The sequence below is a fragment of the Streptomyces sp. NPDC001933 genome, from assembly GCF_042890955.1.
GTDB lineage: Bacteria > Actinomycetota > Actinomycetes > Streptomycetales > Streptomycetaceae > Streptomyces.
Genome location: NZ_JBIASS010000001.1, coordinates 707,321 through 764,227, shown reverse-complemented (window position 1 = coordinate 764,227; position 56,907 = coordinate 707,321). Strand labels below are relative to the sequence as shown.

Annotated in this window: 51 protein-coding genes; 28 read left to right on the top strand and 23 right to left on the bottom strand. The window is 70.8% G+C overall.

The features are described from left to right. Positions 1-90: 90 nt before the first annotated feature. The 4 genes from ACFYY7_RS03365 to ACFYY7_RS03350 all read right to left on the bottom strand — a co-directional run bounded on the left by ACFYY7_RS03365 (position 91) and on the right by ACFYY7_RS03350 (position 4,254). A complete protein-coding gene (locus tag ACFYY7_RS03365) occupies positions 91-1,716 on the bottom strand; it encodes a cytochrome bc complex cytochrome b subunit (protein ID WP_388656397.1) in 1,626 nt (541 codons plus the stop codon). After that, positions 1,713-2,765 carry a Rieske 2Fe-2S domain-containing protein gene (locus ACFYY7_RS03360; RefSeq protein ID WP_388656394.1) on the bottom strand — a complete coding sequence of 351 codons (1,053 nt, stop codon included), beginning with the start codon at positions 2,763-2,765 and terminating at the stop codon, positions 1,713-1,715. The genes ACFYY7_RS03365 and ACFYY7_RS03360 overlap by 4 nt, the downstream gene beginning before the upstream one ends. Beyond that, positions 2,762-3,571, bottom strand: coding sequence for a c-type cytochrome (locus ACFYY7_RS03355; RefSeq protein WP_388580500.1), 810 nt, complete (start codon positions 3,569-3,571; stop codon positions 2,762-2,764). The genes ACFYY7_RS03360 and ACFYY7_RS03355 overlap by 4 nt, the downstream gene beginning before the upstream one ends. A 62-nt stretch (positions 3,572-3,633) precedes the next feature. Next, entirely contained in the window at positions 3,634-4,254 is a 621-nt protein-coding gene (locus ACFYY7_RS03350; protein ID WP_124718117.1) for a heme-copper oxidase subunit III, read from the bottom strand. 187 nt (positions 4,255-4,441) lie between these two features. Between ACFYY7_RS03350 and ACFYY7_RS03345 the strand changes: the two genes are divergently transcribed. Further along, positions 4,442-4,843 (top strand): hypothetical protein, encoded by a 402-nt coding sequence (locus tag ACFYY7_RS03345; protein WP_388656391.1) that lies wholly within the window; start codon positions 4,442-4,444, stop codon positions 4,841-4,843. A gap of 57 nt (positions 4,844-4,900) precedes the next feature. Here ACFYY7_RS03345 and ACFYY7_RS03340 read toward each other — a convergent pair whose 3' ends face one another. The 4 genes from ACFYY7_RS03340 to coxB form a co-directional block, all read right to left on the bottom strand. After that, positions 4,901-6,157 (bottom strand): Ig-like domain-containing protein, encoded by a 1,257-nt coding sequence (locus ACFYY7_RS03340; protein ID WP_388656388.1) that lies wholly within the window; start codon positions 6,155-6,157, stop codon positions 4,901-4,903. Between the two features lie 119 nt (positions 6,158-6,276). Continuing rightward, entirely contained in the window at positions 6,277-6,675 is a 399-nt protein-coding gene (locus ACFYY7_RS03335; RefSeq protein ID WP_388656385.1) for a cytochrome c oxidase subunit 4, read from the bottom strand. Then, complete coding sequence (ctaD, locus tag ACFYY7_RS03330) at positions 6,672-8,408, bottom strand: cytochrome c oxidase subunit I (protein WP_388580486.1); 1,737 nt, start codon at positions 8,406-8,408, stop codon at positions 6,672-6,674. Before ctaD ends, ACFYY7_RS03335 begins: the two co-directional genes overlap by 4 nt. Next, positions 8,405-9,367, bottom strand: coding sequence for a cytochrome c oxidase subunit II (gene coxB / locus ACFYY7_RS03325; protein WP_388656383.1), 963 nt, complete (start codon positions 9,365-9,367; stop codon positions 8,405-8,407). Before coxB ends, ctaD begins: the two co-directional genes overlap by 4 nt. A 270-nt stretch (positions 9,368-9,637) precedes the next feature. On the opposite strand from coxB, the gene ACFYY7_RS03320 reads away from it, so the two are divergent. Next, positions 9,638-11,020 carry a cysteine desulfurase/sulfurtransferase TusA family protein gene (locus ACFYY7_RS03320; RefSeq protein WP_388656380.1) on the top strand — a complete coding sequence of 461 codons (1,383 nt, stop codon included), beginning with the start codon at positions 9,638-9,640 and terminating at the stop codon, positions 11,018-11,020. Here the strand turns inward: ACFYY7_RS03320 and ACFYY7_RS03315 are convergent, their stop codons facing one another. Then, the gene (locus ACFYY7_RS03315) at positions 11,021-11,995 is read right to left on the bottom strand and encodes a carbohydrate kinase family protein (RefSeq protein ID WP_388656377.1); all 975 of its coding nucleotides are present in this window, start codon (positions 11,993-11,995) and stop codon (positions 11,021-11,023) included. It lies immediately after the preceding gene. A 159-nt stretch (positions 11,996-12,154) separates the two neighbouring features. Between ACFYY7_RS03315 and ACFYY7_RS03310 the strand changes: the two genes are divergently transcribed. Both ACFYY7_RS03310 and ACFYY7_RS03305 read left to right on the top strand, forming a co-directional pair. Then, the gene (locus ACFYY7_RS03310) at positions 12,155-12,352 is read left to right on the top strand and encodes a hypothetical protein (RefSeq protein WP_351257415.1); all 198 of its coding nucleotides are present in this window, start codon (positions 12,155-12,157) and stop codon (positions 12,350-12,352) included. A gap of 148 nt (positions 12,353-12,500) precedes the next feature. Continuing rightward, entirely contained in the window at positions 12,501-13,982 is a 1,482-nt protein-coding gene (locus tag ACFYY7_RS03305) for a hypothetical protein (protein WP_388656374.1), read from the top strand. Between the two features lie 114 nt (positions 13,983-14,096). On the opposite strand, the gene ACFYY7_RS03300 is transcribed toward ACFYY7_RS03305, so the two are convergent. Beyond that, positions 14,097-14,453: an iron-sulfur cluster assembly accessory protein gene (locus tag ACFYY7_RS03300; RefSeq protein WP_030933606.1), complete on the bottom strand. Its 357-nt coding sequence runs from the start codon at positions 14,451-14,453 to the stop codon at positions 14,097-14,099. Between the two features lie 246 nt (positions 14,454-14,699). On the opposite strand from ACFYY7_RS03300, the gene nadA reads away from it, so the two are divergent. Beyond that, positions 14,700-15,896 (top strand): quinolinate synthase NadA, encoded by a 1,197-nt coding sequence (gene nadA, locus ACFYY7_RS03295; protein ID WP_388656371.1) that lies wholly within the window; start codon positions 14,700-14,702, stop codon positions 15,894-15,896. A gap of 76 nt (positions 15,897-15,972) precedes the next feature. On the opposite strand, the gene ACFYY7_RS03290 is transcribed toward nadA, so the two are convergent. From ACFYY7_RS03290 to ACFYY7_RS03270, 5 genes are all read right to left on the bottom strand, one after another. Then, positions 15,973-19,128, bottom strand: coding sequence for an efflux RND transporter permease subunit (locus tag ACFYY7_RS03290; protein ID WP_388656368.1), 3,156 nt, complete (start codon positions 19,126-19,128; stop codon positions 15,973-15,975). A gap of 170 nt (positions 19,129-19,298) precedes the next feature. Continuing rightward, positions 19,299-19,994: a response regulator gene (locus ACFYY7_RS03285; RefSeq protein ID WP_388656365.1), complete on the bottom strand. Its 696-nt coding sequence runs from the start codon at positions 19,992-19,994 to the stop codon at positions 19,299-19,301. A 74-nt stretch (positions 19,995-20,068) separates the two neighbouring features. Further along, on the bottom strand, positions 20,069-21,292 hold the full coding sequence (locus tag ACFYY7_RS03280; protein ID WP_388656362.1) for a sensor histidine kinase: 1,224 nt from the start codon (positions 21,290-21,292) through the stop codon (positions 20,069-20,071). A gap of 187 nt (positions 21,293-21,479) precedes the next feature. Then, positions 21,480-21,758 carry a hypothetical protein gene (locus ACFYY7_RS03275; RefSeq protein WP_124718101.1) on the bottom strand — a complete coding sequence of 93 codons (279 nt, stop codon included), beginning with the start codon at positions 21,756-21,758 and terminating at the stop codon, positions 21,480-21,482. A 9-nt stretch (positions 21,759-21,767) separates the two neighbouring features. Next, on the bottom strand, positions 21,768-22,550 hold the full coding sequence (locus tag ACFYY7_RS03270; protein WP_266736832.1) for a PspA/IM30 family protein: 783 nt from the start codon (positions 22,548-22,550) through the stop codon (positions 21,768-21,770). A 296-nt stretch (positions 22,551-22,846) separates the two neighbouring features. On the opposite strand from ACFYY7_RS03270, the gene ACFYY7_RS03265 reads away from it, so the two are divergent. The 3 genes from ACFYY7_RS03265 (at position 22,847) to ACFYY7_RS03255 (ending at position 25,468) form a co-directional block, all read left to right on the top strand. Next, positions 22,847-23,446: a DUF3043 domain-containing protein gene (locus tag ACFYY7_RS03265; protein ID WP_388657103.1), complete on the top strand. Its 600-nt coding sequence runs from the start codon at positions 22,847-22,849 to the stop codon at positions 23,444-23,446. An 89-nt stretch (positions 23,447-23,535) separates the two neighbouring features. Continuing rightward, positions 23,536-24,294, top strand: coding sequence for a methyltransferase domain-containing protein (locus tag ACFYY7_RS03260; RefSeq protein WP_351257393.1), 759 nt, complete (start codon positions 23,536-23,538; stop codon positions 24,292-24,294). Between the two features lie 97 nt (positions 24,295-24,391). Beyond that, the gene (locus tag ACFYY7_RS03255) at positions 24,392-25,468 is read left to right on the top strand and encodes a S1C family serine protease (protein ID WP_388656359.1); all 1,077 of its coding nucleotides are present in this window, start codon (positions 24,392-24,394) and stop codon (positions 25,466-25,468) included. Between the two features lie 122 nt (positions 25,469-25,590). Here the strand turns inward: ACFYY7_RS03255 and ACFYY7_RS03250 are convergent, their stop codons facing one another. Then, positions 25,591-25,800, bottom strand: a complete 210-nt coding sequence (locus ACFYY7_RS03250; protein ID WP_388656356.1) for a hypothetical protein — start codon at positions 25,798-25,800, stop codon at positions 25,591-25,593. A 194-nt stretch (positions 25,801-25,994) separates the two neighbouring features. On the opposite strand from ACFYY7_RS03250, the gene ACFYY7_RS03245 reads away from it, so the two are divergent. The 4 genes from ACFYY7_RS03245 to ACFYY7_RS03230 all read left to right on the top strand — a co-directional run bounded on the left by ACFYY7_RS03245 (position 25,995) and on the right by ACFYY7_RS03230 (position 31,101). Next, positions 25,995-27,197, top strand: coding sequence for a bifunctional adenosylcobinamide kinase/adenosylcobinamide-phosphate guanylyltransferase (locus ACFYY7_RS03245; RefSeq protein ID WP_388656353.1), 1,203 nt, complete (start codon positions 25,995-25,997; stop codon positions 27,195-27,197). A gap of 133 nt (positions 27,198-27,330) precedes the next feature. Next, positions 27,331-28,443, top strand: coding sequence for a nicotinate-nucleotide--dimethylbenzimidazole phosphoribosyltransferase (cobT, locus tag ACFYY7_RS03240; RefSeq protein ID WP_388656350.1), 1,113 nt, complete (start codon positions 27,331-27,333; stop codon positions 28,441-28,443). A 103-nt stretch (positions 28,444-28,546) separates the two neighbouring features. Beyond that, the gene (locus ACFYY7_RS03235) at positions 28,547-30,349 is read left to right on the top strand and encodes a phosphatidylglycerol lysyltransferase domain-containing protein (protein ID WP_388656347.1); all 1,803 of its coding nucleotides are present in this window, start codon (positions 28,547-28,549) and stop codon (positions 30,347-30,349) included. Beyond that, positions 30,346-31,101 (top strand): hypothetical protein, encoded by a 756-nt coding sequence (locus ACFYY7_RS03230; protein WP_388656344.1) that lies wholly within the window; start codon positions 30,346-30,348, stop codon positions 31,099-31,101. Before ACFYY7_RS03235 ends, ACFYY7_RS03230 begins: the two co-directional genes overlap by 4 nt. On the opposite strand, the gene ACFYY7_RS03225 is transcribed toward ACFYY7_RS03230, so the two are convergent. After that, complete coding sequence (locus tag ACFYY7_RS03225) at positions 31,008-31,769, bottom strand: hypothetical protein (protein ID WP_388656341.1); 762 nt, start codon at positions 31,767-31,769, stop codon at positions 31,008-31,010. The genes ACFYY7_RS03230 and ACFYY7_RS03225 overlap by 94 nt on opposite strands. 88 nt (positions 31,770-31,857) lie before the next feature. Here ACFYY7_RS03225 and cobS point away from each other — a divergent pair, with 88 nt between their 5' ends. Continuing rightward, the gene (gene cobS, locus ACFYY7_RS03220) at positions 31,858-32,637 is read left to right on the top strand and encodes an adenosylcobinamide-GDP ribazoletransferase (RefSeq protein ID WP_388656338.1); all 780 of its coding nucleotides are present in this window, start codon (positions 31,858-31,860) and stop codon (positions 32,635-32,637) included. Here cobS and ACFYY7_RS03215 read toward each other — a convergent pair. Beyond that, a complete protein-coding gene (locus ACFYY7_RS03215; protein ID WP_388656335.1) occupies positions 32,634-33,473 on the bottom strand; it encodes an endo alpha-1,4 polygalactosaminidase in 840 nt (279 codons plus the stop codon). The two genes, cobS and ACFYY7_RS03215, sit on opposite strands and share 4 nt — an antisense overlap. Before the next feature lie 260 nt (positions 33,474-33,733). Here ACFYY7_RS03215 and ACFYY7_RS03210 point away from each other — a divergent pair, with 260 nt between their 5' ends. The 7 genes from ACFYY7_RS03210 to ACFYY7_RS03180 all read left to right on the top strand — a co-directional run bounded on the left by ACFYY7_RS03210 (position 33,734) and on the right by ACFYY7_RS03180 (position 44,261). Then, positions 33,734-35,278: a leucyl aminopeptidase gene (locus ACFYY7_RS03210; RefSeq protein ID WP_388656332.1), complete on the top strand. Its 1,545-nt coding sequence runs from the start codon at positions 33,734-33,736 to the stop codon at positions 35,276-35,278. A 327-nt stretch (positions 35,279-35,605) separates the two neighbouring features. Beyond that, on the top strand, positions 35,606-36,994 hold the full coding sequence (gene lpdA, locus ACFYY7_RS03205; protein WP_266736850.1) for a dihydrolipoyl dehydrogenase: 1,389 nt from the start codon (positions 35,606-35,608) through the stop codon (positions 36,992-36,994). Positions 36,995-37,056: 62 nt separating this feature from the next. After that, positions 37,057-38,844, top strand: coding sequence for a 2-oxoglutarate dehydrogenase, E2 component, dihydrolipoamide succinyltransferase (sucB, locus tag ACFYY7_RS03200; protein ID WP_388656329.1), 1,788 nt, complete (start codon positions 37,057-37,059; stop codon positions 38,842-38,844). Positions 38,845-38,992: 148 nt separating this feature from the next. Next, positions 38,993-39,616 (top strand): GntR family transcriptional regulator, encoded by a 624-nt coding sequence (locus tag ACFYY7_RS03195; RefSeq protein ID WP_124718089.1) that lies wholly within the window; start codon positions 38,993-38,995, stop codon positions 39,614-39,616. A 305-nt stretch (positions 39,617-39,921) separates the two neighbouring features. Next, on the top strand, positions 39,922-42,591 hold the full coding sequence (aceE, locus tag ACFYY7_RS03190) for a pyruvate dehydrogenase (acetyl-transferring), homodimeric type (RefSeq protein ID WP_388656326.1): 2,670 nt from the start codon (positions 39,922-39,924) through the stop codon (positions 42,589-42,591). 115 nt (positions 42,592-42,706) lie between these two features. After that, positions 42,707-43,678, top strand: coding sequence for a helix-turn-helix transcriptional regulator (locus tag ACFYY7_RS03185; protein ID WP_388656323.1), 972 nt, complete (start codon positions 42,707-42,709; stop codon positions 43,676-43,678). A gap of 61 nt (positions 43,679-43,739) precedes the next feature. Further along, positions 43,740-44,261, top strand: coding sequence for a DUF4240 domain-containing protein (locus tag ACFYY7_RS03180; RefSeq protein WP_388657101.1), 522 nt, complete (start codon positions 43,740-43,742; stop codon positions 44,259-44,261). A 22-nt stretch (positions 44,262-44,283) separates the two neighbouring features. On the opposite strand, the gene ACFYY7_RS03175 is transcribed toward ACFYY7_RS03180, so the two are convergent. Next, positions 44,284-45,054 carry an SDR family oxidoreductase gene (locus ACFYY7_RS03175; protein WP_351266758.1) on the bottom strand — a complete coding sequence of 257 codons (771 nt, stop codon included), beginning with the start codon at positions 45,052-45,054 and terminating at the stop codon, positions 44,284-44,286. A gap of 156 nt (positions 45,055-45,210) precedes the next feature. Between ACFYY7_RS03175 and ACFYY7_RS03170 the strand changes: the two genes are divergently transcribed. Beyond that, the gene (locus ACFYY7_RS03170; RefSeq protein ID WP_388656319.1) at positions 45,211-45,846 is read left to right on the top strand and encodes a TetR family transcriptional regulator; all 636 of its coding nucleotides are present in this window, start codon (positions 45,211-45,213) and stop codon (positions 45,844-45,846) included. A 9-nt stretch (positions 45,847-45,855) separates the two neighbouring features. On the opposite strand, the gene ACFYY7_RS03165 is transcribed toward ACFYY7_RS03170, so the two are convergent. Continuing rightward, on the bottom strand, positions 45,856-46,380 hold the full coding sequence (locus tag ACFYY7_RS03165) for a GNAT family N-acetyltransferase (RefSeq protein ID WP_388656317.1): 525 nt from the start codon (positions 46,378-46,380) through the stop codon (positions 45,856-45,858). A 152-nt stretch (positions 46,381-46,532) separates the two neighbouring features. Here ACFYY7_RS03165 and ACFYY7_RS03160 point away from each other — a divergent pair, with 152 nt between their 5' ends. Both ACFYY7_RS03160 and ACFYY7_RS03155 read left to right on the top strand, forming a co-directional pair. Next, entirely contained in the window at positions 46,533-47,432 is a 900-nt protein-coding gene (locus ACFYY7_RS03160; protein WP_388656315.1) for a TIGR01777 family oxidoreductase, read from the top strand. Positions 47,433-47,610: 178 nt separating this feature from the next. Further along, positions 47,611-48,912, top strand: coding sequence for an NAD(P)/FAD-dependent oxidoreductase (locus ACFYY7_RS03155; protein ID WP_388656313.1), 1,302 nt, complete (start codon positions 47,611-47,613; stop codon positions 48,910-48,912). A gap of 82 nt (positions 48,913-48,994) precedes the next feature. Here the strand turns inward: ACFYY7_RS03155 and ACFYY7_RS03150 are convergent, their stop codons facing one another. Continuing rightward, positions 48,995-50,686 carry a regulator gene (locus ACFYY7_RS03150; protein WP_388656310.1) on the bottom strand — a complete coding sequence of 564 codons (1,692 nt, stop codon included), beginning with the start codon at positions 50,684-50,686 and terminating at the stop codon, positions 48,995-48,997. Between the two features lie 265 nt (positions 50,687-50,951). Between ACFYY7_RS03150 and lipB the strand changes: the two genes are divergently transcribed. From lipB to ACFYY7_RS03130, 4 genes are all read left to right on the top strand, one after another. Next, a complete protein-coding gene (gene lipB / locus ACFYY7_RS03145; RefSeq protein WP_388656307.1) occupies positions 50,952-51,764 on the top strand; it encodes a lipoyl(octanoyl) transferase LipB in 813 nt (270 codons plus the stop codon). Positions 51,765-51,896: 132 nt separating this feature from the next. Beyond that, on the top strand, positions 51,897-52,862 hold the full coding sequence (lipA, locus tag ACFYY7_RS03140; protein ID WP_356079931.1) for a lipoyl synthase: 966 nt from the start codon (positions 51,897-51,899) through the stop codon (positions 52,860-52,862). 341 nt (positions 52,863-53,203) lie between these two features. Next, positions 53,204-53,404 carry a hypothetical protein gene (locus tag ACFYY7_RS03135; protein WP_383709290.1) on the top strand — a complete coding sequence of 67 codons (201 nt, stop codon included), beginning with the start codon at positions 53,204-53,206 and terminating at the stop codon, positions 53,402-53,404. A 19-nt stretch (positions 53,405-53,423) separates the two neighbouring features. Continuing rightward, a complete protein-coding gene (locus tag ACFYY7_RS03130; RefSeq protein WP_388656304.1) occupies positions 53,424-54,131 on the top strand; it encodes a DUF4191 domain-containing protein in 708 nt (235 codons plus the stop codon). 286 nt (positions 54,132-54,417) lie between these two features. On the opposite strand, the gene ACFYY7_RS03125 is transcribed toward ACFYY7_RS03130, so the two are convergent. Further along, positions 54,418-54,885 carry an RDD family protein gene (locus tag ACFYY7_RS03125; protein ID WP_388656301.1) on the bottom strand — a complete coding sequence of 156 codons (468 nt, stop codon included), beginning with the start codon at positions 54,883-54,885 and terminating at the stop codon, positions 54,418-54,420. A 255-nt stretch (positions 54,886-55,140) separates the two neighbouring features. Between ACFYY7_RS03125 and glnA the strand changes: the two genes are divergently transcribed. Beyond that, positions 55,141-56,550, top strand: a complete 1,410-nt coding sequence (glnA, locus tag ACFYY7_RS03120; RefSeq protein WP_358952346.1) for a type I glutamate--ammonia ligase — start codon at positions 55,141-55,143, stop codon at positions 56,548-56,550. A gap of 110 nt (positions 56,551-56,660) precedes the next feature. Here the strand turns inward: glnA and ACFYY7_RS03115 are convergent. Next, a partial coding sequence (locus tag ACFYY7_RS03115; RefSeq protein ID WP_388656298.1) for a hypothetical protein occupies positions 56,661-56,907 on the bottom strand: 247 nt, incomplete at its 5' end.

Here is a 56,907-nt window from a genome sequence, read left to right as displayed (position 1 = left end):
ATCGCCTCCACCCTATCGAGCGCCAGGGGCAGCAAAGAGCCCCGTCCATCGAATGGACGGGGCTCTCGCTGTGGCGATCAGTTCAGGCGATCAGTGGTGACCGTGGCCGCTGGTGATCTCCTTGTACTCCTCGGCGGTGGGCTTGGCGATCTGGTTGTTCTCGCCGTAGTAGCCCTTGCTGAGCCGGGCCCGCAGCTTCTGCAGCGCCGACACCTTGCGCTCGACACCGTTCTCGTCGACCGTCGGGCCGATCTCGACCGGCTCGTACTGCTCGTGCGCGGTGAGCGTGTGCAGCTGCTCGGGGCCGAGCGGTTCGTGGATCTCGACGAACTCGCCGTGCGGCAGGCGCTTGATGATGCCGGACTCGCGTCCGTGCAGCACCTTCTCCTTGTCGCGGCGCTGGAGGCCGAGGCAGATCCGCCGGGTGGCGATGAACGCGATGACCGGGCCGACGAAGATGAAGATCCGGACGAACCAGGAGATGGCGTTCAGCGACAGGTGGAAGTGCGTGGCCCACAGGTCGTTGCCACCGCCGATGAAGACGATGACGTACTCGGTGATCCAGGCGACACCGAATGCCGTCCGGGTCGGGGCGTTGCGCGGGCGGTCCAGGATGTGGTGCTCGCGCTTGTCCCCGGTGATCCAGGACTCGACGAACGGGTAGACCGCGATGATCGCGAGCACCAGTCCGAAGGCCATCAGCGGGATGAACACACCCAGGACGAGCGTGTGACCCCAGAGGTTGATCTCCCAGCCGGGCATCACTCGGATCAGACCCTCGGCGAAGCCCATGTACCAGTCGGGCTGGGCGCCGGTGGACACCTGGTCCGGACGGTACGGGCCGATGTTCCAGATCGGGTTGATCGTGGCGATCGCCGCGATGATGGCGATGATGCCGAAGACCAGGAAGAAGAAGCCACCGGCCTTCGCCATGTACACCGGCAGCAGCGGCATGCCGACGACGTTCTTGTTGGTGCGGCCGGGACCCGCGAACTGCGTGTGCTTGTGGTAGAAGACCAGGATCAGGTGCGCCACCAGCAGACCGAGCATGATGCCCGGCAGCAGCAGGATGTGGATCGAGTAGAACCGGGCGACGAAGTCGTGACCGGGGAACTCTCCGCCGAACAGGAACATCGAGATGTACGTGCCGACGATCGGCGTCGACAGGATCGCGCCCTGGGTGAAGCGGACACCCGTACCGGACAGCAGGTCGTCCGGGAGCGAGTAGCCGGTGAAGCCGGTGAACATACCCAGCACGAACAGCAGGAAGCCGAACAGCCAGTTGATCTCACGCGGCTTGCGGAACGCACCCGTGAAGAAGACGCGCATCATGTGCACGAACATGCCGGCCAGGAAGATCAGCGCGGCCCAGTGGTGGATCTGGCGAACCAGCAGACCACCGCGGACGTCGAAGCTGATGTCCAGCGTCGAGGCGTAGGCCTGCGACATCCGGATGCCCTGCATCGGCTCGTACGAGCCGTGGTACACGACCTCGCCCATGCTCGGTTCGAAGAACAGCGTCAGATACACACCCGTGAGGATGATGATGATGAAGCTGTAGAGGGCGATCTCACCGAGCATGAAGGACCAGTGGTCCGGGAAGATCTTGCGCATGTTGGCCTTGGCCAGGGAGTAGATCCCGAGCCGGCCGTCCGCCCAGTCGGCCACCCGCTCACCGGCGGGCGCCTTGCGCTGTGTGTCGGTCGCAGTACTCATCCGCGCTCCCAGAATGCAGGACCGACGGGCTCTTCGAAGTCACCGAGCGCCTCGAGGTTGCCCTCGCTGTTCACACCGATCCGCAGCTGCGGAAGGGCGTGACCGGCCGGACCGAAGATGACGCGGGCGCCGTCGGAGAGGTCGAAGGTGGACTGGTGGCACGGGCAGAGCACGTGGTGCGTCTGCTGCTCGTACAGGCTGATCGGGCAGCCGACGTGGGTGCAGATCTTGGAGAAAGCCACGATTCCCTCGTGGGCCCACTCGCGCTCGCGCTTGTCCTTGATGTTCTCCGGCTGGATGCGGACGATCATCAGCGCGGCCTTGGCGATCTGGTTCTGGAAGTCGTGAGCGCTCTCCTCCAGGCCCTCGGGCATGGCGAAGGTCAGCGAACCGACGGCGACGTCCTCGGGACGCAGCGGCTCCATCGTGTTCATGTTGATGAGCTGCTTGCCCCTGGCCCACAGGGTGGTGCGGAGCTTCTTCTCCGGCAGCGGACCGAGGTCGCGAAGCAGCACCACACCGGAGAGCGGCACCAGGGCCAGCGCGCCGAACATGGTGTTGCGGATCAGCTTGCGCCGTCCGAACGCGGACTCCTCGGCACCCGCCGCGAAGTCCGCCATGACCTTCGCCTTGACCTCGGGCTCGGCCTCGATGGCGTGCCGGTCGTCGGCGACCTCCACGTCGGACATCAGCGTGCGCGCCCAGTGGACGGCGCCCGCGCCGATCGTGAAGAGTGCCACGCCCAGGGTCAGCCCCAGGGAGAAGTTGAGCGCGCTCACATGGCCGAAGGGCCAGATGTACACGATCTTGTCGACCGGGAAGATGACGTACGAGGCGATGAAGCCGATCGTCGCCAGCATGGACAGCGTGAACATGAACGCGACGGCGCGCTCGGAGCGCTTCGCGGCCCGTTCGTCGATGTCCTGGATGCGCGGCTTGTGGGCCGGCAGCCCCGGGTCGGCGAACGGGTCGTCCGCGACCTTCACCGCGTCGTGCGCGGTGCCCTGCTCAGCGGGCAGGTTCTCGTCTGGAATCTCTTGGCTACTCATGACTTCTTGGCCTTAGCGGTGTGGGCCGCGACCCAAATGGCAACTGCGATCAGTGCGCCGAGCCCGAAGATCCAGGCGAACAGACCCTCGCTGACCGGCCCCAGGCCGCCCAGCTTCAGCCCACCCGGGTTCTCCGACTGGGCGCTGTTCACGGTCTGGACGTACGCGATGATGTCCCGCTTCTGCTGCTCGGGCATCGTCGTGTCCGGGAAGGACGGCATGCTCTGCGGGCCGGTCTGCATGGCCTCGTAGAGGTGCTTCGGGTCCACGTCTTCAAGGCTGGGCGCGTACTTGCCGTTCGACAGCGCGCCGCCCTCACCGGTGAAGTTGTGGCACTGCGCGCAGTTGGTACGGAACAGATCGCCACCCTTGGCGATGTCCGCACCCGCAGGGTCGACCTGCTTCTTGGTCGGAACGACCGGACCGGCGCCGAGCGACGCGACGTACGCCGCGAGCTGGTCGATCTGCGCCTGGTTGTAGATGACCTTCTTCTTCGGCACCTGGGCGCCGGGCTGCTGCGCCGGCATACGGCCCGTGCCGACCTGGAAGTCAACGGCGGCGGAGCCCACGCCGACCAGGCTCGGCCCGTCGGTGGTGCCCTGACCGCCGGTTCCGTGGCAGCTGGCGCAACCGACGGCGTACAGCTTCTTGCCCTCGTCGATGGCGAGGGACTGGGCGGTTTCGTCGGCCTGCGCCTTACTCGCGGGCGCAAACGCGGCGTACAGCCCCCCAGTGGCCGCCAGCGCGAGGAGGAGTACGACGACCGCCGCCAACGGATGGCGTCGTCGTGCGGAGAGCTTTTTCACGGATTACCCCGGTGTCAGGATCTTCTGCGTCGATGCTGGATGTGGTTCGGGTTCGAGCCCGGTTACTTGATCATGTAGATCGTGGCGAAGAGGCCGATCCATACGACATCGACGAAGTGCCAGTAATAGGACACGACGATGGCGGCGGTCGCCTGTTCGTGGGTGAACCTCTTGGCTGCGTATGTCCTGCCCAGAACGAGCAGGAAGGCGATGAGACCGCCTGTCACATGCAGACCGTGGAAGCCGGTGGTCAGGTAGAACACCGAGCCGTACGGGTCGGAGGACAGCGAGAGGCCGTCCTTCTTCACCAGCTCGGTGTACTCGAAGACCTGGCCTCCGATGAAGATCGCACCCATCACGAAAGTGATCACGAACCACGCACGGAGCTTCTTCACATCGCCCCGCTCCGCGGCGAAGACGCCGAGCTGGCAGGTGAGTGAGGAGAGCACCAGGATCGTGGTGTTCGTCGCCGAGAACGGGAAGTTCAGGGCCGAAGCCATTTCCTTCCAGTGCTCCGGTCCCGTCACCGATCGCAGGGTGAAGTACATCGCGAAGAGGGCCGCGAAGAACATCAGCTCGGAACTCAACCAGATGATGGTTCCGACGCTGGTGAGGTTCGGTCGATTGACCGACGGGTGCGCGTGCCCGGTTTCTACTGTCGTTGCTGTCGCCACGACCGACATTATGTCGGTCGCTTATCCCGCCCTCACCCCGGGGGGTGCCGTTCGGTGTGTCAGCCGGGTGTGTCCTCCCCGAACGGCCCATGGAACAGCGGTCCGAAGCGGTGCTGACTGGCCGTCCGGCGGAGTACGATCCGCGCATCGGTTCATGCCCGGAAAGCCCCGAAGACACAGATGTCACGGAGGAACAATGCAGCCGACCGCCACGGTCCTGGTCTACAGCGACGACGCCAACACCCGTGAGCAGGTGAGGCTGGCAGCCGGGCGCAGGCCCGCGGCTGACGTGCCACCGGTGGAATTCCTGGAATGCGCCACCATGCCCGCCGTGCTGGAGGCGCTGGACCGCGGCGGCATCGACGTCTGCGTGCTGGACGGCGAGACGGCGCCCGCGGGCGGCATGGGCGTCTGCCGGCAGATCAAGGACGAGGTCTTCCGGTGCCCGCCGGTCCTGCTGCTGATCGGGCGCCCGCAGGACGCCTGGCTGGCCACCTGGAGCCGTGCGGACGCCGCGGTGACCCTTCCGGTCGAACCGGTCGAGTTCGCGGACGCCCTGGCGTCCCTGCTGCGCAGCAGGGACTGCGTGGACGCCTGATGCCCGCCGCGGCCCCGTCCGCGGCACCACTGAGGGGCAGCGCACTCCCCGGGCCGGTCAGACCTCGGGACGCAGTCGCGCCGCCTGGATCGTGTCGTCGCGTTCCGGGGCGGTGTTCTTCTGCAGGGCGCTGCCCTTCAGCCATTTGGCCCAGGACAGGTTCCAGTCGCCGAAGCCGTTGTCGAACGGCGTCATCGTCTCGCCCTGGCTGCCCACGACCGTGACGATGTCGCCCGTGCGCACGGTGTTGTAGAACCACTCGGCCTGGCCGGTGCTCATGCCCGTACAGCCGTGGCTGACGTTCGCGTACCCCTGCGAGCCGGTGGACCAGGGGGCCGCGTGCACGTACTCGCCGCTCCAGGTGACCCGCGTCGCGTAGTAGACCTGCAGGTCGTACGAGTCGGAGGAACCCTCCGCGATGCCGATCGTCTCCCCGCGCATACGTACGCGGTACTCCTTGCCCAGCACGACCTTGACGCCGTTTCGGGTGGAGAAGCCGGGCTTGCCGGTCGTCACCGGAATGGTGTTGATCACTTTCCCGTTGCGCTTGACCGTCATCGAGTGCGTCGCGGCGTTCGTGATGGCCTCGACGCGGTCGCCCGTGGTGAGCCTCAGCGCCTTCGTGGGGGCGCCGTAGAGGGCGTCGGTGACCTTGACGCCGGCCAGGCCGCTGGTGACGTCGATGGTGGCCCTGGCGGGCCAGTAGTCCTTGGGGCGGTAGTGCAGGGTCTTGTCGTCGACCCAGTACCAGGAGCCGGTCACTGCGGGCGTCGAGCGGACCCTGAGGGCGCGCTCGACGTTGGCCCTGGACGCCTTGTCCTTGACCGGAGCGCTGAGTTCCGCCGTGATGGGCTGCCCCACGCCGTAGGTGCCCGCCTGAGGGCCGAAGGTGACCTTCAGGAACTTCTTGGCGGAGGTGGTCCCGAAAGAGAGCGTACGGCTGCCCGGAGCGCCGTCGTCGTCCTCCACCCCGACCCTGACGGTGTACCGGGTGCCGGCGGCGAGCGGGACGGTGGAGTGCCACCGCTTCCCGTCGGCGTCGAGTTCGCCCGCCAGATGGCGGCCGGTCGTGTCGACGGCCGACACGTCCGTGATCCGGCCGTCGTCGCCGTTGACGGTGACTTCCAGCGGCTTGCCGGGGTCGACCTTCTCGTCGCCGTCCGTGGCGTTGGCGGAGATCTCGTCCACCGCGTCGTACGGCTTCTCCGCGAGCGGATGGCCTCCGGACCCGCCACAGGCGGTCACACCTGCGACCAGGGTCACGACCAGCAGAGTGCAGCTCACTACGGGGCGGATGCGCGGCGTGTGGTTCATGAACCCAAGCTACGGAGATTCACCCGTATCAGCGCGCGATGTGACTGCGAACGGGGGACCCGTACTCCTCTCGGTGGAGAAGTGCGGGCCCCCCGTTCAGGTGGAGCGGTGGAGCTGTGTCACTGGGTGCGGTTCTCACCGCGGTAGTACTCGAAGACCCAGCCGAACAGACCGATCAGGATCATCGGGGTCGAGAAGTAGAGCAGCCACCAGCCGAAGATGACTCCCATGAAGGCGAGTGCACCGCCGACCGCCAGCGAGAGCGGCTGCCAGCTGTGCGGGGAGAAGAACCCCACCTCGCCGGCCTCGTCCGCGACATCGGCTTCCTTGTTGTCCTGCGCCATGGCGTCGACCCGCCGGGCCGTGAAGGCCAGGTAGAAGCCGATCATGATGCTCAGCCCGAAGGCCAGGACGAGCGCGGTGGTACCGGCCGGCTCCTTCGACCACACGCCGTACGTGATGGCGATGACGAGGATGAAGACGCTCAGCCAGATGAACATCTTGCCCTGGATCTTCACTTGCCGGCCTCCTTGCCACCAGCGAGGGCCTTGTCATCCTCGGAGTGGTGCTCCAGCTGCTCGAGCGCCGAGATCTCCGGGTGATGCAGGTCGAACGCCGGGGATTCGGAACGGATCCGCGGCAGGGTGAGGAAGTTGTGCCGAGGCGGCGGGCAGGAGGTCGCCCACTCCAGCGAACGGCCGTAGCCCCACGGGTCGTCGACCTCGATCTTCTTGCCGTACTTGGCGGTCTTCCACACGTTGTAGAAGAACGGCAGCATCGACAGGCCGAGCAGGAACGAGGAGATCGTCGAGATCGTGTTCAGCGCGGTGAAGCCGTCCGCGGCGAGGTAGTCCGCGTAACGACGCGGCATGCCCTCGGCACCCAGCCAGTGCTGCACCAGGAACGTGCCGTGGAAGCCCACGAACAGCGTCCAGAACGTGATCTTGCCGAGCCGCTCGTCCAGCATCTTGCCGGTGAACTTCGGCCACCAGAAGTGGAATCCGGAGAACATCGCGAAGACCACGGTGCCGAAGATGACGTAGTGGAAGTGCGCGACGACGAAGTACGAGTCCGAGACGTGGAAGTCCATCGGGGGCGACGCCAGGATCACGCCGGTCAGACCACCGAAGGTGAAGGTGATCAGGAAGCCGACGGCCCAGAGCATCGGTGTCTCGAAGGACAGCGATCCCTTCCACATCGTGCCGATCCAGTTGAAGAACTTCACACCGGTCGGTACCGCGATGAGGAATGTCATGAACGAGAAGAACGGCAACAGCACGCCGCCCGTCACGTACATGTGGTGCGCCCACACCGTCACGGAAAGACCCGCGATGGCGATCGTCGCGCTGATCAGACCGATGTAGCCGAACATCGGCTTCCGGCTGAAGACCGGAATCACTTCGGAAATGATTCCGAAGAATGGCAGGGCAATGATGTACACCTCTGGATGGCCGAAGAACCAGAAGAGGTGTTGCCAGAGCAATGCGCCGCCATTGGCCGCGTCGAAGACATGCGCACCGAATTTACGGTCCGCCTCCAGCGCGAAGAGCGCGGCGGCGAGCACCGGGAAGGCCAGCAGGACCAGCACACCGGTCAGCAGGACGTTCCAGACGAAGATCGGCATGCGGAACATCGTCATGCCAGGGGCGCGCATGCAGATGATCGTGGTGATGAAGTTGACCGAACCGAGGATCGTGCCGAAGCCGGAGAAGGCCAGACCCATGATCCACATGTCGGCGCCGACACCCGGCGACCGGACCGCGTCCGAGAGCGGGGAGTAGGCGAACCAGCCGAAGTCCGCCGCACCCTGCGGGGTGAGGAAGCCGGCCACCGCGATGAGCGAACCGAAGAGGTACAGCCAGTACGCGAACATGTTCAGCCGCGGGAACGCCACGTCGGGCGCGCCGATCTGCAGCGGCATGATCCAGTTCGCGAATCCGGCGAACAGCGGCGTCGCGAACATCAGCAGCATGATCGTGCCGTGCATCGTGAACGCCTGGTTGAACTGCTCGTTCGACATGATCTGCGTGCCGGGACGGGCCAGTTCGGCGCGCATGAAGAGCGCCATCAGACCGCCGATGCAGAAGAACGCGAACGATGTGACCAGGTACATCGTGCCGATCGTCTTGTGGTCAGTGGTGGTCAGCCACTTGATGACGACGTTTCCCGGCTGCTTGCGCCGGACCGGCAGCTCGTCCTCGTACGAGTCGTCTGCTGCCGCGGCACCCTGAGGTTCGTTGAGGATGCTCACAGTTTGTTCGTCTCCGCATTCCTGGCCGGGTCAGTCTGCTCGATGCCGGCCGGCACGTAGCCCGTCTGGCCCTTCTTCGCCAGCTCCTTGAGGTGCGCCTGGTAGCGCTCCGGGGAGACGACCTTGACGTTGAAGAGCATCCGGGAGTGGTCGACGCCGCAGAGCTCGGCGCACTTGCCCATGAAGGTGCCCTCCTGGTTGGGAGTCACCTCGAAGGAGTTGGTGTGGCCCGGAATGACGTCCTGCTTCATGAGGAACGGCACCACCCAGAAGGAGTGGATGACGTCACGCGAAGTCAGGACGAAACGGACCTTCTCGCCCTTCGGCAGCCACAGGGTCGGACCCGGGTTGCCGTTCTGCGGGTTCCGGGTTCCCGGGACGCCGAAGTCGTAAACGCCTTCCGCACCCTTGGGGAAGTCCTCCCGGAAACGGTTGGGGATGGCGTCGAGCTCCTTGGGGATCTCGTTGCCCGTGGCGGTCGAGCCGTCCACGTTCTCGATGTAGTTGAAGCCCCAGCTCCACTGGTAGCCGACCACGTTGATGGTGTGGGCGGGCTTCGGGGAGAGCGAGAGGAGCTTCGATTCATCGCGCGCGGTGAAGTAGAACAACACCGAGACGATGATCAGAGGAACCACGGTGTACAGCGCCTCGATGGGCATGTTGTACCTGGTCTGCGGAGGAACCTCGACCTTGGTGCGGCTGCGCCGGTGGAAGATGACGCTCCACAGGATCAGGCCCCAGACCAGCACGCCCGTGGCGAGCGCTGCCGCCCACGAGCCCTGCCAGAGGGAAAGGATCCGTGGTGCCTCTTCTGTTACCGGCGTAGGCATACCAAGGCGGGGGAAGTCCTTGTATGTGCAACCGGTTGCGGTCGCCAGGATCAGGCCCGCAGTCAGCACCTGCGGCAGCTTCCGCCGCATCGGGCGCCGCGACGAGCGGTCGGAGCCGTTGGGACTCACGTAGCGCCTTCCCGAGAGTCTCGCCCGCGCGGTCGGCGCGGCCGTCTTTCTGGTCGGTCGCCGCCCTGACGCGGGCAGGGGTTTGGATGTTTATGCGGACCAAACCCTACTGGACGCTATTTGGGGTCGCGCGGGGAGGGTGCCCAACGCGCCGCCCGACTCCCCGAAGGGGTGGAATACGGGCCTCCGGCCGTCATCTGACGCCCCCTCTCCTGGCCCCGCGGCAGGCCCCTCCCCGGCCCGGCGCCCACCTCGGGCTAGCGTGGCCGCGTGCCCTACTTCGACACCGCATCCGCCGCCCCCCTGCACCCCGTCGCACGCCAGGCGCTGCTTGCCGCACTGGACGAGGGCTGGGCCGATCCGGCCAGGCTCTACCGGGAGGGGCGGCGGGCCCGGCTGCTGCTGGACGCCGCCCGGGAGGCCGCCGCCGAGGCCGTCGGGTGCCGCCCGGACGAGCTCACATTCACTCCTTCGGGGACCCTGGCGGTTCACTCGGGAATTTCCGGGGCCCTCGCGGGGCGTCGGCGTGTCGGCCGCCATCTGGTCGTCTCCTCGGTCGAACATTCGTCGGTGCTCCATTCGGCCGCCACCCATGAGGCGCAGGGCGGGTCGGTCTCCGAGGTCCCGGTGGACCGGTCGGGGGCGGTGAGCGCGGCGGCGTACGCGGGGGTGCTGCGCGAGGACACCGCGCTGGCCTGTCTGCAGTCCGCCAATCACGAGGTCGGCACCGAGCAGCCGGTGGCCGCGGTCGCGGAGGCCTGCCGGGCGGCCGGGGTGCCGCTGCTGGTGGACGCCGCGCAGTCGCTGGGCCGGGAGCCGGTGCCGGCGGGCTGGTCGCTGCTGACGGGCAGTGCCCACAAGTGGGGCGGGCCGTCCGGCGTCGGGCTGCTGGCGGTGCGCAAGGGGGTGCGGTTCGCAGCCCAAGGTCCGGCCGACGAGCGGGAGTCGGGGCGGGCGGCGGGGTTCGAGAACCTTCCGGCGATCGTCGCCGCGGCGGCGTCGCTGCGGGCGGTGCGGGCCGAGGCCGCCGCCGAGTCCGTGCGGCTGCGGGGCCTGGTGGACCGGATCAGGGCCACGGTGCCGGAGCTGGTGCCCGATGTGGAGGTGGTCGGCGATCCGGTGCGGCGGCTGCCGCATCTGGTGACCTTCTCCTGTCTCTATGTCGACGGGGAGACACTGCTGCACGAGCTGGACCGGGCAGGTTTCTCCGTATCGTCCGGTTCGTCCTGCACCAGCAGCACGCTGACCCCGAGCCATGTACTCAGGGCCATGGGGGTGCTTTCGGAGGGGAACGTACGGGTGTCGCTGCCGAACGGCACCACCTCGGAGGACGTCGACCGTTTTCTGGACGTGCTGCCGCAGGTGGTGGCGGAGGTACGGGAGAGGCTGGGCGCGCCCGTCGCGGCGCCCCCGAAGGCCGCCCCGGCCGGGTCCCTGGTGGTCGACGCGCTCGGGAAGCGGTGCCCGATCCCGGTGATCGAACTCGCGAAGGTGATCGGGGACGTACCGGTGGGCGGGACGGTGACCGTGCTCTCCGACGACGAGGCGGCACGGCTGGACATCCCGGCCTGGTGCGCGATGCGCGAGCAGGAGTACGTGGGCGAGGAGCCGGCGGACCGCGGCTCGGCCTATGTGGTCCGCCGGCTGTCCTGACTACGCGAGGTGGGTGCGGACCTCGGCGGCGGCCTCGTGGCCGTACGCCTTGGTGAAGCGGTCCATGAAGTGGGCGCGGCGCAGGGTGTACTCCTGGGTGCCGACCGTCTCGATGACCAGGGTGGCGAGCATGCAGCCGACCTGGGCGGCGCGCTCCAGGCCGACGCCCCAGGCGAGGCCGGAGAGGAAACCGGCCCTGAAGGCGTCGCCGACGCCGGTCGGGTCGGCCTTGATCTCCTCCTCCGGGCAGCCGACCTCGATCGGCTCCTGGCCGGCGCGCTCGATGCGGACGCCGCGGGCGCCGAGGGTGGTGACCCGGTGGCCGACCTTGGACAGGATCTCCTCGTCGCTCCAGCCGGTCTTGGACTCGATGAGCCCCTTCTCGTACTCGTTGGAGAAGAGGTACGTGGCGCCCTCCAGGAGGATCCGGATCTCGTCGCCGTCCATCCGGGCGATCTGCTGCGAGAAGTCCGCGGCGAACGGGATGCCCCGGGAGCGGCATTCCTCGGTGTGGCGGAGCATGCCCTCGGGGTCGTCGGCACCGATCGAGACCAGGTCGAGGCCGCCGACCCGGTCGGCGACGGCCTTCAGCTCGATGAGGCGGGCCTCGCTCATCGCACCGGTGTAGAAGGAACCGATCTGGTTGTGGTCGGCATCCGTGGTGCAGACGAAGCGGGCGGTGTGCAGGACCTCGGAGATCCGGACCGATCCGGTGTCGACGCCGTGGCGGTCGAGCCAGGCGCGGTACTCGTCGAAGTCGGAGCCGGCGGCCCCGACCAGGATCGGCTCCGTGCCCAGCAGGCCCATGCCGAAGCAGATGTTGGCGGCGACACCGCCCCGGCGCACGTCGAGGTTGTCGACCAGGAAGGAGAGCGAGACCGTGTGCAGCTGATCCGCGACCAGCTGGTCGGCGAAACGGCCGGGGAAGGTCATGAGGTGATCGGTGGCGATGGAGCCGGTGACTGCGATTCGCACGGGGAGACTGCTCCTGCGGAGATCGGGGGGAACGGGTGACCGTGTTCCCGGGGCGGCGTGACAGTTCACGCTACCGGTTCCACGGAGCACCGCGAAGGGGGGAAAACTACCCGATAGTAGGGCTTTCTTCCTGAGGCCGGTGGTGCCTACGGTGCGGATATGTCGAACCACATCGCCACGCGCGACTCCGAGATGAGCCTGGCCGAGCTGCGCGGTGACTGCGCGCGGATGGCTCCGCACTGGGTTGCCCACCCGAAGTCTGCCCCCGTTCGGGTCGCGCCGTCCCGGATTCACGGGGTCACCGTTCCCGCCGCCTCCGCCCGGCTGATCGACGCCATGTCCGATTACGGCGACTGAGAGGCGGCCGAGACCCGCACCGTTCGCGCCTGAGCCCCGCGAGGGAACCGTGCGCGCCGCTGCCCCGTCCCACCGTTGTCCCCGTCCGGGGACGGACGACAGGCCGGGCGACGGCATGTGACGGCCATGCAGGCGAAGGAGCGATCCGGTGAGCACCGAGCGACCCGACAACGACGTGACCGGCCCCCGGCGGCGTTCGCCGCTCGCCGTGGCCTCGGTGGCGGCAGCCGTACTGCTGGCCGGTGGCGGCGGTGCGTACTGGGCCGCGACCGCGGCCGACGACGACGGCAGGTCCGGCGGCAGCGCGGACGACGGCGGGCGGCGCACCCCTCCCCCGCTGGCCCTGGACCAGCGTGAGGGCGCCCCGGCGGCGTCCGAGGCGCCCTCGCGGGGCATCGCGCCGGGCGAGCCCGACCCGAGCGGCGGCCGGGTGGTCTACCGCGCGTCCGGCAAACTGCCCGAGGGGCCGCGCACGGCCGCGGTGCGGCACGCGGTGGGGACCGTCTCGGCGGCCGAGGTGGCCCGGCTGGCGAAGGCGCTGAAGCTGGCGGGCACACCGCAGGCCGAGGGCACATACTGGAAGGTGGGGTCCGAAGGGGACGGCTCCGGCCCGGTCCTGCGGGTGAACAAGCAGGCCCCGGGCACCTGGAGCTTCGCCCGGTACGGCTCCGGCGGTACGGACAACTGCCAGAAGGAGACGGTCTGTTCGGGCGGGAACCCGGCTCCGGGCGGCAGTGGCTCCCCGGTGGGCGAGAGTGCCGCCAGGGCCGCCGCGGCACCGGTCCTGAAGGCGGCGGGGCAGGACGGCGCCGCGCTCGATTCCGGTCAACTCATGGGCTCGGTACGGGTGGTGAACGCCGATCCCAAGGTGGGCGGCCTTCCCACGTACGGCTGGTCGACCGGGATCCAGGTGGGTCCGGACGGTGAAGTGGTCGGCGGCAGCGGGCAGTTGAAGGGCCTGGAGAAGGGCGACAGCTATCCGGTGATCGGCGCGGCCCAGGCGCTGGAGCAGCTGAACGGGCCGGCGTCCCGCAAGGAGGCCCGCGCGGACATCGGCGGATGCGCCACCCCCGTACCGCTGGACGAGGGCCTGAAGTCGCCGAAGGCCCACTGCGGGGCGCGCACCGGGGCGGAGCGGCCGACGACGACCGTGACGGTCGACAAGGCGGTGTTCGGCCTGGCGGCGCAGTACGTGGCGGGCAAGCAGACGCTCGTACCGTCCTGGCTGTTCTCGGTGCGGCCCGCCGCGGGCGGCCTGGGCACCACGGTGACGCAGGTCGCCGTGGCCCCCTCGTACCTGGCGAAGGACGCGCCGGCGACGACCGCCCCCACGCCGGCTCCGACGCCCCCGGGGGACGCGGAGCAGTCCCAGCGGCAGCTGCTGTCGTACAGCGCCGACGGACGGACCCTGTCGGTGACGTTCTGGGGCGGGGTGTGCAGCACGTACACCGCGAGCGCGACCGAGAGCCCGGACCGGGTGACCGTGAAGGTGACGGAGGCGAAGCAGCCCGGGAAGAAGGTCTGCATCATGATCGCCAAGGAGCTGACCCGGACGGTGACGCTCGACGCGCCGCTCGGCGACCGGACCGTGGTCGACGCGGCGTCGGGCGACGACGTGCCCCGCGCCTGAGCGCCGGGCCCCGGGTACGGCTCGGGTACGACGACGGCGGCGGTCCCGGATTCCGGGGCCGCCGCCGTTGTGCCGTTCCGCGTCGCGCTCGGGCGCACGCGCCGCCTTCAGGGCTTAGCTGAAGGAGTCGCCGCAGGCGCAGGAGCCCGTGGCGTTGGGGTTGTCGATCGTGAAGCCCTGCTTCTCGATGGTGTCGACGAAGTCGATGGAGGCGCCACCCAGGTACGGAGCACTCATCCGGTCGGTGACGACCTTGACGCCGTCGAAGTCCTTCACGACATCGCCGTCGAGCGAACGCTCGTCGAAGAAGAGCTGGTAGCGCAGGCCCGAGCAGCCGCCGGGCTGGACGGCGACGCGCAGCGCCAGGTCATCACGGCCTTCCTGCTCCAGCAGGCCCTTGACCTTGGCTGCGGCGGCGTCGGACAGGAGGATGCCGTCGCTCACGGTGGTGGTCTCGTCCGATACGGACATCTGCTTCTCTCCCGGGTTGTACGGAGACTGCTTGCCGACGTTGCAACCGACGGGACCGCGGATTCATTCCGGGCCGAGCGCTTGCCTGTTCCATTCATGCTCGCACACCGGCCGGCCGGGGGGATGCGTCACATCGACACTATGGACATCGTCAAAGTGACGTGAACCGGATATGATAGATAGCGTCAATTAGACGAAAAGGCTTCGCGGAAGCGTTTCGCAGAGGCTTTCAGCAGAGAAGAAAGGGTGCGTGACGTGACCACGGCCCACCCCGTCCAGGATCTCGACGTCCAGCCGACGCCGCTCGCCCTGCTCCTGCTCGGCCGTGAGGCCGACCCGAGGAGCGAGCGCGGCGTCGAGTGCCCCGGCGACCTGCCCTCCCCGTCCGACCCGGACCTGGTGGAGCGTGCCCGCGCGGCCAAGGAGAAGCTCGGGGACAAGGTGTTCGTCCTCGGCCACCACTACCAGCGCGACGAGGTCATCCAGTTCGCGGACGTCACGGGCGACTCGTTCAAGCTCGCCCGGGACGCGGCCGCGCGGCCGGAGGCCGAGTACATCGTCTTCTGCGGCGTGCACTTCATGGCCGAGTCCGCGGACATCCTGACCACCGACGACCAGAAGGTCGTGCTGCCGGACCTGGCGGCGGGCTGCTCCATGGCCGACATGGCCACCGCCGAGCAGGTCGCCGAGTGCTGGGACGTGCTGACCGAGGCCGGGGTCGCCGAGCAGGTCGTGCCCGTCTCGTACATGAACTCGTCCGCCGACATCAAGGCGTTCACCGGCAGGCACGGCGGCACCATCTGTACCTCCTCCAACGCCAAGCGGGCGCTGGAGTGGGCCTTCGAGCAGGGCGAGAAGATCCTCTTCCTGCCCGACCAGCACCTGGGCCGGAACACCGCGGTCCGGGACATGGGGATGTCGCTGGAGGACTGCGTCCTCTACAACCCGCACAAGCCCAACGGCGGCCTGACCGCCGAGGAGCTGCGGAACGCGAAGATGATCCTGTGGCGCGGGCACTGCTCGGTGCACGGCCGCTTCTCGGTCGAGTCCGTCAACGACGTCCGCGAGCGGATTCCGGGCGTCAACGTCCTGGTGCACCCCGAGTGCAAGCACGAGGTCGTGGCGGCGGCGGACCACGTCGGCTCGACGGAGTACATCATCAAGGCCCTGGAGGCGGCCCCGGCCGGCTCGAAGTGGGCGATCGGCACCGAACTGAACCTGGTGCGCCGGCTGGCCAACCGGTTCGCGGCCGAGGACAAGGAGATCGTCTTCCTCGACAAGACGGTCTGCTTCTGCTCGACGATGAACCGGATCGACCTGCCGCACCTGGTGTGGGCGCTGGAGTCGCTGGCCGAGGGCAAGCTGGTCAACCGGATCGAGGTCGACCCGGAGACGGAGAAGTACGCCAAGCTCGCTCTGGAGCGGATGCTGGCGCTGCCGTAGGCGTACGGCCCACACGGCACGCAGGAAGGCCCCGGCACCGGAAAAGAATCGGTGCCGGGGCCTTCCGTGTGCCGGGTCAGGCCTTCGCGGGCTCCGGCTCCTCGGAGGCGGTGTCCGCCGCGGGGGCCGGGGCGGGCAGGCCCGCCTTCTTCGCGCGCTTGAGCGCCTTCTTCTTCGCGCGGCGCTCCTTGCGGAGCTCCACCATCGCGTAGAGCGTCGGCACCAGGAGCAGCGTCAGCAGCGTCGAGGTGACCAGGCCGCCGATCACGACCACCGCGAGCGGCTGCGAGATGAAGCCGCCCTCGCCGGTGACGCCGAGCGCCATCGGGAGCAGGGCGAAGATCGTCGCGAGTGCGGTCATCAGGATCGGGCGGAGACGGTGGCGGCCGCCCTCGACGACCGCTTCGACGACGCCCATGCCCTGGGTCCGGTACTGGTTGATCAGGTCGATCAGCACGATCGCGTTGGTCACCACGATGCCGATCAGCATCAGCATGCCGATCATCGCCGGGACGCCCATCGGGGTGCCGGTGATCACGAGCAGGCCGAGCGCGCCGGTCGCCGCGAACGGGATGGAGACCAGCAGGATCAGCGGCTGGATCAGGGACTTGAACGTCGCCACCAGCAGCATGAAGACGATCGCGATCGCGGCCAGCATGGCCAGGCCGAGCTTCAGGAACGCGTCGTTCTGGTCCTCGGAGACACCGCCGATGGTGGCGGTGGCGCCGTCCGGGAGCTTCAGCGCGTTGATCTTCGTCTGGAGCGAGGCGCTGACCGCACCGGTGTTGTCACCGGTGGGCTTGGCGGTGATCGTCGCGGCGCGCTGTCCGTCGATCCGGGTCATGGAGACCGGGCCGGGGACCAGTTCGACGTCGGCGATCTGTCCGAGCTTCACCGGGCCGAGGGGCAGGTTCTTCAGCTCGGCCATGGTGGTGGCCGGGTGGGCGGACTTGATGACGACGTCCCGCTCGGTGTCGTCCATGATCGCCTTGCCGGACGGGGTGCCGCGCACCGCTCCGGCGACGGCCGCGCCGAGCGTGGCCTGGCTGAAGCCGGCCTCGGCGGCCTCGGGCTTGGCCTTGACCGAGATCCGCGGGACGCTCTGCGCGAGGTCGCTCTGGACGTCGGTGACGTCCTTCAGCTCCGCCACCTCGGCCCGGACCTGCTCGGACGCCTTCCTCAGCACGTCCGCGTCGGCGGCCTTGACCACGACGCTGAGGTCCTGGCTGCCGAAGCCGTCGCCCGCGGAGATGGTGGTGTCACCGATGCCGTCGAGCTTGCCGAGCGCGGTGTCGATGCGCTTCTGCGTGGCGTCGAAGTCGCCCGAGTCCTTCAGGGTGACCTGGTACGAGGCCTGGTTGGCGCCGGTGCCGCCGCCGAAGGCCGCCATGAAGCCGGAGGAGCCGACGGTGACCTGGTAGTCCTTGACGCCCTTGTCGTCGGTGAGGACCTTCTCGACCTTCTCGGCCGCCTCGTCGGCGGCCGCCAGGCTGGTGCCGGGGGCCAGCTCCTGCTTGATGGAGAGGACCTCCTGCTCGCCCTGGTCGAAGAAGTTGGTCTTCAGCAGCGGGGCCATGCCGAAGGTGCCGATGAAGACGACGATCGCGATGACGATGCTGGTGATGCGGCGCCGGGTGGCGAAGCGCAGCACCGGGATGTACAGCCGCTGGAGCCGGCTGCGGGCCTCCTTCTCCTCGGCCTTGCGACGGGCCTCGTCCGGGTTCTCCGTGGCGCCCTTCGGGGCGCGCAGGAACCAGTAGGACAGGACGGGGACGACGGTCAGCGAGACCAGCAGGGATGCCAGCAGGGCCGCGGTGACGGTCAGCGAGAAGGAACCGAAGAGCTCCCCGACCATGCCGCCGACGAGACCGATCGGCAGGAAGACGGCGACCGTGGTGAGGGTCGAGGAGGTGACCGCGCCGGCCACTTCCTTCACCGCGGCGATGATCGCCGACTGGCGCTCCTCGCCGTAGCCGAGGTGGCGCTTGATGTTCTCCAGGACCACGATCGAGTCGTCGACGACGCGGCCGATCGCGATGGTCAGCGCGCCCAGCGTGAGCATGTTGAGCGAGAGGTCACGGGTCCAGAGCACGATCAGCGCGAGGACCACGGAGAGCGGGATGGAGACCGCGGTGACCAGGGTCGAACGCAGCGAGGCGAGGAAGACCAGGATCACGATGACGGCGAAGAGCAGACCGAGCGCACCCTCGGTGGTCAGACCGGAGATCGCCTTGGAGACGGCGGGGCCCTGGTCGGAGACGACGGTCAGTTCGGCGCCGGCTCCGAGGTCCTTGCGGAGGTCGGGGAGCTTGTCCTTGACCGCGTCCGAGATGGCGACGGCGCTGCCGTCCTTGTCCATGGTGGCCATCACGGCGAGGCTCGGCTTGCCGTTGGTACGGGTGATGGAGACCGCGGTGGACGGCTCCTGCTTCACCTTGGCGACGTCACCGACCCGGACCGGCTCGCCGGGCTTGCCCGTGGCCGGGTCCTGACCGGCGACCCGCAGGTCCTCGATCTGCTTCAGGGAGGTGAAGGCGCCGCCGACCTGGACGGTGCGGCTCTTGCCCGACTCGGAGAAGGAACCGGCGGGGACGGTCGCGCCGCCCGCCTGGAGCGCCTGGGAGAGCGTCATGGCGTTCAGCCCGGCGGCGGCGAGCTTCTTGTCGTCGGGGGTGATGGAGACCTGGAGGTCCTGCACCCCGTCGACGGTGACCTGGCCGACGCCGCTGATGTCCTCCAGGGCGGGGACGACCGTGCGGTCCAGCTGGTCGGCGAGCGCCTGCTGGTCCTTGTCGGAGGTGACGGCGAGGACGACGGCCGGGATGTCGTCCGTCGAGCCGGCGATGACCTGCGGGTCGACGTCGTCGGGAAGCTGGGCGCGGGCGCGGTTCACCGCCTGCTGGATGTCGGCGACGAGCTGCTTGGTGCCCTCGCTGCCGAAGTCGAAGGACGCCATGATGACGGCGCTGCCCTCGCTGGCGGTCGAGGTGATCCCGGTGACGCCGTCGACGGCCTTGACCGAGTTCTCCAGCGGCTCGACGACCTGCTTCTCGACCACATCGGGGGACGCACCCTGGTAGGGGGCGATGACCGACACCATCGGGAGTTCGATGGTGGGCAGCAGCTGCTGCTTGAGCTGCGGGATCGCGATCGCTCCGAATACGAGCGCGACGATCGAGATCAAACCGATCAGGGCCCGTTGCGCGAGGCTGAATCTGGACAGCCAGGACATGGGTGAGGTCTCTCTTCTGTGGCTTACGCGGCAGGTGGGCGACGGGCAGCTGGGGGGACAGACCCGGCCCAGTTACACGATCGCCCGCCGGCAAGGGTGAAAGCGTCGGCCCCCGGGTTGCTTTCTTATGCCGCGCATACCGCAGGTGGAGTACGCCGGATCTCCACCCCTCACTCCGCCCTGGGGCGCACCAGGCCTGATTCGTAGGCAATTACCACCAATTGGGCCCGGTCCCTGGCGCCCAGCTTCGCCATCGCCCGGTTCACATGGGTCTTGACGGTGAGCGGGCTGACGACGAGCCGCTCGGCGATCTCGTCGTTGGAGTGGCCGCCCGCGACCTGGACGAGCACTTCGCGCTCGCGGCCGGTGAGCGCGGTGAGCCGCTCGGAGTACTCCGCGGCGCTCGGCCCGTCGCCCTGCGAACTGCCGCCCTGGGCGAGGAAGGTGGCGATCAGGCCCTTGGTCGCGGCGGGCGAGAGCAGCGCCTCGCCGCCCGCGGCGATACGGATCGCGTTGAGCAGTTCCTCCGGTTCCGCCCCTTTGCCGAGGAAGCCGGACGCCCCGGCCCGCAGCGACTGCACCACGTACTCGTCCACCTCGAAGGTGGTGAGCATGACGACCCGTACGCCGGACAGCTCCGGATCGGCGCTGATCATCCGGGTCGCGGTGAGTCCGTCCGTACCCGGCATCCGGATGTCCATCAGCACCACGTCGGCGCCGGTCGAGCGAGCCAGCTCCACTGCCTGCGCGCCGTCCGCCGCCTCGCCGACCACCTCCATGTCGGCCTCCGAGTCGACCAGCACCCGGAACGCGCTGCGCAGCAGCGTCTGGTCGTCGACGAGCAGCACCTTGATGGGCGGTGCCATGCGGTCTCCCCCCGCCGACGTGCCGTTCTCCCCCGGTGTCATGCGCTCTCCCCCGTCCGGCCCGCCGCGCCCGGTCACCCGGACTCCGCCGTGCGGGCCTCGACGGGCAGGATCGCATGGACCCGGAATCCGCCGCCGTAGCGGGGCCCGGCGGTGAGGGTGCCGCCGAGCGCGGTGACGCGTTCGCGCATGCCGAGCAGGCCGTGCCCGCCGCCGTCACCGTGGCAGCCGCCCCCGCCGGAGCCGTTGTCGATCACGGTGACCTCGGCCGTGTTCCCGACCCGTACGACGCTCACCTCGGCCCGGGCCCCGGGACCCGCGTGCTTGCGGACATTGGTCAGCGCTTCCTGGATGACCCGGTACGCGGCCAGGTCGACGGCCGCGGGCAGCGGGGGCCGCCGGTCGGTGCAGGCCACCTCGACGGGTAGCCCGGCCCGGCGGACGGTCTCGACCAGTTCGTCGAGGACGGCGAGCCCCGGGGCGGGTTCGGTCGGCGCCTCCGGGTCGCCGGACTGGCGCAGCAGCCCGACGGTGGCCCGCAGTTCGTCGAGCGCGGAGCGGCTGGCCTCCCGGACGTGGGCGAGCGCCTCCTTGGCCTGGTCGGGGCGCTTGTCCATGACGTGGGCGGCCACCCCGGCCTGGACGTTGACCAGGGCGATGTGGTGGGCGACGACGTCGTGGAGATCGCGGGCGATGCGCAGCCGCTCCTCGGCGACCCGTCGCCGGGCCTCCTCGTCGCGGGTGCGTTCGGCCCGTTCGGCCCGCTCCCTGATCGCGTCGATGAAGGCGCGCCTGGAGCGGACGGCGTCGCCCGCCGCACAGGCCATGCCGGTCCAGGCGAGGATGCCGAAGTTCTCCTGGCTGTACCAGGGCGCCGCACCGAAGAGCATCGCCGCGGCCGTCAGCACGGCCACCGTCAGCAGTCCGACCCGCCAGGTGGTGGGCCGGTCGGTGCGGGCGGCGACGGTGCACAGCGCGATGACGGTGGCCATGACCACCGGCGCGGGCGGGTCGGACTTCACCAGCTCGACGACGGTCAGCCCGGCGGTGACCGCGAGCACCGCCATGGGATTGCGCCGCCGCCAGATGAGCGCCACGGCACCGGCCACCATCAGCAGCACGCCGCTCACCTCGGGCGGACGGGTCCCGAAGGAGGGCCCCTCCCCCGGGCGCGGGTGGACGAACGACCCGATGATCATCGCCACCAGCACGGCCAGGGCCAGGGCGGCGTCGAGCGCGAGCGGATGGTCGCGCAGCCAGTGCCGGACGCGCAGGACCCCGGTTCCGAGGGTGGTCACGTCAAGCTACGTTACGGCGTGTCGCGCGGGAACCGGACCGGTCCCGCGCGAAAGGTCCGGATGCGGAGGACCGGGATGCGACCGGATGCGACCGGATGCGAAAGACCCGGACACACCCGTGCCCCGGGTCCGGCGGACCGGACCCGGGGCACGGGTTCATGCGGGTGCTGGAGAGGGACGGACGGCGTCAGCCGGGGATCAGGCCGTCGTCGCGGAGCATGGCGCGCACCTCTTCGAGGGTCGCGTCGGACGACGGGAGGATCAGCTCGGACGGCTCCAGGGAGTCGTCCGGCAACGCTGTACCGAGCTCGCGCACCCTGGCCAGGAGCGCGTGGAGGGTGGCCCGGAAACCCGGTCCGTCACCGCTCTCCATCTCGGCGAGCAGTTCGTCGTCGAGCCCGTCGAGCTCGGCGAGATGACTGTCGGCCAGTGCGACCTGGCCCTCCCCCATGATCCGTACGATCATGACGCCGCCTCAACTCTTGTCGAACCTGTGCGGGGACTGCGACGACTGCTGCTGGGCGGCGTCCTGCGGGCCGCCCTCGATCGCCTGCTGCTGGGTGGAGCCGCCGGCCAGCTCGGCCTTCATGCGCTGGAGCTCCAGCTCCACATCCGTACCACCGGAGATCCGGTCCAGCTCGGCGGCGATGTCGTCCTTCGCCGTGCCGGTCGGGTCGTCCAGGGCGCCGGAGGCGAGCAGCTCGTCGATCGCGCCGGCGCGGGCCTGCATCTGCTGGGTCTTGTCCTCGGCCCGCTGGATCGCGAGGCCGACGTCGCCCATCTCCTCGGAGATCCCGGAGAAGGCCTCGCCGATCCTGGTCTGCGCCTGGGCAGCGGTATAGGTGGCCTTGATGGTCTCCTTCTTGGTTCGGAAGGCATCGACCTTGGCCTGCAGCCGCTGCGCCGCGAGGGTGAGCTTCTCCTCCTCGCCCTGCAGCGTGGTGTGCTGCGTCTCCAGGTCGGTGACCTGCTGCTGGAGTGCGGCGCGCCGGGACAGCGCCTCGCGGGCCAGGTCCTCGCGGCCGAGCGCGAGCGCCTTGCGGCCCTGGTCCTCCAGCTTGGACGACTGTCCCTGCAGCTGGTTCAGCTGCAGCTCCAGCCGCTTGCGCGAGGTCGCCACGTCGGCGACACCGCGACGTACCTTCTGAAGCAGTTCGAGCTGCTTCTGGTACGAGTAATCGAGGGTCTCGCGCGGATCCTCGGCCCGGTCAAGGGCCTTGTTTGCCTTCGCGCGGAAGATCATCCCCATACGCTTCATGACACCGCTCATGGGCTTCGCGCGCCCCCTTCTGACGGACTGAGCTCCAGCACTCCAACAGAACCCACAGTACGGGCCCTGCCTCTATTACCGCACTGTTCGAGCAAGGATGTGCTCCTACCCAAGGACGACTGCACCGGGTCACCACTCCGGCCCGAGGAGTAGGCGGAGGTCAGGGGGACCCGGTCCCGTCATCCGTGCCGGAGACCCGGTACACCTGCGAGGACGCAGGCCGTTGCCGGATCGTTCCCGACCGGCCTGGGGTCGTGGCGATCGAACCCGTACCCTTGGGCCTTGTGTTCCGTAGCCGTTCGAAGGAAGAGAAGGCGCCCACCGGCAAGGTGACGGCGGACCTCTCCAAGCAGCCCCGCGACCCGCAGGCCCCCAAAGGTCGCCCCACCCCCAAGCGCAGCGATGCCCAGTCGCAGCGCCGTCGCGCCTCCAGTGGCGCGCCTCTCGACCGCAAGGAGGCCATGAAGCGGCAGCGCGAAGCGCGCCGTGTGGACATGGCCAAGCAGCGCGAGGCGCTCGCCAGTGGCGACGAGCGCTATCTGCCGGCTCGCGACAAGGGCCCGGTGCGGCGCTTCGTCCGCGACTACGTGGACTCGCGTTTCTGCATCGCGGAGTTCTTCCTGCCGCTCGCCGTGATCATCCTGATCCTCAGCGTGATCCAGGTGCAGAACATCCAGACCATCTCGCTGCTGCTCTGGCTCATCGTGATCGTGCTGATCGTGATCGACTCGATCGGCCTCTCGCTCCGCCTGAAGAAGCAGCTGAACCAGCGCTTCCCTGATACGCCCAAGCGTGGCGCGGTCGCCTACGGCCTGATGCGCACGCTTCAGATGCGACGCCTCCGGCTGCCCAAGCCGCAGGTCAAGCGGGGAGAGCGGCCCTGAACACGCACGTCTCCGGCTCGGTCGGCGGTCCGTCCGCCGACCGGCCGGACGATGTCGTTCCCGTCACCGGGTTCTCCGGAGCCTCCTCGATGTGGCTGAAGGGGCTCGGCGGGCTGCGCAACACCGTCCGCCAGGAGCTCGTGGCCCGGCAGCTCGACGAACAGATCGCGGCACGCTTCCCGGTCGGGCAGCGGCTGCGCGTGCTGGACGTCGGCATGGGCCAGGGCACCCAGGCGCTGCGCCTGGCGCGGGCCGGCCATACGGTGACCGGCCTGGAGTCGGACGCGGAGATGCTGCGGGTGGCCAGGGAGGCGCTCGGCAGCGAACCTGCGGGCATCCGCGAGCGGGTCCGGCTGATCGAGGGCAACGGCCTGGACACCGGGGTGCACTTCCTGCCCGGCAGTTTCGACGTGGTGCTCTGCCACGGCGTGCTGATGTATGTCCGGGATCCGGACGCGATGCTGGCGGGCCTGGCCCGGATGCTCGCCCCGGGCGGGCTGCTGTCGCTGCTCGTACGGAACGCGGACGCCCTGGCGATGCGCCCCGGGACCGCCGGGGACTGGGACGCGGCACTGGCCGCCTTCGACACGGACACGTACACCAACCGGCTGGGCCTCACGGTAAGGGCCGACCGGCTGGACGCCCTGACGTCCACCCTCGCCGGGATCGCCGCACCCCTGCACGCCTGGTACGGGGTGCGCGTCTTCACGGACAACGTGAGCAACGACGTGGAGCTGCCGGCCGCGGCCGAGCTGGAGCAGGTGCTCGCCGCGGAGGACCGGGCCGGGCGGACGGATCCGTACCGCCGGGTGGCCGCGCTGCTGCACCTGTGCGGCGTCCGGGGCTGAGCGGACACGGGAGCGGGTCGCCGGGGCTGCCCTGCGACATGCCCCGACCGGCCGATCCCAAGAGGTCACCAAAAGGGTCAAAAGCAACAATCGGGTCATGGATGCATTCCACTCCCGCGCCCGCGTTCGCCGACTGCTGCTGTCCCTGGCCGCCGGGGTCTGTGCGATCGCCCTGGTGAGCAGCTGCTCGGACGCAACCTCCGAGTCACCGAGGGCCGAACCCAGCGATCCGGCCTCCGCCACCCAGACCGCAAGCGATCTGCAGAGCGACTACCAGGCCGTGATCAAGAACGTGCTGCCGTCGGTGGTGCAGATCCAGGCCTCCGAGAGCCTGGGCTCCGGCATCGTCTACGACACCAAGGGCCATATCGTCACCAACGCCCATGTGGTCGGCAACGACAGAACGTTCAAGGTCACCGTCGCGACCGGCGAGAAGGAGCAGAAGGCCACGCTGGTGGCCTCCTACCCGGAGCAGGATCTGGCCGTCATCAAGCTCGACAGCGTGCCGGACGGGCTGAAGCCCGCGAAGTTCGGCGACTCGGAGAAGGTCGAGGTGGGGCAGATCGTACTGGCGATGGGCTCGCCGCTCGGTCTGTCCTCCAGCGTCACCCAGGGCATCGTCTCGGCGCTCGGCCGGACCGTCAGCGAGAGCCGCACGGGCGGCGGCACCGGCGCGACGATCGCGAACATGGTGCAGACCTCGGCCGCGATCAACCCGGGCAACAGCGGGGGTGCGCTGGTCAACCTGAACAGCGAGGTGATCGGCATCCCGACCCTGGCCGCGACCGACCCGGAGCTGGGCGGCAGCGCGGCGCCGGGGATCGGGTTCGCGATCCCGGTGTCGATGGTGAAGACGGTCGCCGATCAGATCATCAAGAACGGCAAGGTCACCGACTCGGGCCGGGCGGCCCTGAACATCACCGGCCGTACGGTCGTCGACGCCAACTACGAACCGGCCGGGGTGGCGCTGGTGAGCGTGACGAAGAACGGCGCCGCGGACAAGGCCGGGCTGCGGCCCGGCGACATCATCACCAGGATCGACGACCAGCCGGTCACGACGATCACCTCCTTGTCGGAGGCGCTGGCCTCGGACAAGCCGGGCCAGAAGGTCACGGTGACCTATCTGCGCGACGGGGCGGAGAAGACGGCGAAGGTCACCCTGGGCGAGATCTAGAGCTCCCGCGCGCGAGGAGACGGACCCTGGCCCTGTGGCTGGCGTTCGACCCGAAGGCTGGAGCTCCCGCGCGCGAGGAGTCGGAGAACCCGGGATCGCCTCTCCTCGCGCGCGAAGGCGGATCAGCCCTGGTCCGCCTGGAGGCTCATGGGGCCGTAGATCTTCGTCGAGTCGTCGAAGAGCGTCACCTGGTCCGCCCCGCCTTCGAGGAGTTCCTTCCAGTACTCACCGATCCAGGATTCCGCGTCGCCCTGGGTGGTGAATTCCTCCGGCTGCAGGGCCGGCTCCGTCTCCGTACCGTCGGACTTCTCGAACCGCCACGTCCACGCCATGTCCGCCTCCTGGGTCGCTTTGCTGCCCCGCAGCCTAGTGCCTGCGTCCGGTGCGGGGACCGGCTCCGCACCTGTCCGGACGCACCCGGGGTCTTTCCTTGGATCAGGCCGGACCCCGCTCCCTGATCCGGCCTGATCCAAACGAGAGGCCCCAGGTCGCGCACCGGTCGCACGGACACGGGAGGATCGAAGGCGTGGAACTGACTCTGCTCGGCACCGGAGCCCCCGACGGGCTGCCGCAGCCCGAATGTCCCTGCGCCGCCTGCGCCGTCGCCCACGGGGCGCGCTCGCGGGCCGCGACCGCGCTGCTGGTCGACGACGCGCTGCTGCTCGACCTCACTCCGGGGGCCGTGTTCGCCGCGGCCCGTGCGGGGCACTCGCTCACCGGGGTGCGGCAGGTGCTGCTCACCCATCCGCACGACGGGCCCGCCGTGGAACTGCCCGCGGGGCTGCCCCCGGCGGGCCGGGTGCCGGACGGGCGGGAGCTGACGCTGATCAGCGGGCACCGGGTGCGGGCGGTGCCGATGGACGCGCCGGGGACCGGGTACGAGGTCACCGGACCGGCGGGGGCCCGGCTGCTGTACCTGCCGCCGGGGGCCGCGCCCGCCGGTCTCACGGACCGGGTCGCGGAGCCGTACGACATGGTGGTCGGCGATGTGGTGGGGCGGCCGGACGCGGTGGCGCGGCTGCGGGCCGTGGCGGCGATCGGCCCGGCCACCGAGATCGTGGCCGTCCATCTGGACCATGACGCGCCGCCCGGTGCCGAGCTGGACCGGCGGCTCGCGGCGGCCGGCGCGCGAGCGGTGCCGGACGGGACGACGCTGGTGGTGGGCGAGTACCGAACGGCCCCGGCGGTGCCCCGGCGCACGCTGGTGACGGGCGGGGCCAGGTCGGGAAAGTCGGTGGAGGCCGAGCGTCGCCTGGAGACGTTCCCCGAGGTGGTGTACGTGGCGACCGGCGGCGGCCGCGAAGGCGACGCGGAGTGGGCGGCCCGGATCGGTCTGCACCGGGAGCGCCGGCCGGCCGCCTGGCGCACCGAGGAGACCTGTGAGCTGGTGGGGCTGCTGGAGTCGGACGGGCCGCCGCTGCTGATCGACTGCCTGTCGCTGTGGCTGACCGACGCGATGGACCGGGTGGACGCCTGGGACGACGCGGCGTGGGCGGAGGGCGGCGAGGGCGCCCTGCGGGAGCGGACCGCCGAGCTGGTCGCGGCGGTGCGGGGAACGCGTCGTACGGTCGTCGCCGTCACCAACGAGACCGGCTCGGGCGTGGTGCCCGCGACGGCCGCCGGGCGGCGCTTCCGGGACGAGCTGGGCCGGCTGAACGCCGCGTTCGCCGACGAGTGCGAGCAGGTGCTGCTGGTGGTGGCCGGTCAGGCGCTGGTCCTGCGGGGCTGACCGGGGCGCCCGCGGTCGGGGGAAGTGCATCGCGCCGACCGGGCGCCGGAAATGCGGCGGGTACTGTTCCGCAGTGAGCCCGCCGCCGGGCTCGCCGGCCCACTCGACGCATCGACCCGCGAGGCAGATCCCCGTGAATCTGGACGACTTCTCCGACCTGATCGAACGCCCCGACGGCGGCGTACGGCGCGATGCCGAGGAACGCCGGGAACGCATGGCCGTTCCCGTCGGCGCCCTCGGCCGCCTGGACGAGCTGGGCGAATGGCTCTCGGCCGCGCAGCAGTCCGTACCGGTCAAGGCGATCGAGCAGCCGCGCGTGGTGCTCTTCGCCGGCGATCACGGGGTTGCCGAACTGGGAGTCTCCGGGCGCGCGGCCGGAACCGCGCACGAGCTGGTGCGGGCCACGCTGGACGGCGCGACGCCGCTCGCGGTGCTGGCCCGGCAGTTCTCCGTACCGGTACGGATCGTCGACGCCGGCCTGGACTGCGATCCGGAGCTGCTGCCGGAGTCGGTGGTACGTCATCGGGTGCGGCGCGGCAGCGGCCGGATCGACATCGAGGACGCGCTGACGGCCGAGGAGGCCGAGCAGGCGGTACGGCTCGGCATGGCGATCGCCGACGAGGAGGCCGACTCGGGCACCGATCTGGTGGTGCTCGGCGACCTGAGCGTGGGCGGGACGACGGCCGCGGCCACGCTGGTCGCGGCGCTGTGCGGTACGGACGCCTCGGTGGTGACCGGGCGCGGCGGCACGGGCATCGACGATCTGGCGTGGATGCGCAAGTGTGCGGCGATCCGGGACTCGCTGCGGCGGGCCCGGCCGGTCCTCGGTGACCAGATGGAGCTGCTGGCCACGGTGGGCGGCGCGGATCTGGCGGCGATGACCGGGTTCCTGCTGCAGTGCGCGGTGCGCAGGCTGCCGGTGATCCTTGACGGCGTGGTCTCCTCCGCCTGTGCGCTGGTGGGGCAGCGGGCCGCCTTCCGGGCGCCGGACTGGTGGCTGGCGGGTCAGGCGAGCGGTGAGCCGGCCCAGGCCAAGGCCCTGGACCGGATGGCGCTCAACCCCTTGCTGGACCACGGCGTCATCGTGGGGGAAGGAAGCGGGGCATTGCTCGCACTCCCGCTGGTCCGGGCGGCGGCCGCACTCGCGGCCGAACTGCCCGAACGCGAACTCGTCGCCGAGGAGGAGAAGGACGGCGCCGAAGAGGGAGCCGCAGCAGGCGCCGCCGCGTACGGCGACGCGACCTGAGACCGGCCGGTCCCGGGCCCACGGACCGGCGGTGCTGCGGCCGTTGAACACCGGCCGCAGCGCAGCCCCTCATGCAGTGCGATGCACCATATGATCGCTTTTCATGGGAGAGGTCCGATTGGCCACCGACGATTGCGGGCGGGGCACCGCCCGGGCACCGAGCACCGTCCGGTCACGGCGCAGCGCGGCGTTCGCCATCTGGTACCTGCGCGTCGTGTCGTTCATCAATTTCCTGAGCGCCGTCTGGGTCACTCTCGGCAACGATCTGCGCCGCCACAACACGGCGAACTACTTCACCCCCTACCTGCTCACCGCGGGCTTCTCCTCCGGGGTCGTCGCCCTCTTCCTGGCCGTCACCATGCGCCGCCGCAAGCGGGCCGCCTGGATCGTGAACATCGTGGTGAGCGGGCTGCTGCTGCTCCTCTTCGCCCTGGTGATCGCCTTCCCGGAGGTCCGGCGGTATCCGCAGAACTGGATCTCGCTGACGCTGACCGCCGCCTTCGTCCTGGCTCTGGTACTGGGCCGGCGCGAGTTCTACGCGAAGGGCGACCGGTCCAACCCGAAGCTGGCGGCCGTCGTCGCGGTCGGCGGGCTGCTGATCACCTCGCTGATCGCCGCGGGCCTGGTCACCCTCACCAACACCGCGACCGACGACTACCGCGCGACCTTCCTGGACCGTTGGCGCTACGGGGCGCTGAGGCTGGTCTCGGTCGCCGACAACGACGCCGCCTTCCCCGGGATCACCACCCCCGGCTGGGTCGACGTCTCCATCAACGTGCTCTCCACGCTGCTGCTGATCGCCGTCGTGTACGCGGCGTTCCGGTCCCGCCGGGCCGTCGACCCGATCACCCCCGAGGACGAGGCCCGGCTCCGGGCACTGCTGGAGAAGCACGGCGACCGCGACTCGCTCGGCTACTTCTCGCTGCGCCGGGAGAAGAGCGTCATCTGGTCCCCGACCGGGAAGGCCGCCGTCGCCTACCGGGTGGTGGGCGGAGTATCGCTCGCCTCCGGTGACCCCATCGGCGACCCGGAGGCCTGGCCGGGGGCGATCGGGCCGTGGCTGGCCGAGGCCCGCGAACACGGCTGGATCCCGGCGGTGATGGGAGCGAGCGAGGAGGGCGGCACCGTCTACTCGCGGCACGGCCTGGACGCCCTGGAGCTGGGCGACGAAGCGATCGTGGAGACCGCCGAGTTCACCCTCGAAGGGCGGGCGATGCGGACCGTCCGCCAGGCGTACAACCGGATCGGGCGTGCCGGGTACGAGGTGACCGTCCGCCGCCACGCGGACATCCCCGAGGCCGAGATGGCCGAACTGGTGCGTCGCGCCGACGACTGGCGCGACGGGGCGACCGAACGCGGCTTCTCGATGGCGCTGGGCCGGCTCGGCGATCCGGCCGACGGCCGGTGCGTGATGCTCGAATGCCGCAACGCCCCCACCGAGGAGGGTGCGCCGGGCGAGTTGCGTGCCGTACTGAGCTTCGTGCCCTGGGGGCCGAACGGCCTCTCGCTGGACCTGATGCGCCGTGACCGGGACGCCGAGAACGGGCTGATGGAGTTCATGGTCATCGAACTCCTCCAGCGCGCCCAGGAGATCGGGATCACGCAGGTCTCACTGAACTTCGCGATGTTCAGGTCCGTCTTCGAGCGCGGTTCGCGGCTCGGCGCCGGACCGGTGCTCAGGCTCTGGCGCTCGATGCTCAGCTTCTTCTCGCGCTGGTGGCAGATCGAGTCGCTGTACCGCGCCAACGCCAAGTACCGGCCGATCTGGGAGCCACGCTTCATGCTGTTCGAGAAGAGTTCGGACCTGCTGCGCATCGGCGTCGCCGCGGGCCGTGCCGAAGGCTTCCTGGAGGCGCCCGGCCTGCCCAAGTGGCTGCACCGCTCGCAGCTGGGGAACGACGGATGAGACCCGTGCGCGCGCTGCGCCGGGCAGGCCGCCGCGAGTGGGGTCCGCTGCTGACGACCGTACGCGCGGCGCTCACGGCCGGCCGGCTGCGGGCAGTCCCGATGACGGTCGCCGCGGTCTGTCTGACGGCGCTGCTCCATGCGCTGCAGAACCGGTCGTGGGGGTTCGGGGTGGTGCACTCCCTCGGGGCGGTGCGGGCCGAGGACCCGTTGTGGGCGTCCCTGCTGCGTACGCCGTTGTCGCTGTTCGTACCGGCGCTGGATCTGCCGGTCTGGGGGGCGCTGGTGCAGATCCTGCTGGTGTTCGGCGCCGCCGAGATCTGCCTGGGCCGGTGGCGCACGCTGCTGATCGCGTACGTGGCGACGCTGACCGGGACGCTGTACGCGCGGATCGGCGTCGCCCTCGGCCCGGACGGGCTGTTCGGGCTGCCGGCCTCGGACGCCCAGGTCGTCGACACCGGCCCGTCGGCGGCGGTCGTGGGCCTCGCCGTCTATCTCTGCTACGTCCACCGGGCCCGCTTCACCGGGGCGCTGGTGATCGCGGCGATGGTGGCCGAGGTGGTGCTGAAGAACAATCTGGCGGGCAAGGAGCACCTGGTGGCGATCGCCGCGGTCCTTCTGATGTGCGTCCGCGCGCCCCGCCGCGGCCTGCCCCGGGATCAGGGCTTGCGTCCGGGGAGCGGCACCCGGTCCGGTGCGCCGCCGATCAGATCCTCGAACCTGCGCCGCGGCCCCACCCAGCGCACGTCGTGATGGTAGGCGCGCAGCACCGAGCGGGCGCGGGCCCGGTGGCGGTTTCGGTAGAAGCGCCTGGCCCACATCGAGGTCGGCCGGGCCAGCCGGATCGCGCCGATCAGCGCGACGAACGGGACGAGCGTGCCGAGGACCGCGAGCCGCGCCTTGCCCTTGAAGAGGGCGATCAGCACGAAGCAGAAGTTGACGATCAGGGTCAGGACGACGCCGAGCCGGTCCTGCTGCTCGTCGCTGCTCAGCTCGTTCACGCCGAGCGGTGAGAACCCGCCCAGCACCAGCAGCACCAGCGCCGCGGTGAGGACCACCACCTCCACGCTCCGGCGGCCCTCCTCGGTCCAGTACACGTCGTCGAGGTAGAGGATCAGCGCGAACTCGTCCAGCACCAGCCCCGCGCCCGCGCCGAAGACCACGGCGCAGATCCCCGCGGTGACGCCCTCCCGCCCGCTGGCGACCGCGCCGAAGCCGCCGACGACGCTCAGCACCACCCCGGGGACCACGTGGTGGATGTGCATCCCGCCGGGAGTGACATTGCGGAACGGTCCCTTCCCCGCCCGGATCATCCGGGTGATGAACCGGGTGATCGCGAAGGTGAGCACGAAGGAGGCCAGGGCGAGGAGCAGCGGCAGCTTCCCCGGCTCGACGATGTTCCGCTCGAACCAGTGACCCATGCCACCCACTCCCGATAAGACGCTTCTGTCATGGTCTGTCGCGTTACGGGCAATCTATCGGCCGGGCGCACCGATTAGCCTGCGCGCCGTGACCTCCCTGAACAGCCACGGCATCCGCTTCGCCTTCGGCACCCTGACCGTGCTCCCCGTCCGCGTCACCCGCTGGGACCGGGAAGCCGCCCGCGCCGGGATGCTGTGCGCGCCGCTGGTCGGCCTCGTGGTGGGGCTGCTCGCGGCGGCGGCCGGCGTCCTGTTGCTGCTGCTCGGCTCGGGACCGCTGCTCGCCGCGGTCGCCTCGGCCGCCGTTCCCGCCGCACTGACCCGGGGTCTGCATCTGGACGGTCTCGCGGACACCGCCGACGGCCTGGGCAGCGGCAAGCCCGCCGACGACGCCCTGCGGATCATGAAGCAGTCGGACATCGGTCCGTTCGGTGTGATCACCCTGCTGTTCGTGCTGCTGGCCCAGGTCGCGGCGCTGTACGAGCTGTACGGGCGGGGCTGGGCGTACGGCGCGGTGGCGGCGGCCGTCGCCGCGGTCACCGCCCGGCTCGCGCTCACCCTGGCCTCCCGCCGGGGCGTGCCGCCGGCCCGTCCGGAGGGGCTGGGTGCGGCGGTGGCGGGCACGGTCACGGGGCGGGGCGCGGTGGCGGTCGGGGCCGTGGTTGTCGCGGGCTGCGCGGGCGCCGGTGCGCTCCTCGGCGGGTACGGGGCGCTGCACCACGCGCTCGCCGCGGTGGCCGCGCTCGGTGTCGCCCAGCTTCTGCTGCGGCACTGCGTGCGGCGCTTCGGCGGGGTGACCGGCGACGTGTTCGGCGCGCTGGCGGAGACGGCGGCGACGGCGGCCCTGGTGGTCCTGACGTTCGGTTAGCCGTTCTGCGCGCGGTCCTTCGGGCACTCCTGGCGCCACACGCCGAGTTCGTACTTCTTCAGCAGCGAGCTGAGCCCCAGCCGCCGCGAATCGGCGCAGAACCGGGTGAGGGGCAGCTCGTACTCGACGTGGAGGACGGCCTTGTCCGCCTTCACGAACGGGGTGAGCTTCTCGCACTCCTCGTACTGCGCGCACTGCTCGTTGACCGCGAAGTCGAAGTCCGGCTCCAGCTCCGGGATCTGCCCGAGGTCGTTCTTCAGGCCGACGGCGAGCCCGTGGCGGTGGGCGATCCGGGCGATCAGCCGGTTGTAGCGCAACTGGTCGGCGGCGGTCAGCGGGAAGCCGGTGCGGTTGCGGTAGCCGTCCATGTTGTCGGGCTCCACCGCGTCGAACCCCTTCTCGGCGCACATCTGGATCCGCCGCTCCATCAGCGGCTCCAGGATGTCCGTGCGGCGGATGTCGAGCCAGTACTCCCCCTCCCAGCCGTTGCCCCTGCCGCGTACCGAGGCGGGGAACTTCCCGGCGTCCGGACGGAAGTCCTCCCAGGCGCCGGTGGAGAGATAGCAGATCACCTTGCGGCCCCGGCGGTGCAGATCGGCCACCGCCGATGCCTTGTGGTCGAAGCCGTCGATGTCGTACACCGGGACGTCCACCGTCGGATCCAGCCGCCCGGAGAGCTGCCACTGCCAGCCGGTGCCGGGCTCCGGCCGCCAGAGGTCCTTCCCGGCGGGCCCGGGCGCCGAAGTGCAGCCGGCCAGCAGGGCCAGCAGAATCAGTACGGCGACGGGCAGCGCCCGGCTCCCTCCCGTCACGCGTGCGACCCCACGGGCGCGCATGGTTCTCCTCCCGCGGGTCCGGCACCTCCAACGACCCTATGTCCACCGCCGTTTCCGGCCGCACGGACCCCGGCCCCGGACGCCCGGGGCCGGAGCCGTGGCTCCACAACGAGCCATCCACGGCCCGCCGCCGTGTTCCGGCACCAAGGGCGCGCGTAGGCTCATTCCCGGCACATTGCGGCGGCGTCTACGATGCGCCGGGCACGGTCGGCCCACCCCTCGACCGACAACGAACTCAACGGAAGCGAGATTTCACCACCGTGACTGCTCTCACTCTCAGCACTGCCGGTGCGGCGACGCTGCGCGCCGACGCACTCGTCGTCGGCGTCGCCAAGGGCGTCAAGGGGCCGGTCCTCGCGCCCGGCTCCGAGGCCGTGGACAAGGCGTTCGACGGAAAGCTCGCCACCGTCCTGGAGGCCCTGGGCGCCGCAGGTGCCGAGGGCGAGGTGACCAAGCTCCCCGCACCCGACGGCCTCAAGGTCCCGGTCGTCATCGCGGTCGGGCTCGGCTCCGTCCCGAAGAAGGACGAGGCGTATGACAGCGAGGCGCTGCGCCGCGCCGCCGGCTCGGCCGCCCGTGCCCTGTCCGGCTCGAAGAAGGCCGGCTTCGCGCTGCCCGTCGAGTCCGCCGAGGACGCCGGGGCGATCGCCGAGGGCGCGCTCCTGGGCGCGTACGCCTTCACCGCGTACCAGGGCGGCGAGAACAAGCTCGCCCCCAAGGGCAAGAAGAACGGCAACGGCGCGAAGCTGCCGCTCGGCGAGGTCGCCCTGCTCGGCGCCAAGCCGCGCGACAAGGCGTTCAAGGCGGCCGCCGAGCGCGCCGTCGCGGTGGCCGAGGAGATCAACCGCTCCCGCGACCTGATCAACACCCCGCCGAACGACCTGTACCCCGAGTCCTTCGCCGCCGTGGCCACCGCCGCGGGCAAGGAGCACGGCATCAAGGTGCAGGTCCTCGACGAGAAGGCGCTCGTCAAGGGCGGCTTCGGCGGTCTGCTGGGCGTCGGCCAGGGCTCGACCCACGGCCCGCGCCTGGTGAAGCTCGCCTACACGCACCCGAAGGCGGAGAAGACCCTGGCCCTGGTCGGCAAGGGCATCACCTACGACTCGGGCGGCATCTCGCTGAAGCCGGCCGGCCACAACGAGACGATGAAGTGCGACATGAGCGGCGCCGCCGCCGTGTTCGCGGCCGTCGTCGCGGCCTCCCGCCTCGGCCTCCAGGTCAACGTGACCGGCTGGCTGGCGCTCGCCGAGAACATGCCGTCGGGCAACGCCACCCGCCCCGGTGACGTGCTGCGCATGTACAGCGGCAAGACCGTCGAGGTCCTCAACACGGACGCCGAGGGCCGGCTCGTCCTCGCCGACGCGCTGACCCGCGCCAGTGAGGAGAACCCGGACGCGATCGTCGACGTGGCGACCCTGACCGGCGCGATGGTGCTGGCGCTGGGCAACCGCACCTTCGGCATCATGGCGAACGACGACGCCTTCCGTACCTCCATCCACGAGATCGCCGAGGAGGTCGGCGAGGCCTCCTGGCCGATGCCGCTCCCCGCCGACCTGCGCAAGGGCATGGACTCCCCGACCGCCGACATCGCCAACATGGGCGAGCGGATGGGCGGCGGCCTGGTGGCCGGTCTGTTCCTGCAGGAGTTCGTGGGCGAGGGCATCGCCTGGGCGCACCTGGACATCGCCGGTCCGGCCTTCCACGAGGGCGCACCGTACGGCTACACCCCCAAGGGCGGCACCGGTTCCGCGGTCCGCACGCTGGTCAGGCTGGCCGAGCGCACCGCCGCCGGCGACCTCGGCTGAGGCCGCTGCTGTGACGGACGGCCCCGGGCATAGGCCCGGGGCCGTCCGTGTTACGCCGATGGCATCGCCGCACGGATCCGGCCGGTTTCGCTCTCGACGAAATCAGTAGGGGTCTACGCAGCGGTAACCCCCTGAGACGGATGATCATCCGTCTCAGACCCGGGCCCCGCGTCCCGCTCACCGTCAACAAGTGCGAAGATGGGTTCTCGGCAGGACAGGGCCCCCACCACAGGGCCGAATGACAAAGCGGCCGCACACCAGCCGACCGGCCGGTCACACCCCAGCGACGGGGCCCGGCGTACGGCGCACATGCATGGAGGACGTGACGTGGCGAACGACGCCAGCACCGTTTTCGACCTAGTGATCCTCGGCGGTGGTAGCGGCGGTTACGCCGCGGCCCTGCGCGGAGCGCAGCTGGGCCTGGACGTCGCTCTGATCGAGAAGGGCAAGGTCGGCGGCACCTGCCTGCACAACGGCTGTATCCCCACGAAGGCTCTGCTGCACGCCGGCGAGATCGCCGACCAGGCGCGCGAGTCCGAGCAGTTCGGTGTCAAGGCCACCTTCGAGGGCATCGACATCGACGCCGTCCACAAGTACAAGGACGACGTGATCTCGGGCCTGTACAAGGGTCTGCAGGGTCTCATCGCCTCGCGCAAGGTCACCTACATCGAGGGTGAGGGACGGCTCTCCTCCCCCACCTCGGTGGATGTGAACGGCCAGCGCGTCCAGGGCCGCCACGTGCTGCTCGCGACCGGCTCCGTGCCGAAGTCGCTGCCGGGCCTGGAGATCGACGGCAACCGCATCATCTCGTCGGACCACGCGCTCAAGCTGGACCGCGTCCCGAAGTCCGCGATCGTGCTGGGCGGCGGCGTCATCGGCGTCGAGTTCGCCTCGGCGTGGACGTCCTTCGGCACCGACGTGACGATCATCGAGGGCCTGAAGCACCTCGTCCCGGTCGAGGACGAGAACAGCTCGAAGCTTCTTGAGCGCGCCTTCCGCAAGCGCGGCATCAAGTTCAACCTCGGTACGTTCTTCCAGAGCGCCGAGTACACGCAGGACGGCGTCCGCGTGACCCTCGCCGACGGCAAGACCTTCGACGCCGAGGTGCTGCTGGTCGCCATCGGCCGCGGCCCGGTCTCGCAGGGCCTGGGCTACGAGGAGGCCGGCGTCGCGATGGACCGCGGTTACGTCCTCGTCGACGAGTACATGCAGACCAACGTGCCCACCATCTCGGCCGTGGGCGACCTGGCCCCGACGCTCCAGCTCGCGCACGTCGGCTTCGCCGAGGGCATCCTGGTGGCGGAGCGGCTGGCCGGTCTGAAGACCGTTCCGATCGACTACGACGGTGTCCCGCGGGTGACGTACTGCCACCCCGAGGTCGCCTCCGTCGGTATCACCGAGGCCAAGGCCAAGGAGCTCTACGGCGCGGACAAGGTCGTCGCCCTGAAGTACAACCTCGCGGGCAACGGCAAGAGCAAGATCCTCAAGACCGCGGGCGAGATCAAGCTCGTCCAGGTCAAGGACGGTGCCGTGGTCGGCGTCCACATGGTCGGTGACCGTATGGGCGAGCAGGTCGGCGAAGCCCAGCTGATCTACAACTGGGAAGCGCTGCCCGCCGAGGTCGCGCAGCTCATCCACGCCCACCCGACGCAGAACGAGGCCATGGGCGAGGCCCACCTGGCCCTCGCCGGCAAGCCGCTGCACTCCCACGACTGATCCAGTCGACCGGGCGCGACGACCGACCTACTTCCGCACTTTCGTAAGGAGCAACTGAAACCATGTCGGTTTCCGTAACCCTTCCGGCGCTCGGCGAGAGCGTCACCGAGGGCACTGTCACCCGCTGGCTGAAGGCCGAGGGCGAGCGCGTCGAGGCCGACGAGCCGTTGCTCGAGGTTTCGACCGACAAGGTCGACACCGAGATCCCGGCCCCCGCCGCCGGCATCCTGGCCGCCATCAAGGTCGCCGAGGACGAGACCGTCGAGGTCGGCGCCGAGCTGGCCGTCATCGACGACGGCACGGGCGCGCCCGTGGCCGCCGCGGCTCCGGCCGCCGAGCCCGCGGCCGCCCCGGCCCCGGCGCCGGTCGCCGAGGCCCCCGCCGCCGCTCCGGCCCCCGCGGCCGAGGCTCCGGCCGTCGCCGCACCGGCCGGTGGCGCCGCCGGTACCGACGTCACCCTCCCTGCGCTCGGCGAGAGCGTCACCGAGGGCACCGTCACCCGCTGGCTGAAGGAGGTCGGCGAGGAGGTCACGGAGGACGAGCCCCTCCTGGAGGTCTCCACGGACAAGGTCGACACCGAGATCCCGGCCCCGGTTTCCGGTGTGCTGCTGGAGATCGTCGTCGCCGAGGACGAGACCGCCGAGGTCGGCGCCAAGCTCGCCGTCATCGGTGCCGCGGGTGCTGCCCCGGCCGCCGCTCCGGCTCCGGCCGCGCCGGCCCCCGTGGCCGCTCCGGCCCCGGCTCCGGCCGCTGCCGCCCCCGCCCCGGCCGCCCCGGCCGCTCCGGCCGCCCCCGCTCCGGCTCCGGCCCCGGTGGCGCCCGCCGCCCCGGTCGCCGCCCCGGCGCCCGTGGCCGCCGCTCCGGTCGCCGCTCCGGCTCCGGTCACCCCGGCCGCCCCGGCCGCGACCTCCGCCGACGACGGCGCGTACGTCACGCCGCTGGTCCGCAAGCTCGCCGCCGAGAACGGCGTCGACCTGGGCTCGGTCAAGGGCACCGGCGTCGGTGGCCGCATCCGCAAGCAGGACGTCGTCGCCGCCGCGGAGGCCGCCAGGGCCGCCGCAGCCGCCCCGGCTCCGGCCGCCGCCGTTGCTCCGGCCGTCTCGAAGGCGCCGAAGCTGGAGGCGTCCCCGCTGCGCGGTCAGACGGTCAAGATGACCCGCATGCGCAAGGTCATCGGCGACAACATGATGAAGGCCCTGCACTCGCAGGCCCAGCTGACCTCGGTCGTCGAGGTCGACGTCACCAAGCTGATGAAGCTGCGCAACAAGGCGAAGGACGCGTTCGCCGCCCGCGAGGGCGTCAAGCTGTCCCCGATGCCGTTCTACGTCAAGGCGGCGGCCCAGGCGCTGAAGGCCCACCCGGTCATCAACGCCCGGATCAACGAGGACGAGGGCACCATCACGTACTTCGACTCGGAGAACATCGGCATCGCCGTGGACGCCGAGAAGGGTCTGATGACCCCGGTCATCAAGGGTGCGGGCGACCTGAACATCGCCGGTATCTCGAAGAAGACCGCCGAGCTGGCCGGCAAGGCCCGCGGCGGCGGCCTGACGCCGGACGACATGTCCGGTGCCACCTTCACCATCAGCAACACCGGCTCGCGCGGTGCGCTGTTCGACACCGTCATCGTGCCGCCGAACCAGGCAGCCATCCTGGGCATCGGTGCCACGGTCAAGCGTCCGGCGGTCATCGAGACCGAGGAGGGCACCGTCATCGGTGTCCGCGACATGACGTACCTGTCGCTCTCCTACGACCACCGTCTGGTGGACGGCGCGGACGCCGCCCGTTACCTGACCTCGGTCAAGGCGATCCTGGAGGCCGGTGAGTTCGAGGTCGAGCTCGGCCTCTGAGCCCTCCGGCTGTAACCAGCCTCACCAGCGGCGCCCCCGTCCGGATCACTTCCGGGCGGGGGCGCCGCCGTATTGTCTAGACACCACCGGTCGCCCCGGCAATCGTGATGGTGCGGACAAGCACCGGTTTGCCTCGAAGGAGCCCCTCATGACCCCGCCCGTCGTCCACTCGCTGCGCGAACAGATCCGCGAGCACATCGTGGACGGGATCGTCAGCGGGCGCTGGAAGCCCGGTGAGCGGATCGTGGAGCGCCGGATCGCCACCGAGCTTGAGGTCAGCCAGACGCCCGTGCGCGAGGCGCTGCGGGAGCTGGAGACGCTCCGGCTGATCGAGTCGGCGCCCAACAAGGGCGTACGGGTCCGCAATCTGACCGCCGCCGACCTGGAGGAGAGCTATCCGGTACGGGCCGGCCTGGAGCAGATCGCGGCGGAGCTGGCGGCGCCGGCCCTCGGCGAGGACTGCTCGCGCCTCACGCCGTACGTGACGGCGCTCTACGAGGCGGACCGGCTGGCCGACGGCGAGGCGCAGGTACGGCACACCGTGGGCTTCCACCGCGAGATGGTCCGGGCCGCCGGGAACGCGGTGCTGCTGCACACCTGGGAGGGACTGGGCATCGAGGTGTTCACCGCCCTGTCGATCCGGTGGCTGGGCACGGTGCAGAAGTCGTACGCCGAGGAGCACGAGGCGCTCATCGAGGCGTTCCTGCGCAAGGACCCGGACATCGGGGTGCTGGCCAAGGCCCACGTGCTCGGCTGCGCGCCGCGCGCCTGAGGGCCCTTGAGGTTTCTTGAGGACCCGTGAGCACCCCTGAGGACCTCTGAAGGGCGTACGCATCTGTCGTGGAGGGCGCTCGCCTGTGCAGCGGGCGCCCTTTTTGTGCACTAAATCCCGTCACTCCGTGCCCCCTTTCGCGGCACCGCATGCCAATTTCTTCATATCGAGAAGTTTTGCGCTTCACCCTTTGATCGATCATCGATCGGCGACTTACAGTTCACTTCGCGGGCCCACCGGCCCCATCGCCCTGTCCTGCCAGTCAGGGCCTTCTCCACCCCCCTCCACTCCGGAAGGCGGCGATCATGACCGACCCCGTAGGAAAGCTTCCGAGCGAGCTCGACCAGCTCCCGGACCGTGACCCCGAGGAGACCGCCGAATGGGCGGCCTCCCTGGATGCCGTCACCAAGGCCGCGGGCCCGCACCGGGCCGCGTACCTGATGCGTCGCTCGCTCGAACACGCCGAGGGCGCCGGTCTCGCGCTGCCCAAGCTGCTGGAGACCGATTACGTCAACTCCATCCCGACCGCCGCCGAGCCCGCGTTCGACGGCGACCTGGAGATGGAGTCCAGGATCACCGCCTGGAACCGCTGGAACGCCGCCGCGATGGTCACCCGCGGCTCCCGCTTCGGTGTCGGCGGCCACATCGCCACCTTCGCCTCGGCGGCCTGGCTGTACGAGACCGGCTTCAACCACTTCTTCCGCGGCAAGGAGGGGGACGGCTCCGGCGACCAGCTCTACATCCAGGGCCACGCCTCCCCCGGCATCTACGCCCGCGCCTTCCTCGACGGGCGCCTCAGCGAGCAGCAGCTCGACAACTTCCGCCAGGAGGCGGGCGGCGACGGTCTGCCGTCCTACCCGCACCCGCGGCGGCTGCCCTGGCTGTGGGAGTTCCCCACCGTGTCGATGGGCCTCGGCCCGCTCTCGGCGATCTACCAGGCGCGCTTCAACCGCTACCTCGCCAACCGCAACATCAAGGACACGTCGAACTCGCACGTCTGGGCCTTCCTGGGCGACGGCGAGATGGACGAGCCCGAGTCGACCGCCGCCCTCGCGCTGGCGGCCCGTGAGGGTCTCGACAACCTGACCTTCGTCATCAACTGCAACCTGCAGCGCCTCGACGGCCCGGTCCGCGCCAACTTCCGGGTGGTCCAGGAGCTGGAGGGCGCGTTCCGCGGCGCCGGCTGGAACGTCGTCAAGACGCTCTGGGGCAACGCCTGGGACGAGCTGTTCCAGCTGGACACCACCGGTGCGCTGGTCCGCCGGCTCCGCGAGGTCCCGGACGCGCAGTTCCAGACGTATGCCACCCGCGACGTCGCGTACATCCGGGAGCACTTCTTCGGCGCCGAGCCCGCCCTCGCCGAGCTGGCGAAGCTGCTCACCGACGCGAAGATCGCCGAGTGCTTCTACACCTCGCGCGGCGGCCACGAGGCCCGCAAGGTGTACGCGGCGTACAAGGCCGCCGTCGAGCACAAGGGCGCGCCGACCGTGATCCTCGCCCAGACGGTGAAGGGCTTCACGCTCGGCAAGGGCTTCGAGTCCAAGAACGCCAACCACCAGATGAAGAAGCTGTCCGTCGACGAGTTCAAGGACATGCGCGAGCTGCTCGGACTCCCCATCCCGGACAGCGCCTTCGCCGACGGCCTGGTGCCCTACGGCCACCCGGGCGCCGACTCCCCCGAGGTCCGCTACCTCCAGGAGCGCCGCGCCGCCCTCGGCGGTCCCGCCCCGGCCCGCCGGGTGCACGCCGCGGCGCTGCCGCAGCCCGAGGAGCGGGCGTTCGCCGCGCTCAAGAAGGGCTCCGGCAAGCAGGAGATGGCCACGACCATGGCCTTCGTCCGCCTGGTCAAGGACCTGATGCGGGACAAGGAGACCGGCAGGCGCTGGGTTCCGATCGTCCCGGACGAGGCCCGTACCTTCGGTATGGAGTCGCTGTTCCCGTCGGCCGGTATCTACTCGCCGCTGGGCCAGACGTACGAGCCGGTCGACCGCGACCAGCTGATGTACTACAAGGAGGCCAAGGACGGCCAGATCCTCAACGAGGGGATCACCGAGGCCGGGGCCATGGCCGACTTCATCGCCGCGTCGACGTCGTACGCGACGCACGGCGAGACAATGATCCCCTTCTACATCTTCTACTCGATGTTCGGCTGGCAGCGGACCGGCGACCAGATGTGGCAGCTCGCCGACCAGCTCGGCAAGGGCTTCATCGTCGGCGCCACGGCGGGCCGTACGACGCTGACCGGTGAGGGCCTCCAGCACGCGGACGGCCACTCGCAGCTGATCGCCGCCACGAACCCCGCGTCGCTCAACTACGACCCGGCGTTCGCGTACGAGATCGCGGTGATCGTCAAGGACGGTCTGCGGCGGATGTACGGCCCCGAGGCCGAGAACGTCTTCTACTACCTGACGGTCTACAACGAGCCGAAGCCGCAGCCCGCGATGCCGGAAGGCGTCGAGGAGGGCATCGTCAAGGGCCTGTACCGCTTCAAGGAGGGCACGCCCGCCTCGGCGGACGCCCCGCGGGCCCAGCTGCTGGCCTCCGGTACGGCGATCCACTGGGCACTCGAGGCGCAGGAGCTGCTGGCCGCGGAGTGGGGTGTCACGGCCGACGTCTGGTCCGCCACCTCCTGGGGCGAGCTGCGCCGCGAGGCGCTGGAGTGCGACGAGGCGCTGCTCCGCGGTGAGCAGCGGGTGCCGTACGTGACCCAGGCGCTGGAGGGCGCACCGGGTCCGGTCCTCGCGGTCAGCGACTGGATGCGTCAGGTCCCGGACCAGATCAGCCAGTGGGTGGAGCAGGACTGGTCCTCGCTCGGCACGGACGGCTTCGGCCTCTCCGACACCCGCGACGCGGCCCGCCGTCACTTCGGTGTCGACGCGCAGTCCATCGTCGTCGCGGCACTGGCCCAGCTGGCCCGCCGCGGCGAGGTGCCCGCGTCCGCGGTCAAGGAGGCCCGGGAGCGGTACGGGCTGTGATGCCTGGGCGGCCGGGTACGCCCGGCCGCCGCTTCGCCCCCGGTCACCGGGCGGTCCCCAGGAGCGGGCCGTCCGGTGGCCGGGGGCGCGCGCGTTCTGCGGTCACAATGGCCGGATGCGTGCTGCCCGTCTGATCAGAATGGTGCTGCTCCTGCAGTCCCGCCCGGCCATGACCGCCGCCGAGCTCGCCCGCGAACTGGAGGTGTCGGAGCGGACCGTGACCCGGGACGCGCAGGCGCTCTCGGAGGCGGGTGTCCCGGTGTACGCGGACCGGGGCCGGGCCGGGGGCTACCGCCTGGTCGGCGGCTACCGCACGCGCCTGACCGGCCTGGCCCGTGACGAGGCGGAGGCGCTCTTCCTCTCCGGGCTGCCGTCCGCGCTGCGCGAGATGGGGCTGGAGGACGCCGCGTCCGCCGCCCGGCTCAAGGTGTCGGCGGCACTGCTGCCCTCGCTGCGGGACGCCCCCGAGAGCGCTGCCCGGCGCTTCCACCTGGATGCTCCGGGCTGGTACCAGGAGCCGGTCACGCCCGAACTGCTGCCGGCCGTCGCCGAGGCCGTCCGGGACGACCGGTTCGTCCGTGCCCGCTACCGCCGGGGCGGTGCGGACGACGAGGTGGAGCGGGAGCTGGCACCGTACGGGCTCGTCCTGAAGGCCGGGGTCTGGTACGTCTGCGCCCGGGTGGGGGACGACTTCCGGGTGTACCGGGTCGACCGGTTCTCGGCCGTGACGGTGTCGGACGAGCGGTTCGAGCGCGACGGGCGGTTCGATCTGGCGGGCTTCTGGGAGGAGCGGGCCGCGCAGTTCGCCCGGTCGCTGCTGCGGGCCGAGGTGAGGGTGCGGGTGTCGCCCGAGGGTGTACGCCGACTGCCGTACGCCATGGACCGTTCGGCGGTCCGGGACGCTCTGGACGCGGCCGGACCGCCGGATGCCGAGGGGTGGCTCGCGCTCACCCTGCGGGTCGAGTCGATGGAGGTCGCCTACGGCCAACTGCTGTCTCTGGGGCCGGAGTCGGAGGTGCTGGAGCCGACCGCCCTGCGGGAGCGTTTCACCGCGGCCGCCGAACGTCTGCGCGAGCTCTATCGCTGAGCGGCATCTCTCGCCGCGTCCGCGTGCGTGGGCCGCTGCCAGGGCCGATGCTTGACCCGTGATGGACGAGACGGAGTTCTGGGAGCTCATCGACGGCACCCGCACGGCCGCCGGGGGCGATCCCGAGGATCAGGCCGACCTGCTGGTCGAACGGCTGGTGCGGCTCGATCCGGATGCGGTGCTGGACTTCGCCCGGCACTTCGAGGCCCGTTTCAACCGCGCCTACCGCTGGGACCTGTGGGGCGCCGCCGCCGTGCTGCTCGGCGGCGCGAGCGACGACGCCTTCGACTTCTTCCGCTGCTGGCTGATCGGCCAGGGCCGGGAGGTCTTCGAGGGGGCTCTGCACGACCCGGACAGCCTCGCCGATCTCCTCGACGACTTCGACGAGGAGATCGACGGGGACGCCGAGGATCTCGGCTACGCCGCCGACGAGGCGTACGAGCAGCTCACCGGCGTGGTCGCCCCGGACCTCGGCCTGCCGCCCCAGGCCGCCGAGCCCGAGGGGACCCCCGTGAGCTTCGAGGACGACGCGGCGCTGGCGCAGCGCTTCCCCTCGCTCTGGGAGCGGTTCGGGCCCGGCTGAGGGGCCCTGTCGTCCCGCTCCCTCAGAAGTGGGTGCCGCCGTCGATACGGATCTCCGTACCGGTGATGAAGGCCCCGTCCCGGGAGCCGAGCATCGCGACGACGCCGGCGACGGTGTCCGGGCTGGCGAAGCCCGCGCCGAGCGCCGGGGCCAGCTTCATGAAGAGCGACATGTCGGCGTCGGCGGGCAGACCCGGGCCGTTGCCGCTGGTCATGTCGGAGGAGATCGAGCCGGGCGCGACGGCGACGAACCGCAGCCCCTGCTTGCTGTACTCGCTCGCCAGCGCGTGCGTCATCGACTGGATGCCGCCCTTGCTCGCCGCGTACGCCGACATGTAGGGGTGCGCGAAGCTCGCCGAGGTGGAGGAGAAGTTCACGACGGCCGGCTCGTCGCCCGCCAGCAGGGCCGGGAGCGCCTCGCGGATCATCAGGAACGTACCCGTGAGGTTGACGGCGAGGATCTTGTTGAAGAACTCCAGCGTCGTCTTGTGGGTGTGCTCGGAGCGCAGGATGCCGGCCGCGTTGACCAGCACGTCGAGCCCGCCGAGGGTCTCCACGGCGGAGGCGACGCCCGCCTGGACCGCGGCCTCGTCCGAGATGTCCAGGGCGAGGGTGGTGAGGCGCTCGGCGGCGCCGTTCGCCACGGCCGTCTCGTACGTGGCCTTCAGCCCGGCCTCGTTGACGTCGGCCGCGACGACGTGGCCGCCCTCGGCGAGGACGCGGTGCACGGTGGCCTGTCCGATGCCGGAGCCGCCTCCGGTGATGAGTACGCGGCGGCCTTCGTAGCGGTTCATGTCTGTCTCTCTTCCGATCCCGGTGACTGCTGTCACGAAGCGGCTCGGCGGCGCCCCGATGACGTCCCGATCTATGTCCACCGTACGCCCGAGTGACACGTTTTGCCACAATGGCATTTCACGCACACTTCTGCCCCGTCGGGGTAATCTCCGGGAATGAGCACCGAGCCGAGCCAGCCGTCCCTCACCGAGCGCCGGAAGGCCGCGACCCAGCTGGAGATCGCGCGCGCCGCGGCCGCGCTCTTCGCCGAGCGCGGGCCCGACGGCACCACGGCGGAGGACATCGCCGGCCGGGCGGGGGTGGCGCTGCGCACCTTCTACCGCTACTTCCGCTCCAAGCAGGACGCGGTGGGCCCGCTGCTCTCCGGCGGCGGCGACCGCTGGCGGGCGCTGCTGGAGGCGGCCGATCCCGGGGAGCCGCTCGCCGGGACCCTGGAGCGGGCGGTCACCGAGGCGCTCCGGCTGCCGGGCGCGGACGGCGCCGAGCAGCTGGGCGTGACGCGCGGGCTGCTGCGGGCGGCGGCGCAGGACCCGGCACTGCGGGCCGTCTGGTACCGGGTCAATCAGGATTCGGAGGAGCGGCTGCTGCCGGTGCTGGCCCGGCTGGCGGGCGACGGGGCCGACCCGCTGGAGGTCCGGCTCGCCGCGGCCGCCGCGACGGACGCGGTACGGGTCGCGCTGGAGGCCTGGGCGGAGACGGACGCCCCGACGGCCGGGCCCGGCTCACCCGCCGATCTGGCGGTGCGCTGCCTGCACGAACTCATGGGCGGCATGCGGCTGTTCAAGCCGTAGAAGCCGTACTCACGGGGCGAGCGGGCGGCCCATCAGCACATCGTCCACGTAACGCCCGTCCAGGAAGAACTCGCCGGGCAGTACCCCTTCGACGACGAACCCCTCCGACTCGTACAGGGCCCGCGCGGGTGTGTTGTGTCCGAGCACCCGCAGGGTCATCCGGTTCGCCCCTTCGCGGCGCGCCGCCGCGAAGGCGGCCCGCAGCAGGGTCCTGGCGACACCGCGGCCGCGCGCCCAGTCGGCCACGGCGAGGCCCTGTATCTGCCGGACATGGGAGTTGCAGGCCAGCGGGGTCGGCAGGACCAGCCTGAGGTAGCCGGCCGTGCGCCGCTCGCCGTCGGCGTCCGCCGCCTCGGCCACCAGGAAATCCTCGGGCCGGTGACGCTCGTCGAAGAACGGCTCGTACGGCGGCTGCGGCCTGGGCACCACCTCGTGCAGCGTCGACCAGGTGGCGCGGTCGAGTTCACCGAGTGCGGCCTCGTCGGGGAGGGCGGCGGGGCGGACGAGGACCGGATGGGTGTGGGTCTCGGGCATGCGCGCCACTGTGCCATGGCGCCCCTGGCCCGGTCAGCCCGGTTTCACCGCCCGGCCGGCCCGGTTCCGCCACCCCGGTACGCCCCGATGACACGAGGGGCAGGCGGCCCCGGCAGGTGGGTCCTGCGGGGCCGCTGGGGCAGGATGGACCCATGCCGCACTCCCGTATCGCTGTCACCGGAGCATCAGGACTCATCGGAGCGGCGCTGGTGCGCTCGCTGCGGGCCGACGGGCACGAGGTGGTGCGCCTGGTGCGGCACCCCGCGCGGGCCGGCGACGAGGTGGAGTGGGATCCGAAGCGGGGTTACGTCGACGTGGCGGGCCTGGTGGGCTGCGACGCCGTCGTCCACCTCGCCGGGGCCGGGGTCGGCGACCACCGCTGGACCGCCGCGTACAAGCGGGAGATCCGGGACAGCCGGGTGCTGGGTACGGCGGCGATCGCGGAGGCGGTCGCCTCGCTGGACGTGCCGCCGAAGGTGCTGCTGTCCGGGTCCGCGATCGGCTACTACGGCGACACCGGGGACCGCGCCGTCGACGAGAGCGCCCCGGCCGGTGAGGGATTCCTGCCGTCCGTCTGCGTGGAGTGGGAGGCGGCCACGGCCCCCGCCGAGGAGGCGGGGGTACGGACGGTGCACGCGCGCACCGGTCTGGTCGTCGGCCGCGAGGGCGGCGCCTGGGGCCGGCTCTTCCCGCTGTTCCGGGCGGGGCTCGGCGGCCGGCTGGGCGACGGGCGCCAGTACTGGAGCTTCATCGCACTGCACGACGAGGTCGCGGCGCTGCGCCACATCCTGGACACCGAGTCGCTCTCGGGCCCGGTGAATCTGACCGGCCCCGACCCCGTCACCAACCGCGAGGTGACGGCCGCGATGGGGCGGGTGCTGCACCGCCCCACGCTCCTCACGGCACCGGCACCGGCGTTGCGGATCGCCCTGGGGGACTTCGCCGAGGACGTGCTGGCCAGTCAGCGGGTGCTGCCGGGCCAACTGCTGGACTCGGGCTTCGTGTTCGCCTTCCCGGGGATCGACGCGGCGATCCGCGCGGCACTGCGCTGAGCCCGGACGCACCCCTCACCCAATCGGACGGGCGTGCGACCCCGTGCAACGGTGCCCCGGGTGCGCGCGACTGCGCCTTTACCGGCCGCCTTCCTACCCTCCTTGCGAACTCGGGCATTCCGGGGGCCTGTTGGGGGCAAGAGCCTCCCACCAGTTGCGCCGACTCGGGGAGGGGCACGTGCTCAGCACGGCACACCACGCGGACGTCGTCATCATCGGGGCCGGGATCGCCGGCCTGTCAGCCGCCCACCGACTGACCAGTGCAGGGGTAAGCGTCAGCGTCCTGGAGGCCGGCCCCCGGGTCGGCGGCCGGATGACCACCACCGACCTGGACGGCTTCCGGCTCGACCATCTCGGCCCACTGCTCAGCACCTCCTACCCGGCCCTGCGCACGACGCCCGGCCTCGAAGGGATGGTGCTGCGCAACTTCGCCCCGGGCGTCCTCGTCCACAGCGAGGGCCGTCAGTACCGGACCGGCGATGTGCGGGGCGCGCGGGGCGCATTCAAGGCAGCGCGCGCCCTGGCAAGCGCCCCCCGGCCACCGATGGGCGGGCCGATCGACCAGGCCCGGCTGGGCGCCGCCCTGACCCGGCTCGCCGCCACCCCGTCCGCCCGCATCCTGGCCCGGCCCGAACAGACCGCGCTCGCCGCCCTGTCCCACCGAGGCCTGCCCTCCCGCACGGTCAACGGCTTCCTGCGCCCGCTGCTCTCCGCGCTGCTCAGCGACCCGGAGCTCGGCACGTCCAGCCGGTGCGCCGATCTGGCCCTGCGCGGCTATGCGAGCGGCAGGCTGTGCGTGCCCGAGGGCGGCGCGGCGACGCTGCCCGAACTCCTCGCGGCGGCGCTGCCGCCCGGCACCGTACGCACCGGGGTGCATGTCACGGCCGCCGACATCACCTCGGTCCGCACCAAGGAGCACGGCGAACTGGGCTGCCGTTCCCTGCTGCTGGCGACCGGTGCGGGCGCCGCCGCCGAGCTGCTGCCGGGTCTGCGGGTGCCGCCCTTCCATCCCGTGACGGTCCTTCACCACACCGCCCCCGCTCCCCCGCCGACCGGCGCCGCGCTGCTGCTGGACGCCGACCGCTCGGGCCCGGTCGCGCACACCGCGGTGATGAGCGCGGTCGACCCCTCGCGCGCGCCTCGGGGCCGTACGCTGATCAGCTCGACGGTGCTCGGCACCCCGCCGCCCGACCTGGACCGGACGGTCCGCGCCCATCTCGCCGCGCTGTACGGCACTCCCACCGGCGACTGGGAGCTGCTGGCCGCCCGCCACGATCCGGAGGCGGTCCCCGCGATGCCCGCCCCGCACGATCCGCGCCGCCCGGTGCGGCTGCTGGCCGGCCTGTACGTGTGCGGCGACCACCGCGACACGAGCACGGTCCAGGGGGCCCTGTTCTCGGGCCACCGTGCGGCCGACGCGATCCTCACCGACCTGGGTGTACGGCCGGGGAGCGGGACGGCGCTGCCCGAGGCCGCGTAGGCCCCGGCCGCATTCCCCGGGGCTCGTCCGACGGCGTCTGTCCGCGACACCGGTCCGGGGTGCGCCGGTGGCCGCCCCGGGCTCAGCCGAGCGCGGCGACCCGGTCGCGGTAGCCGCGTACCGCGGCGGCGTCCCGGTACGGCTCCAGGCGCCGTTCGAAGTCCCGCACGTACTCCGTCGCCCGCACCGATCGCATCTCCGTGGCCTGCTTGGCGGCCTCGGCGCCGAGCGCGCACGCCTGGTCGAGCTCGCCGAGCCCGAGCCGGGCGGAGGCCAGCACCACCCGGCAGAACAATCGGCTGCGGGCGTACGCCGGGGAGCGCAGCTGGAGGGAGCGCTCCGCGTGCTGCGCCGCGGCCCGGTACTGCTGGAGGTCCCGGTGGCAGTGCCCGAACTCGTCGGCGAGCTGGGCCTCGTCGAAGTACCGCGCCCAGTGCGGCACCTCGTCACCCGACCGGGCGATCTCCAGCGCGTGTTCCGCCCGCGCCAGCGAGGTGGTGCAGGGCCTGGCCTCGCCGAGCACCCCGTGGCCGCGCGCCTCGACGGCGTGCAGCAGGGCCTGGACGACGGGCGGCGCCGAGGAGCCGATGCCCTGCTGGGCCACCCTGGCCAGCTGCACGGCCTCCCTGCCGTGGCCGAGGTAGACCGCCTGCCGGCTCATGGTGATCAGCACGTAGCTGCCGTACGCGCGGTCCCCGGCGGCCTGGGCCAGCCGCAGTGCCTGGACGAAGTACCGCTGGGCCAGGCCGTGGGCCGCGATGTCGTACGAGGTCCAGCCCGCCAGCCGGGTCAGGTCGGCGGCGGCGGCGAAGAGCCGGCGCCCGGTGGCCTCCCCGTACGTGCCGCGGAGCATGGGTTCCGTCTCGTGCTCCAGGTACCGGACGAGGGCCTGGCGGGCGTGGCCGCCGCCGTAGGTGTTGTCGAGGGCGCGGAAGAGCTCGCCGACCGAGCGCAGGGCGGCGACGTCACCGCCGCTGACCCGCTGGCCGGGGGCGCGTTCGGACTGCCGTTGCCGCGGGACGCCGGGGACGCCCGGCAGCCCCGCGGCCGGCGGGGCCGGAGCGGTGGGGGATCCCGGTGGGGCGCCGGGACCGGAGGGCCGGGAGGGAACGGGTCCGCGGGCGCCGCCCCGGCCACCGGCGCCGTTCGCCGGGCTCCCGCCGTGCGCCCCGTACGGGCCGCCGCGCGCCGCGCCGGGACCACCGGGCCGCGCGGGGGCACCGGTCTCGGCGGGCCCGGCGGCCCCGGCGGGCCTCGTGATCCCACCGGCCCCGTGGTCCCCGCCGGTCCCGCCGTGCGTCTGGGGCACGGGCTCGCTCCCCCGCCCCACCCACTCGTCGGCCCGTCCGATCAGCCAGTCCCGGCTGGGGACGACGAGCCCGGCCGGGGTGAAGGCGATCTTGCGCAGCTCCGCATGGCTGCCCGAGTCCTTCCGCCACAGCCCGCTGACGATGTCGACCGCCTCCGCGGGCGTGGCCGCGAACTCCAGGCCCGCGTAGACCGGGGCGCAGGCGTCGAGGCCCAGGTCCTGTGCGGAGAGACGGCGCCCGAGCCGCCGGGTGAAGACCTCGGCGATCAGCGCGGGGGTGGTCCCGCGGGGCTGCTGGCCGCGCAGCCAGCGGGTCACGGAGGTCTTGTCGTACCGCAGGTCGAGGCCGTGCTCCAGGCCGAGTTGGTCCACCCTGCGGGCGAGGCCGGCGTTGGAGAAGCCGGCCTCGGTGATGAGCGAGGCGAGTCGGCGGTTGGGGGTGCGCTGCGGAGGTCGTTCCGACATCAGCTGTACGGTCTCCTGCCTTCGGGGCCGGGCGGGCAGCCCTTATGGAACGGCGCGAATTTAGCGGCCTCCGCAGCGGTCACAGCCACCTTCGCTTCACTTTCATCCGATCGTGTGAGGATTGAGGTCGGCGCTGACGGGAAGACCTGCCGGGCCATCGCCCGAGTGCCGGTCGTACAGTGGCCGGGGGCGTGATTTCAGTGCATGGTGACGCGGCTCCGGGCACCCCCGGACGCACGGCACCACAAGTAGGGAGGCATCTGTCGTGGCTGAGCTTCGGTTCGTCCGGCTGGGATTCGGCGAGGAAGCCGTCGACTACCAGGAGGCCTGGCAGAAGCAGCGCGAGGTGCACGCGGCCAGATTCGAGGACACCGTCCCCGACACCTGCCTGCTGCTGGAGCACCCGCCGGTCTACACGGCCGGACGGCGCACGACCGACAGCGAACGCCCGCTGGACGGCACCCCCGTCATCGACGTGGACCGCGGCGGCAAGATCACCTGGCACGGCCCCGGCCAGCTGGTCGGCTACCCGATCCAGAAGCTGCCCCGCCCGGTGGACGTCGTCGCGCACGTCCGGCGGCTGGAGGACGCGCTGATCCGTACCGCCGCCGAGTTCGGCGTGGAGACCACCCGGGTCGAGGGCCGCAGCGGCGTCTGGGTGCTCGGCGACCCGGTCGAGGACCGCCCGGCGATCGGTGGTCTCTCGCTCGACTTCGACCCGCGGCTGCACGACGAGGAGTTCGACGCCCGGCTGAACGGCCCCGAGTACGCCCCGTCCAACGCCGGCCAGCGCCGTGAGGACCGCAAGCTGGCGGCGATCGGCATCCGGGTGGCCAAGGGCGTCACCATGCACGGCTTCTCCTTCAACGTGAACCCGGACAACACCTGGTTCGACCGGATCGTGCCGTGCGGCATCCGGGACGCCGGCGTCACCTCACTGGCGTACGAGCTGGGCCGCGACATCACCATCGCGGACGTGCTCCCGGTCGTCGAGAAGCACCTGAGGAACGTCCTGGAGAACGCCGAGCTCGCCCCGCGCACCGTCGAGCGCCCGACCGATGCCGTGGCCACGGCGTGACGTACGGATCGCCCTCCGGGGAATAGGCCCTGCCGGCCACAGGTTGGCCACACGTAAAGCCGTTTGAACCACGGGCGTACCCTGGTGTTCGCCGAAGAATCCAATGCAGTGAAAGCAAAGGGGAGTGCCGGAGTGTCCGCTGTCGCACCCGACGGGCGCAAGATGCTGCGCCTTGAGGTCCGGAACAGCCAGACCCCCATCGAGCGCAAGCCCGAGTGGATCAAAACCCGGGCGAAGATGGGCCCCGAATACAACCAGCTGCAGAAACTCGTGAAGAGCGAGGGTCTGCACACGGTGTGCCAGGAGGCCGGCTGCCCCAACATCTTCGAGTGCTGGGAGGACCGCGAGGCCACCTTCCTCATCGGAGGTGACCAGTGCACCCGGCGCTGTGACTTCTGCCAGATCGACACGGGCAAGCCGCAGGCGCTGGACCGGGACGAGCCCCGCCGCGTCGGCGAGTCCGTCGTCACGATGGACCTGAACTACGCCACCATCACCGGCGTCGCCCGCGACGACCTGGAGGACGGCGGTGCCTGGCTGTACGCGGAGACCGTGCGCCAGATCCACGCGCTGACCGCGGAGCGGGAGGCCGGCCGCACCAAGGTCGAGCTGCTGATCCCCGACTTCAACGCGGAGCCCGAGCAGCTCGCCGAGGTCTTCTCCTCGCGCCCCGAGGTGCTCGCGCACAACGTCGAGACGGTGCCGCGGATCTTCAAGCGGATCCGTCCCGGCTTCCGTTACGAGCGCTCCCTGGAGGTCATCACGCGGGCCCGTGAGGCCGGTCTGGTGACCAAGTCCAACCTGATCCTCGGCATGGGCGAGACCCGCGAGGAGGTCAGCGAGGCGCTCCAGGACCTGTACGACGCGGGTTGCGAGCTCATCACGATCACGCAGTACCTGCGGCCGTCCGTGCGCCACCACCCGGTCGAGCGCTGGGTGAAGCCGCAGGAGTTCGTGGAGCTGAAGGAGGAGGCCGACGAGATCGGCTACTCCGGCGTGATGTCCGGGCCGCTGGTCCGTTCCTCGTACCGCGCGGGCCGTCTTTTCCAGCAGGCGATCGAGCGTCGCGGCGCGACCGCCGCGGCGCCCACCGTGTGAATCCGAGCACAAGAAGCTACCAAGCGGTAATCGCTGTTTCGACGCGGCCCGTACGCTCCCCGCAGGCCGGGGGCGCGTATGGGCCGCTTCGGCGTGCGCGGCGCCCGTATCAAGGTTTCATTGGTGTTTGACCGACCGGTCATGCGCTGGTAACACCGAGCAGTGACGCTGGGTGCGAACGACGCGGTGGCCGGCAGCAGCCGTCCGGGCCGCTGCCGCCCCCACGCCCCGCACCCCAGCGCCCGCCACCCACTACGCGCAACGCAGTCCCGGGCAGTTCGGCCCGGGCAGCTGAGTCCACGCAGCTCAGTCCGCACATCCGCTCCGAGGAGATCTCCACGATGCAGGCCGTGCCGGTACGCGCCACCGCCATCCCTTCCGTCACCGATGCCCTCCGTGCCGTCGAGTCGCTGTTCCTGGGCGGCGGCCAGCGCACCGCCCGCCGCAACGCCTGGAACGCCGTCCTGGAGGACCGGCGCCGGGCCAAGGACCGGGTCGAGGCCGAGTACGTACTGGAGGCCGCGGCCGACCACCGTTCCTAGGCCACGTAAACTTCTGTGCATGGCGAGGAAGGCAAACACTGAAGGCGCGGACAGCGCCGAGAACGCGGGGCGGCTCAAGCAGATCGCCCTGACCTACAAGATGGCCAAGCGGTCCGACCCGAAGGTCGGTCTTGTCGTCGCGGGCGTGGGAATTGTCACCTTCGGTGTCCTCCTCGGGGTCGGCTTCCTGATCGGCCACCCGATCTATCTGGGCATCCTGGGCTTCGTGCTGGCCCTCCTCGCGATGGCGATCGTCTTCGGACGGCGTGCCGAGCGTGCCGCCTTCGGGCAGATGGAGGGGCAGCCGGGCGCCGCGGCGGCGGTGCTGGACCGCGTGGGACGCGGCTGGACGACGACACCCGCGGTCGCGATGAACCGCAGCCAGGACGTCGTGCACCGCGCCGTGGGCAAGGCGGGCATCGTGCTGGTCGGCGAGGGCAACCCGAACCGCGTGAAGCTGCTGCTCGCGGCCGAGAAGAAGAAGATGGCGCGCATCCTGGTCGACGTACCGGTGCACGACATCATCGTCGGCAACGACGAGGGCCAGGTGCCCCTGAAGAAGGTGCGCACCAAGATGCTCAAGATGCCGCGCGTGCTCACCGGCCCGCAGGTGACGGCCGCGAACGACCGGCTGCGCGCGATGGGCGACCTGATGAGCAACATGCCGCTGCCCAAGGGCCCGATGCCGAAGGGCATGCGGATGCCGCGCGGCGGAAAGATGCGCTGACGCCGGACACCGGAGACACGGAGTGTCGCCGGACGGCATACGAAGAGGCGGGGGGGGTTACCTTTATGTGGGCGCCCCCCCCCCTAGTGTGGCCGGGTGTGGGGATGGGCCGGAGGGGGGCCACGGGGGGGCGGGGCCCCCCGGCGGGGCGCCCCCCCCCCGCCCCCCCCCCCGGGGGGGGGGGGCCCCCCGGGCCCCCCCCCCCCCCCCCCCCCCGCCGGGCGGCGGGCCCCCCCCCCCCCCCCCCCCCCCCCCGCCTCTCTGTCTGCCTGTCTGTCGAGAGGCCCTAGATGCGGACCTGGACGGCGCGGGCCAGCCGGTCGTGCAGGCCGCGGCCGTCGCGGTCCCAGACCAGGGCCGGGATCGCCAGGCACAGCAGCACGCTGCGGACGACGACCCGCCCGAGGGCCAGCCGGCCACCGTTCTCGGAGACGACCCTGATGCCCAGGAGGCGCTTGCCCGGCGTACAGCCGATGGTCCCGACGGTGAGCACGCTCAGCACCAGGAAGATGCCCAGTGCCCAGTTTCCGGCTGCCTGCTGGTCACCGCGGGCGAACAGCCCGTATGCGATCAGCAGGCACAGGGCCCAGTCGATGAAGACCGCGCCGAACCGCCGGCCGAGCGGCGCCACGGAACCCGGCCCGTGTTCGGGCAGGCCGAGTCGCTTGCCCCGGTGGCCGAAGTCGGCCCCCATCTCCTCGGCGGCCGCGCGCGGCCCGGAGAGCCACGATCCGATTGCTTGCCTGTTGTCCACCCGAACACGGTACTGCGCCGTCCCCGGCGGGACGCCGGGCGGGGGCCCGGTACAGCCTCCCGGAGCGGCCGGAACACGGGTCCGTAACCGGCCACGAGGTGCCGGTCACACTCGGCTCGGTTAACTTCAGCGAAACAAATGGGTCATGCTTGAGAAATCCGGTCTGCCTATGGTCGGGTCCAGCGTGTGCCACCGCACTGGCCGCACCACGAGCTACAACCCCGTCCCTCCCGGGCCGGGAGTAGGAGGAGTTGGATGTTCCAGAACGCCGACGACGCGAAGAAGTACATCGCCGACAATGACGTCAAGTTCATCGATGTCCGGTTCTGTGACCTGCCCGGTGTGATGCAGCACGTCACCGTCCCGGCGGCGACCTTCGACCCGGCCGACGAGCTTGCCTTCGACGGCTCGTCGATCCGCGGCTTCCAGGCCATCCACGAGTCCGACATGGCGCTGCGCGCGGACCTGTCGACCGCCCGTCTCGACCCCTTCCGCCGCGACAAGACCGTCAACATCAACTTCTTCATCCACGACCCGATCACCGGCGAGCAGTACAGCCGTGACCCGCGGAACGTGGCCAAGAAGGCCGAGGCGTACCTCGCCTCCACCGGTATCGCCGACACCGCGTACTTCGGCCCCGAGGCCGAGTTCTACGTCTTCGACAACGTCCGTTTCCAGACGTCGGCGAACGAGAGCTTCTACCACATCGACTCCGAGGCCGGCGCCTGGAACACCGGTTCGGAGGTGAACAACCGCGGCTACAAGGTCCGCTACAAGGGCGGTTACTTCCCGGTCCCGCCGGTCGACCACTTCGCCGACCTGCGTGCCGAGATGTCCCTGGAGCTGGAGAACAGCGGCCTCCAGATCGAGCGCCAGCACCATGAGGTCGGCACCGCCGGCCAGGCCGAGATCAACTACAAGTTCAACACACTGCTCGCCGCGGCCGACGACCTGATGCTGTTCAAGTACATCATCAAGAATGTCGCCTGGCGCAACGGCAAGACCGCGACGTTCATGCCGAAGCCGATCTTCGGCGACAACGGTTCGGGCATGCACGTCCACCAGTCCCTGTGGGCCGGTGGCGACCCGCTGTTCTACGACGAGCAGGGTTACGCGGGCCTCTCGGACATGGCCCGCTACTACATCGGCGGCATCCTCAAGCACGCCCCGTCGCTGCTGGCGTTCACCAACCCGACGGTGAACTCCTACCATCGCCTGGTCCCCGGCTTCGAGGCCCCGGTCAACATGGTGTACTCGCAGCGCAACCGCTCGGCCGCGATGCGCATCCCGATCACGGGCTCCAACCCGAAGGCCAAGCGCGTCGAGTTCCGCGCCCCGGACCCGTCGTCCAACCCGTACCTGGCCTTCTCCGCGCTGCTGATGGCGGGCCTCGACGGCATCAAGAACAAGATCGAGCCCGCCGAGCCGATCGACAAGGACCTCTACGAGCTGGCTCCCGAGGAGCACGCCAACGTCCAGCAGGTCCCGACCTCCCTCCCGGCCGTCCTGGACGCGCTGGAGGCGGACAACGAGTACCTCCAGGCCGGCGGCGTCTTCACGTCCGACCTGATCGAGACCTGGATCGACTACAAGCGCACCAACGAGATCGCCCCGATCCAGCTGCGCCCGCACCCGCACGAGTTCGAGCTGTACTTCGACCTCTAGGAGGCGGGGTTGGCCGAGCCGGCCCCAGGGCTCCGAGTGGGATCAACTTGATCTCACAAACAGCAGCGAGGGCCGCTGCCCCATACCTCGGGGCAGCGGCTCTCGCCATGTCACTGGCTGTTCGCCGAGCTACAGGTTCGTCGGCGGCTGACCCGCAGGCGGCTGACCGGCCGGCGGCTGACCCGCAGGCGGCTGACCGGCCGGCGGCTGACCCGCAGGCGGCTGACCGGCCGGCGGCTGACCCGCAGGCGGCTGACCGGCCGGCGGCTGACCCGCAGGCGGCTGACCGGCCGGCGGCTGACCCGCAGGCGGCTGACCGGCCGGCGGCTGACCCGCAGGCGGCTGACCGGCCGGCGG

Coding starts and splice junctions, on each gene's coding strand:
- ACFYY7_RS03230 (WP_388656344.1), top strand. CDS start 30,346: ATGAGACCCGTGCGCGCGCTGCGCCGGGCAGGCCGCCGCGAGTGGGGT.
- ACFYY7_RS03255 (WP_388656359.1), top strand. CDS start 24,392: ATGGATGCATTCCACTCCCGCGCCCGCGTTCGCCGACTGCTGCTGTCC.
- ACFYY7_RS03340 (WP_388656388.1), bottom strand. CDS start 6,157: ATGAACCACACGCCGCGCATCCGCCCCGTAGTGAGCTGCACTCTGCTG.
- ACFYY7_RS03185 (WP_388656323.1), top strand. CDS start 42,707: ATGCGTGCTGCCCGTCTGATCAGAATGGTGCTGCTCCTGCAGTCCCGC.
- ACFYY7_RS03130 (WP_388656304.1), top strand. CDS start 53,424: ATGGCGAGGAAGGCAAACACTGAAGGCGCGGACAGCGCCGAGAACGCG.
- ACFYY7_RS03180 (WP_388657101.1), top strand. CDS start 43,740: ATGGACGAGACGGAGTTCTGGGAGCTCATCGACGGCACCCGCACGGCC.
- ACFYY7_RS03285 (WP_388656365.1), bottom strand. CDS start 19,994: ATGGCACCGCCCATCAAGGTGCTGCTCGTCGACGACCAGACGCTGCTG.
- ACFYY7_RS03160 (WP_388656315.1), top strand. CDS start 46,533: ATGCCGCACTCCCGTATCGCTGTCACCGGAGCATCAGGACTCATCGGA.
- ACFYY7_RS03250 (WP_388656356.1), bottom strand. CDS start 25,800: ATGGCGTGGACGTGGCGGTTCGAGAAGTCCGACGGTACGGAGACGGAG.
- ACFYY7_RS03150 (WP_388656310.1), bottom strand. CDS start 50,686: ATGTCGGAACGACCTCCGCAGCGCACCCCCAACCGCCGACTCGCCTCG.
- ACFYY7_RS03195 (WP_124718089.1), top strand. CDS start 38,993: ATGACCCCGCCCGTCGTCCACTCGCTGCGCGAACAGATCCGCGAGCAC.
- ACFYY7_RS03135 (WP_383709290.1), top strand. CDS start 53,204: ATGCAGGCCGTGCCGGTACGCGCCACCGCCATCCCTTCCGTCACCGAT.
- ACFYY7_RS03360 (WP_388656394.1), bottom strand. CDS start 2,765: ATGAGTAGCCAAGAGATTCCAGACGAGAACCTGCCCGCTGAGCAGGGC.
- ACFYY7_RS03275 (WP_124718101.1), bottom strand. CDS start 21,758: ATGATCGTACGGATCATGGGGGAGGGCCAGGTCGCACTGGCCGACAGT.
- ACFYY7_RS03215 (WP_388656335.1), bottom strand. CDS start 33,473: ATGCGCGCCCGTGGGGTCGCACGCGTGACGGGAGGGAGCCGGGCGCTG.
- sucB (WP_388656329.1), top strand. CDS start 37,057: ATGTCGGTTTCCGTAACCCTTCCGGCGCTCGGCGAGAGCGTCACCGAG.
- ACFYY7_RS03350 (WP_124718117.1), bottom strand. CDS start 4,254: ATGTCGGTCGTGGCGACAGCAACGACAGTAGAAACCGGGCACGCGCAC.
- ACFYY7_RS03365 (WP_388656397.1), bottom strand. CDS start 1,716: ATGAGTACTGCGACCGACACACAGCGCAAGGCGCCCGCCGGTGAGCGG.
- ACFYY7_RS03175 (WP_351266758.1), bottom strand. CDS start 45,054: ATGAACCGCTACGAAGGCCGCCGCGTACTCATCACCGGAGGCGGCTCC.
- ACFYY7_RS03290 (WP_388656368.1), bottom strand. CDS start 19,128: ATGTCCTGGCTGTCCAGATTCAGCCTCGCGCAACGGGCCCTGATCGGT.
- ACFYY7_RS03260 (WP_351257393.1), top strand. CDS start 23,536: ATGTGGCTGAAGGGGCTCGGCGGGCTGCGCAACACCGTCCGCCAGGAG.
- ACFYY7_RS03235 (WP_388656347.1), top strand. CDS start 28,547: ATGGGAGAGGTCCGATTGGCCACCGACGATTGCGGGCGGGGCACCGCC.
- ACFYY7_RS03270 (WP_266736832.1), bottom strand. CDS start 22,550: ATGAAGCGTATGGGGATGATCTTCCGCGCGAAGGCAAACAAGGCCCTT.
- aceE (WP_388656326.1), top strand. CDS start 39,922: ATGACCGACCCCGTAGGAAAGCTTCCGAGCGAGCTCGACCAGCTCCCG.
- ACFYY7_RS03165 (WP_388656317.1), bottom strand. CDS start 46,380: ATGCCCGAGACCCACACCCATCCGGTCCTCGTCCGCCCCGCCGCCCTC.
- glnA (WP_358952346.1), top strand. CDS start 55,141: ATGTTCCAGAACGCCGACGACGCGAAGAAGTACATCGCCGACAATGAC.
- ACFYY7_RS03345 (WP_388656391.1), top strand. CDS start 4,442: ATGCAGCCGACCGCCACGGTCCTGGTCTACAGCGACGACGCCAACACC.
- ACFYY7_RS03170 (WP_388656319.1), top strand. CDS start 45,211: ATGAGCACCGAGCCGAGCCAGCCGTCCCTCACCGAGCGCCGGAAGGCC.
- ACFYY7_RS03310 (WP_351257415.1), top strand. CDS start 12,155: ATGTCGAACCACATCGCCACGCGCGACTCCGAGATGAGCCTGGCCGAG.
- ACFYY7_RS03300 (WP_030933606.1), bottom strand. CDS start 14,453: ATGTCCGTATCGGACGAGACCACCACCGTGAGCGACGGCATCCTCCTG.
- ACFYY7_RS03225 (WP_388656341.1), bottom strand. CDS start 31,769: ATGGGTCACTGGTTCGAGCGGAACATCGTCGAGCCGGGGAAGCTGCCG.